Source organism: Rhodococcus ruber NBRC 15591 (assembly GCF_001894945.1).
GTDB classification, from domain to species: domain Bacteria; phylum Actinomycetota; class Actinomycetes; order Mycobacteriales; family Mycobacteriaceae; genus Rhodococcus; species Rhodococcus ruber.
The window spans coordinates 1-57,671 of record NZ_BCXE01000043.1 but is presented as its reverse complement, the minus strand read 5'-3'; the positions used below and the strand labels follow the sequence as shown (position 1 = coordinate 57,671).

At 71.4% G+C, this 57,671-nt stretch carries 41 protein-coding genes and 1 pseudogene (1 of these 42 running past the window's edge); 34 read left to right on the top strand and 8 right to left on the bottom strand.

Features of this window, described 5'->3' with window-relative positions; all coding sequences use genetic code 11:
• The 9 genes from RR3_RS23780 to RR3_RS25295 form a co-directional block, all read left to right on the top strand.
• On the top strand, positions 1-1,610 hold the 3' portion of the coding sequence (locus RR3_RS23780) for an NADH-quinone oxidoreductase subunit G (RefSeq protein ID WP_064065834.1). 862 nt of this gene lie to the left of the window's left edge; the window shows 1,610 of its 2,472 coding nt (coding positions 863-2,472); its start codon lies beyond the left edge, outside the window; it ends in the stop codon at positions 1,608-1,610.
• 43 nt (positions 1,611-1,653) lie between these two features.
• Entirely contained in the window at positions 1,654-3,006 is a 1,353-nt protein-coding gene (gene nuoH / locus RR3_RS23775; RefSeq protein ID WP_051059603.1) for an NADH-quinone oxidoreductase subunit NuoH, read from the top strand.
• Positions 2,999-3,604 carry an NADH-quinone oxidoreductase subunit NuoI gene (gene nuoI, locus RR3_RS23770; protein WP_017681310.1) on the top strand — a complete coding sequence of 202 codons (606 nt, stop codon included), beginning with the start codon at positions 2,999-3,001 and terminating at the stop codon, positions 3,602-3,604. The genes nuoH and nuoI overlap by 8 nt, the downstream gene beginning before the upstream one ends.
• A gap of 33 nt (positions 3,605-3,637) precedes the next feature.
• Positions 3,638-4,441: an NADH-quinone oxidoreductase subunit J gene (locus tag RR3_RS23765; RefSeq protein WP_040272775.1), complete on the top strand. Its 804-nt coding sequence runs from the start codon at positions 3,638-3,640 to the stop codon at positions 4,439-4,441.
• Positions 4,438-4,737: an NADH-quinone oxidoreductase subunit NuoK gene (gene nuoK / locus RR3_RS23760; protein ID WP_003937937.1), complete on the top strand. Its 300-nt coding sequence runs from the start codon at positions 4,438-4,440 to the stop codon at positions 4,735-4,737. The genes RR3_RS23765 and nuoK overlap by 4 nt, the downstream gene beginning before the upstream one ends.
• A gap of 100 nt (positions 4,738-4,837) precedes the next feature.
• Positions 4,838-6,892 carry an NADH-quinone oxidoreductase subunit L gene (nuoL, locus tag RR3_RS23755; protein ID WP_064065835.1) on the top strand — a complete coding sequence of 685 codons (2,055 nt, stop codon included), beginning with the start codon at positions 4,838-4,840 and terminating at the stop codon, positions 6,890-6,892.
• Positions 6,892-8,523 carry an NADH-quinone oxidoreductase subunit M gene (locus tag RR3_RS23750; protein WP_010595355.1) on the top strand — a complete coding sequence of 544 codons (1,632 nt, stop codon included), beginning with the start codon at positions 6,892-6,894 and terminating at the stop codon, positions 8,521-8,523. The genes nuoL and RR3_RS23750 overlap by 1 nt, the downstream gene beginning before the upstream one ends.
• 74 nt (positions 8,524-8,597) lie before the next feature.
• Complete coding sequence (nuoN, locus tag RR3_RS23745) at positions 8,598-10,169, top strand: NADH-quinone oxidoreductase subunit NuoN (protein ID WP_230831670.1); 1,572 nt, start codon at positions 8,598-8,600, stop codon at positions 10,167-10,169.
• Between the two features lie 279 nt (positions 10,170-10,448).
• Positions 10,449-11,009 carry an NAD(P)-binding protein gene (locus tag RR3_RS25295; RefSeq protein WP_307718188.1) on the top strand — a complete coding sequence of 187 codons (561 nt, stop codon included), beginning with the start codon at positions 10,449-10,451 and terminating at the stop codon, positions 11,007-11,009.
• A 418-nt stretch (positions 11,010-11,427) separates the two neighbouring features.
• Here the strand turns inward: RR3_RS25295 and RR3_RS23730 are convergent.
• Positions 11,428-12,858 (bottom strand): annotated as a pseudogene (locus RR3_RS23730) (DUF1254 domain-containing protein).
• Between the two features lie 135 nt (positions 12,859-12,993).
• On the bottom strand, positions 12,994-13,194 hold the full coding sequence (locus RR3_RS23725) for a helix-turn-helix domain-containing protein (RefSeq protein WP_228287191.1): 201 nt from the start codon (positions 13,192-13,194) through the stop codon (positions 12,994-12,996).
• 201 nt (positions 13,195-13,395) lie between these two features.
• On the opposite strand from RR3_RS23725, the gene RR3_RS23720 reads away from it, so the two are divergent.
• Both RR3_RS23720 and RR3_RS25250 read left to right on the top strand, forming a co-directional pair.
• The gene (locus RR3_RS23720; protein ID WP_234420093.1) at positions 13,396-14,007 is read left to right on the top strand and encodes an alpha/beta fold hydrolase; all 612 of its coding nucleotides are present in this window, start codon (positions 13,396-13,398) and stop codon (positions 14,005-14,007) included.
• On the top strand, positions 14,004-14,234 hold the full coding sequence (locus tag RR3_RS25250; protein WP_234420092.1) for an alpha/beta fold hydrolase: 231 nt from the start codon (positions 14,004-14,006) through the stop codon (positions 14,232-14,234). The genes RR3_RS23720 and RR3_RS25250 overlap by 4 nt, the downstream gene beginning before the upstream one ends.
• 83 nt (positions 14,235-14,317) lie before the next feature.
• Here RR3_RS25250 and RR3_RS23715 read toward each other — a convergent pair whose 3' ends face one another.
• From RR3_RS23715 to RR3_RS23705, 3 genes are all read right to left on the bottom strand, one after another.
• On the bottom strand, positions 14,318-14,962 hold the full coding sequence (locus RR3_RS23715) for a chymotrypsin family serine protease (RefSeq protein ID WP_017681585.1): 645 nt from the start codon (positions 14,960-14,962) through the stop codon (positions 14,318-14,320).
• Between the two features lie 347 nt (positions 14,963-15,309).
• On the bottom strand, positions 15,310-15,810 hold the full coding sequence (locus tag RR3_RS23710) for a DUF427 domain-containing protein (RefSeq protein WP_040272773.1): 501 nt from the start codon (positions 15,808-15,810) through the stop codon (positions 15,310-15,312).
• A 324-nt stretch (positions 15,811-16,134) separates the two neighbouring features.
• Positions 16,135-17,517, bottom strand: coding sequence for an aldehyde dehydrogenase family protein (locus RR3_RS23705; RefSeq protein ID WP_048771078.1), 1,383 nt, complete (start codon positions 17,515-17,517; stop codon positions 16,135-16,137).
• A 556-nt stretch (positions 17,518-18,073) separates the two neighbouring features.
• Between RR3_RS23705 and RR3_RS23700 the strand changes: the two genes are divergently transcribed.
• Positions 18,074-28,624 carry a type I polyketide synthase gene (locus RR3_RS23700; RefSeq protein WP_072786578.1) on the top strand — a complete coding sequence of 3,517 codons (10,551 nt, stop codon included), beginning with the start codon at positions 18,074-18,076 and terminating at the stop codon, positions 28,622-28,624.
• Positions 28,625-28,762: 138 nt separating this feature from the next.
• On the opposite strand, the gene RR3_RS23695 is transcribed toward RR3_RS23700, so the two are convergent.
• Positions 28,763-29,452 carry an MBL fold metallo-hydrolase gene (locus RR3_RS23695; RefSeq protein WP_010595364.1) on the bottom strand — a complete coding sequence of 230 codons (690 nt, stop codon included), beginning with the start codon at positions 29,450-29,452 and terminating at the stop codon, positions 28,763-28,765.
• A gap of 173 nt (positions 29,453-29,625) precedes the next feature.
• Here RR3_RS23695 and uvrA point away from each other — a divergent pair, with 173 nt between their 5' ends.
• Both uvrA and RR3_RS23685 read left to right on the top strand, forming a co-directional pair.
• On the top strand, positions 29,626-32,559 hold the full coding sequence (gene uvrA, locus RR3_RS23690; RefSeq protein ID WP_017681579.1) for an excinuclease ABC subunit UvrA: 2,934 nt from the start codon (positions 29,626-29,628) through the stop codon (positions 32,557-32,559).
• A gap of 51 nt (positions 32,560-32,610) precedes the next feature.
• Positions 32,611-33,750, top strand: a complete 1,140-nt coding sequence (locus RR3_RS23685) for a lipase family protein (protein WP_064066719.1) — start codon at positions 32,611-32,613, stop codon at positions 33,748-33,750.
• 9 nt (positions 33,751-33,759) lie between these two features.
• Here RR3_RS23685 and RR3_RS23680 read toward each other — a convergent pair whose 3' ends face one another.
• Positions 33,760-34,461: an alpha/beta fold hydrolase gene (locus RR3_RS23680; RefSeq protein WP_064066718.1), complete on the bottom strand. Its 702-nt coding sequence runs from the start codon at positions 34,459-34,461 to the stop codon at positions 33,760-33,762.
• Between the two features lie 118 nt (positions 34,462-34,579).
• Between RR3_RS23680 and RR3_RS23675 the strand changes: the two genes are divergently transcribed.
• Positions 34,580-36,391 (top strand): pyruvate kinase, encoded by a 1,812-nt coding sequence (locus RR3_RS23675; RefSeq protein WP_064066717.1) that lies wholly within the window; start codon positions 34,580-34,582, stop codon positions 36,389-36,391.
• Positions 36,392-36,403: 12 nt separating this feature from the next.
• On the opposite strand, the gene RR3_RS23670 is transcribed toward RR3_RS23675, so the two are convergent.
• Positions 36,404-36,757: a DUF1844 domain-containing protein gene (locus RR3_RS23670; protein ID WP_003937961.1), complete on the bottom strand. Its 354-nt coding sequence runs from the start codon at positions 36,755-36,757 to the stop codon at positions 36,404-36,406.
• A gap of 357 nt (positions 36,758-37,114) precedes the next feature.
• Between RR3_RS23670 and infC the strand changes: the two genes are divergently transcribed.
• The 19 genes from infC to tyrS all read left to right on the top strand — a co-directional run bounded on the left by infC (position 37,115) and on the right by tyrS (position 57,427).
• Positions 37,115-37,774, top strand: a complete 660-nt coding sequence (infC, locus tag RR3_RS23665) for a translation initiation factor IF-3 (protein WP_017681575.1) — start codon at positions 37,115-37,117, stop codon at positions 37,772-37,774.
• An 89-nt stretch (positions 37,775-37,863) separates the two neighbouring features.
• Entirely contained in the window at positions 37,864-38,058 is a 195-nt protein-coding gene (rpmI, locus tag RR3_RS23660; protein WP_010595371.1) for a 50S ribosomal protein L35, read from the top strand.
• Between the two features lie 64 nt (positions 38,059-38,122).
• Positions 38,123-38,509 (top strand): 50S ribosomal protein L20, encoded by a 387-nt coding sequence (gene rplT / locus RR3_RS23655; protein ID WP_003937964.1) that lies wholly within the window; start codon positions 38,123-38,125, stop codon positions 38,507-38,509.
• Between the two features lie 49 nt (positions 38,510-38,558).
• Positions 38,559-39,371, top strand: coding sequence for a TrmH family RNA methyltransferase (locus RR3_RS23650; protein ID WP_010595372.1), 813 nt, complete (start codon positions 38,559-38,561; stop codon positions 39,369-39,371).
• Between the two features lie 108 nt (positions 39,372-39,479).
• Positions 39,480-40,550, top strand: coding sequence for a phenylalanine--tRNA ligase subunit alpha (pheS, locus tag RR3_RS23645; protein ID WP_010595373.1), 1,071 nt, complete (start codon positions 39,480-39,482; stop codon positions 40,548-40,550).
• Between the two features lie 54 nt (positions 40,551-40,604).
• The gene (gene pheT / locus RR3_RS23640; protein WP_010595374.1) at positions 40,605-43,091 is read left to right on the top strand and encodes a phenylalanine--tRNA ligase subunit beta; all 2,487 of its coding nucleotides are present in this window, start codon (positions 40,605-40,607) and stop codon (positions 43,089-43,091) included.
• 28 nt (positions 43,092-43,119) lie between these two features.
• Complete coding sequence (locus RR3_RS23635; protein WP_010595375.1) at positions 43,120-43,506, top strand: PspA/IM30 family protein; 387 nt, start codon at positions 43,120-43,122, stop codon at positions 43,504-43,506.
• A 61-nt stretch (positions 43,507-43,567) separates the two neighbouring features.
• Positions 43,568-44,641 (top strand): N-acetyl-gamma-glutamyl-phosphate reductase, encoded by a 1,074-nt coding sequence (argC, locus tag RR3_RS23630; RefSeq protein WP_017681574.1) that lies wholly within the window; start codon positions 43,568-43,570, stop codon positions 44,639-44,641.
• Positions 44,638-45,894: a bifunctional glutamate N-acetyltransferase/amino-acid acetyltransferase ArgJ gene (gene argJ / locus RR3_RS23625; protein ID WP_017681573.1), complete on the top strand. Its 1,257-nt coding sequence runs from the start codon at positions 44,638-44,640 to the stop codon at positions 45,892-45,894. Before argC ends, argJ begins: the two co-directional genes overlap by 4 nt.
• Positions 45,891-46,835 carry an acetylglutamate kinase gene (gene argB / locus RR3_RS23620; RefSeq protein ID WP_064066716.1) on the top strand — a complete coding sequence of 315 codons (945 nt, stop codon included), beginning with the start codon at positions 45,891-45,893 and terminating at the stop codon, positions 46,833-46,835. The genes argJ and argB overlap by 4 nt, the downstream gene beginning before the upstream one ends.
• Entirely contained in the window at positions 46,832-48,019 is a 1,188-nt protein-coding gene (locus RR3_RS23615) for an acetylornithine transaminase (protein WP_064066715.1), read from the top strand. Before argB ends, RR3_RS23615 begins: the two co-directional genes overlap by 4 nt.
• Before the next feature lie 4 nt (positions 48,020-48,023).
• Positions 48,024-48,953, top strand: a complete 930-nt coding sequence (gene argF / locus RR3_RS23610) for an ornithine carbamoyltransferase (protein ID WP_064066714.1) — start codon at positions 48,024-48,026, stop codon at positions 48,951-48,953.
• Entirely contained in the window at positions 48,926-49,471 is a 546-nt protein-coding gene (locus RR3_RS23605; protein WP_172603638.1) for an arginine repressor, read from the top strand. The genes argF and RR3_RS23605 overlap by 28 nt, the downstream gene beginning before the upstream one ends.
• 59 nt (positions 49,472-49,530) lie before the next feature.
• On the top strand, positions 49,531-50,730 hold the full coding sequence (locus RR3_RS23600; protein ID WP_010595383.1) for an argininosuccinate synthase: 1,200 nt from the start codon (positions 49,531-49,533) through the stop codon (positions 50,728-50,730).
• Positions 50,731-50,732: 2 nt separating this feature from the next.
• Positions 50,733-52,154 (top strand): argininosuccinate lyase, encoded by a 1,422-nt coding sequence (gene argH / locus RR3_RS23595; protein WP_010595384.1) that lies wholly within the window; start codon positions 50,733-50,735, stop codon positions 52,152-52,154.
• A gap of 127 nt (positions 52,155-52,281) precedes the next feature.
• On the top strand, positions 52,282-55,245 hold the full coding sequence (locus RR3_RS23590; protein ID WP_010595385.1) for an AMP-binding protein: 2,964 nt from the start codon (positions 52,282-52,284) through the stop codon (positions 55,243-55,245).
• A 43-nt stretch (positions 55,246-55,288) separates the two neighbouring features.
• The gene (locus tag RR3_RS23585) at positions 55,289-55,522 is read left to right on the top strand and encodes a Trm112 family protein (RefSeq protein ID WP_010595386.1); all 234 of its coding nucleotides are present in this window, start codon (positions 55,289-55,291) and stop codon (positions 55,520-55,522) included.
• A gap of 2 nt (positions 55,523-55,524) precedes the next feature.
• Positions 55,525-56,142 carry a DNA-3-methyladenine glycosylase gene (locus RR3_RS23580; protein WP_064066713.1) on the top strand — a complete coding sequence of 206 codons (618 nt, stop codon included), beginning with the start codon at positions 55,525-55,527 and terminating at the stop codon, positions 56,140-56,142.
• Between the two features lie 7 nt (positions 56,143-56,149).
• Entirely contained in the window at positions 56,150-57,427 is a 1,278-nt protein-coding gene (gene tyrS, locus RR3_RS23575; protein WP_064066712.1) for a tyrosine--tRNA ligase, read from the top strand.
• Positions 57,428-57,671: the final 244 nt, after the last annotated feature.

The following is a 57,671-nucleotide window of genomic DNA, read 5'->3' as shown; positions in this document are numbered from 1 at the left end:
CCCAGCCCGACCGTCTCACCACCCCGCTGGTGCGGGGCGACGACGGCACGCTCACGCCCGCCTCGTGGCGTGACGCCCTGCGCGTCGCCGCCCGTGGCCTGACCGCCGCGCGCGGCCGTACCGGGGTGCTCGTCGGCGGCCGCGTCACCGTCGAGGACGCGTACGCCTACAGCAAGTTCGCCCGGCTCGGCCTCGACACCAACGACATCGATTTCCGGTCGCGGCCGCATTCCGCGGAGGAGGCACAGTTCCTCGCCGCCCGCGTCGCCGGGCGCTGGCCCGGCGCCGGAGCCGTGACGTACGACGACCTCGACAACGCCCCCGCCGTCCTGCTCGTCGGATTCGAACCCGAAGACGAGTCGCCGATCGTGTTCCTGAGACTGCGCAGAGCGGTCCGCAAGGGAGGACTGGCGGTGTCCGCGATCGCACCGTTCGCGAGCCGCGGCCTGACGAAACTGCGCGGACGGCTCCTGCGGGCCGTCCCCGGCACCGAGCCGGACCTGCTCGACACGCTCCGCCTCGGCGCCCGACCCGGCGACCGCGATGTCACCGAGACGGCCGAACTCCTGACCCGACCCGGGGCGGTCGTCCTGGTGGGGGAGCGGACGGCGGCAATCCCGGGCGCCTTGACGGCCGCCGGCCGGCTCGCCGACCACACCGGCGCGCGGCTCGCGTGGATCCCGCGACGGGCCGGGGAACGCGGTGCGCTCGAGGCCGGGGCCCTGCCGGGACTTCTGCCCGGTGCCCGCCCGGTCACCGACGCCGAGGCCCGGCGCCAGGTTGCCGCCGCATGGGGCGTGCCGGACCTGCCGTCCTCCGTCGGCCGGGACACCGGACAGATCCTCGCCGGCGCTGCAACCGGCACCCTCGGGGCCCTGGTGATCGGCGGGGTCGACGTCGACGATCTGCCGGATCCGCACGCCGCCGTCGCCGCGGTCGACGCCGCCGGCTTCGTCGTCAGCCTCGAACTGCGGCGCAGCGCGCTCACCGACCGAGCCGACGTCGTCTTCCCCGTCGCCCCCGCCGTGGAGAAACCCGGAACGTTCCTCGATTGGGAGGGCCGGGAGCGCCCCTTCGCCGCCGCACTGCGCAATACCGGCGCCCTGCCCGATCAGCGGGTGCTCGGCGCGATCGCCGACGAGATGGGGGTCCGCCTCGGGCTCGCCGACGCCGCGGCCGCCGTCGACGAGCTCGTCGCGCTGGGGTCCTGGGACGGCGAAGCCGCCGGGTCACCGGACGTCGCGCCGCGCGGCACGCCGGCGCCCGGCACCGGTGAGGCGGTGCTCGCCGGATGGCGGATGCTTCTCGACCGCGGACGGATGCAGGACGGTGAACCGCATCTCGCCGGGACCGCCCGGCGGCCGGTCGCGCGCCTGTCCGTCGCCACCGCCGCCGAGATCTCGGCGGACGACGGGGACCCGGTGACCGTCGCGACGGACCGCGGCTCGGTCACGCTGCCGCTGGTGGTCACCGACATGCCGGACCGGGTCGTGTGGCTGCCCCTCAACTCGCCGGGGTCCGCGGTGCATCGGCAGCTGGCCGCGTCCGTGGGCGACATCGTCCGGATCGGCCGGGCGGAGCGCTCGTCGCAGGGGGTGGCCGATGAGTGACGTCACGCTGTTCGGCGCTGCGACGGTACCGGGGCCGGGGGTCCTGTCGGCGCAGTCCGGGTACCCCGATCCGGCCGCGTTCGGTCAGGATCCGTGGTGGCTGGTCGTCGGCAAGGCGGTGGCCGTCTTCGTCTTCCTGGTGTTGACGGTGCTCGTCGCCATCCTCGTGGAACGAAAGATATTGGCGCGCATGCAGATGCGCGTCGGACCGAATCGGGTGGGCCCGCGGGGGTTGCTGCAGAGCCTCGCCGACGGCGTCAAACTCGCCCTGAAGGAGGGCATCGTTCCCGCGGGCGTGGACAAACCCATCTACGTCCTCGCGCCGATCATCGCGACGGTGCCGGCGTTCATGGCGTTCGCCGTCATCCCGCTCGGACCGGTGGTCTCCGTCTTCGGCCAGCGCACCCCGCTGCAACTGACCGACCTTCCGGTGGCCGTGCTGTACATCCTCGCTGCGACGTCCATCGGCGTCTACGGCATCGTGCTCGCCGGCTGGGCATCCGGGTCCACCTATCCGCTGCTGGGCGGTCTGCGCTCGACGGCGCAGGTGATCTCGTACGAGATCGCCATGGCGCTCTCGTTCGCGGCCGTCTTCCTGCTGTCGGGCACGCTGTCCACCTCCGGCATCGTCGCCGCCCAGGACGGCACCTGGTACGTCTTCCTGCTCCTGCCCTCGTTCCTCATCTACGTCACGTCCATGGTCGGCGAGACGAACCGGGCACCGTTCGACCTGCCCGAGGCCGAGGGCGAACTCGTCGGCGGCTTCCACACGGAGTACTCGTCGCTGAAGTTCGCGATGTTCATGCTCGCCGAGTACGTCAACATGGTGACGGTCTCGGCGCTGGCCACCACCCTGTTCCTCGGCGGCTGGCGCGCACCGTGGCCGCTGAACATGTGGGAGGGCGCGAACTCCGGCTGGGTGCCGCTGCTGTGGTTCGTCCTCAAGGTGTGGGGATTTTTGTTCCTGTTCGTATGGCTGCGCGGCACGCTGCCGCGGCTGCGCTACGACCAGTTCATGAATCTCGGCTGGAAGGTGCTCATCCCGGTGGCGCTCGGCTGGATCATGGTCGTCGCCGTGATCCGCGTCCTGCGCACGGAGGGCCTGGACCGGTGGCAGATCGTCCTCGCCGCGACCGGCGTGGTCGTCGCCCTGGCAGTGCCGTCGCTGCTGTGGAACCGCATGAGCTCCGGTCGCGTCCGGCCCACCGGCACCCCCGGCGGCCCGGCGGTCACTGCCGAAACCGAGCAACCGTTCGACCCGATGGCCGGCGGCTTCCCCGTCCCGCCGTTACCCGGCCAGACGCTGCCACCGCGGCGTCGGCGCACCCCCGTCACCGCAGCCGCCGAGAGCGGGCGCCGTGGCGATCCGACCACCGAGGAGAATCGCGATGCCTGACTTCCTCGATCCCATCGCCGGATTCGGCGTCACCTTCCGGGCGATGTTCGACAAGGCCCAGACCGAGCGATACCCCGAGCAGAAGGAACCGACCGCACCGCGCTACCACGGCCGCCACCAGCTCAACCGCCACCCCGACGGGCTCGAGAAGTGCATCGGGTGCGAGCTGTGTGCCTGGGCGTGCCCCGCCGACGCCATCTACGTCGAGGGCGCGGACAACACCGACGACGGGCGATACTCGCCGGGGGAGCGCTACGGACGCGTCTACCAGATCAACTACCTGCGCTGCATCGGATGCGGTCTGTGCATCGAGGCCTGCCCGACGCGGGCGTTGACCATGACCAACGAGTACGAGATGGCCGACGACAACCGGACCGACCTGATCTACGACAAGACCAGGCTGCTCGCCCCGCTCGGGCCCGGCATGGTGGCACCACCCCACGACATGTACCCGGGCACGACCGACGAGGACTACTACCTCGGCGCGGTGACCGAGGCCGCGCCCGGCACCACCACGGCCGCTGCCGGGCAGGGGGAGGACGCCGTCGCACCCGACCGGGAACCGACGCAGCCGCGAGGCGGTCGCGATGTGGCGTGACCGGCGGAGAGGGGAGTGGTCTCGATGGACCCGATGACGCCGGCCCTGCTGACGGCCGAAGCCGTCACCCGCACCTCCACCGGCGAGGCCGTGCTGTTCTGGATCCTCGGAACGCTCGCGGTGCTCGGCGCACTCGGCGTCGTCGCCGCGTCCAAGGCCGTCTATTCGGCGATGTTCCTCGCGGTCACCATGATCATCCTCGCGGTGTTCTACATCGCCCAGGATGCGCTGTTCCTCGGAGTCGTGCAGATCGTGGTCTACACGGGGGCGGTGATGATGCTGTTCCTGTTCGTGGTCATGCTCGTCGGCGTCGACTCCTCCGACTCGCTCGTCGAGACGCTGCGCGGCCAGCGGGTCGCCGCGATCGCGGCCGGCCTCGGATTCGGCCTGCTGCTCGTCGGCGGTCTCGGCAACGCCGCCGTCTCCGAGTTCGCCGGCCTCGACGCAGCGAACGCCGCCGGCAACATCACCGGCCTGGCCGAGCTGATCTTCGTGCGGTACGTCTGGGCGTTCGAACTCACCGGCGCCCTGCTGATCACGGCCACGATCGGCGCCATGGTCCTCGCTCACCGGGAACGATTCGGGCTGCGCAAGACCCAGCGGGAATTGTCGCAGGAACGCTTCCGCGCCGGTGGTCGCGCCACCCCGTTGCCGAGTCCCGGTGTCTATGCCCGGCACAACGCCGTCGACGTGCCGGCCCGGCTGCCCGACGGGTCGTACTCGGACCTGTCGGTCAGCGAAGTGCTCCGGCAGCGCGCCGTGACCGTCGACGACGCCGGACCGCGCGAGAGCGACGCACCGCGCGGCGGGTCGTCGGGTGAGGAGGAATCGCGGTGAACCCCGAGAACTACCTGTACCTGTCCGCCCTGTTGTTCACCATCGGCGCGGCCGGCGTCCTGCTGCGCCGCAACGCGATCGTCGTGTTCATGTGCATCGAGTTGATGCTCAACGCCGCGAACCTGGCGTTCGTCACGTTCGCGCGTATGCACGGCAATCTCGACGGCCAGGTCATCGCGTTCTTCACGATGGTCGTCGCCGCCGCCGAGGTCGTCGTCGGCCTCGCGATCATCATGACCATCTTCCGTTCCCGCCGTTCGGTTTCCGTCGACGACGCCAACCTCCTGAAGTACTGACGCCCCCGGACGACACCCGTCCGCCCACGCACGAGGAGGAGACTGTGCCCGAGACGACCGTGCCCGAGACGACAACCGGCGCCCCGACGGGTGGACCGGCATGAACGGGATCTCGTCGACGGTCTGGCTGCTGCCCGCGCTGCCGCTGTTCGGCGCGGTCGTACTGCTGCTGACCGGCCGGCGCAGCGACACGTGGGGACACCTGCTCGGCTGCGCGACGGCACTGGCCTCGTTCGCGCTCGGCATCGCCCTCTTCGTCGACATGCTCGGCCGCGACACCGCCGACCGCGCCGTGAACCAGGACCTTTTCGAGTGGGTGCCGGTCGCGGGACTGCAGATCGACTTCGGTCTCCAGCTCGACCAGCTGTCGATGTGCTTCGTGCTGCTGATCACCGGCGTCGGCTCGCTCATCCACGTCTACTCCGTCGGGTACATGGCGCACGGCCCCGACCCCTCCGGTCGCTCCGCTGGTTCCGCTGCGGGGGCGTCGGGTCGCTCCGCTGGTTCCGCTGCGGGGGCGTCGGGTCGCTCCGCAGGTTCCGCTGCGGGGGCGTCGGGTCGCTCCGCAGGCTTCGCTGCGGGGGCGTCGGGTCGCTCCGCAGGCTCCGCTCCCGGACGCCGGTTGTTCTTCGCCTACCTCAACCTCTTCCTCGCGGCGATGTTGCTGCTCGTCCTCGCCGACAACTACTTCGGTCTGTACGTGGGCTGGGAAGGCGTCGGTCTCGCCTCGTACCTGCTGATCGGGTTCTGGCAGTACAAACCGTCCGCCGCGACGGCCGCGAAGAAGGCGTTCGTCGTCAACCGTGTCGGCGACATGGGTCTGGCCGTCGCCATGATGATCATGTTCGCGACGTTCGGGTCCGTGACGTTCGACGACGTCTTCGCCGGCGCCGACGGAGCGAGCGACGGCGTGCTCACCGCACTCGGCCTCGTGCTGCTGCTCGCCGCATGCGGCAAGTCCGCCCAGGTGCCCCTGCAGTCCTGGCTCGGTGACGCGATGGAGGGCCCGACACCGGTGTCGGCACTGATCCACGCCGCCACCATGGTCACCGCGGGCGTCTACCTCATCGTCCGGTCCGACGTGCTCTTCGACCTCGCCCCCACCGCGCAACTCGCCGTGGTGATCGTGGGCACGGTGACCCTGCTGTTCGGAGCTGTCATCGGGTGCGCCAAGGACGACATCAAGAAGGCACTCGCCGCCTCGACCATGAGCCAGATCGGCTACATGGTCCTCGCCGCGGGCCTCGGTCCCGCCGGATATGCCTTCGCGATCATGCACCTGCTCACCCACGGCTTCTTCAAGGCCGGCCTGTTCCTCGGGGCCGGATCGGTGATGCACGGGATGAACGACGAGGTGAACATGCGGCACTACGGCGGCCTGCGCACCGTCATGCCGATCACGTTCGTCACCTTCGGTCTCGGCTACCTCGCGATCATCGGCATTCCGCCGTTCGCCGGGTTCTTCTCCAAGGACAAGATCATCGAGGTGGCGTTCGGCGCCGGCGGTGCGGAAGGGATCGTCCTCGGCACGGCAGCCCTGCTCGGGGCCGGCCTCACCGCGTTCTACATGACGCGGGTGATGTTGATGACCTTCTTCGGCAGACGTCGCTGGGCCGCCGACGTCCACCCCCACGAGGCGCCCGCCGTGATGACGGCGCCCATGGTCCTGCTCGCCCTCGGCTCGGTCGGCGCCGGTGCCGCCCTCACTCTTGGCGGGGCGCTGCAGAACTGGCTCGAACCGGTGGTGGGGGCCACGGAGATCGAACACCTGCTCCCGGTGTGGGTGATCACCGCCCTCACCCTCGCCGTCGTGCTCGCCGGTGTCGCGGTGGCCTACCGGCAGTACGCCCGGCGCGAGATCCCCGACGCCGCCCCCGCCGACGTGTCGGCGTTCACCGTCGCCGCCCGCAGGGATCTCTACGGCGACGCCGTCAACGAGGCGGTGTTCATGCGGCCCGGACGGTCCCTGACCACGACCCTGGTGACCGTCGACGACAAGGCCGTCGACGGGGCGGTCGACGGGATCTCCGCCACGGTCGGCGCCCTCTCCGCCCGGATGCGGCACCTGCAGACCGGGTTCGTGCGGTCCTACGGCTTGTCCATGTTGGTAGGCGCGGCCGTCGTGGTCGCGGCGATGATGCTGGGGAGGCTGTAGTGGGCAACTTTCCCTGGTTGACGACCCTGTGGGTGGTGCCGCTCGTCGGCGCCGTCGTCGTCCTGGCGATTCCCGCCCGGATGCGGAGCCTCGCCAAGGGCGCCGCGCTGGCGGTCGCGGCCGTGGTGCTCGTGGTGGCGTGCGTGCTGGCGATCGGATTCGACCCGGCGGGCGAGCAGTACCAGTTCGTCGAATCGCACCCGTGGATCCCGGCCCTGGGCACCCGCTACACGCTGGGCGTGGACGGCATCGCGCTCGTGCTGGTGCTGCTCACCGCGGTGCTGCTTCCGCTGCTGATGCTGGCCGGTTGGAACGACACGACACCGGCCGAGCCCACCGGCACCGCCCGCCCCTCCACGCCGCGGCGAACCACACACCTGTACATGGCGCTGATGCTCTCGGTCGAGGCGATGGTGATGGTCTCGTTCACCGCGCTCGACGTGTTGCTGTTCTACATCTTCTTCGAGGCGATGCTCATCCCGATGTACTTCCTCATCGGGGGCTTCGGGGATCGGCTCGGAGATCGAGGCCGGCGCTCCCGCGCGGCGGTGAAGTTCCTGCTCTACAACCTGTTCGGTGGGCTGATCATGCTGGCGGCGGTGATCGGGCTGTACGTGGTCACCGCCCGGCAGGGCGCCGGCACGTTCGACTTCCGGGAGATCGTCGCCGCCGTCACCGACGGCGGTCTCGGTGCCGACACCGTGGTGCTCCACGCCCTGTTCCTCGGTTTCATGTTCGCGTTCGCCGTGAAGGCGCCGCTGTGGCCGTTCCACACCTGGCTGCCCGGCGCCGCGGTGCAGGCCACCCCCGCCGGGGCGGTGCTGATGATGGCCGTGGTCGACAAGGTCGGCACGTTCGGCATGCTGCGCTACTGCCTGCAGTTGTTCCCCGAGTCGTCGGTGTACTTCGCGCCCGTGATCGTCACGCTCGCGGTGATCGGCATCGTCTACGGCGCGGCGGTCGCCATCGGTCAGACGGATGTGATGCGTCTGATCGCCTACACCTCGATCTCGCACTTCGGGTTCATCATCCTCGGCATCTTCGCGATGACCAGCCAGGGCCAGGCCGGCTCGACGCTGTACATGGTCAACCACGGCATCTCCACCGCCGCGCTGTTCCTGATCGCCGGGTTCCTCGTCTCCCGGCGCGGATCCCGCGCGATCGCCGCGTACGGCGGCGTCCGCAAGGTCGCCCCCGTCCTGGCCGGGACGTTCCTCGTCGCGGGACTGGCGACCCTGTCCCTGCCGGGCCTGGCACCGTTCGTCAGCGAATTCCTGGTGCTGGTCGGCACCTATCCGCGCTACCAGGTCGCCGCCGTGGTCGCGGTGCTCGCGCTCGTCCTGTCGGCGATCTACGTGTTGTGGCTCTACCAGCGCATGATGACCGGACCGGTCACCGGCGGCAACGAGCACGTGCGCGACCTGGTGCCCCGCGAACTCGCCGTCGTGGTGCCGCTCATCGCGTTGCTCCTCGTCCTGGGCGTCTACCCCAAGCCGGCCCTCGACGTGATCACCCCCGCGGTCGACCAGGTCCTGGTCACCGTCGACCGGCCCGATCCGGAGCCCGCCGCCCCGCCCGAGCCCGTCGCGGGCGGGACCGGCACCGACACCCACGGAGGGACGCACAGGTGACTCCCTTGAACGGAACCCTCGTTCTCGCTCAGGCGATTCCGGCTCCCGACCTCCGCTACGGCCCGCTCTCTCCCATGCTGATCGTGTTCGGGGTGGCCGTTGCCGCGGTGCTCGTCGAGGCGTTCGTTCCCCGCCGCGGCCGGTACGCGAGCCACCTGCTGCTCGCGCTCGGTGGTCTCGGCGCCGCGTTCGTGGCCGTCGTCGTCCTCGCCGCGGGCCTGGACTTCGCCGCCGGCGCCGCACCCGGGTACAGCGCCGCGGTCGACGCCGTCGCGGTCGACGGACCCACCCTGTTCCTGCAGGGCACCATCCTGCTCGTCTCGATCCTCGCAGTGCTGCTCGTCGCCGAACGCGGCATCGAGCCGAATGCCCGCGGTGCCACGCCGGAGGGGCCGGGCGCGGCGGTGGCGACCGGGCGCGGCGGGGCCGACGCGTTCGCCCCGCAGGCGTCCGTGGTGCCGGGCAGCGTCGCCGAGCGCGAGGCCGCCGCGCAGGGGATGTCCCAGACCGAGGTGTTCCCGCTGGTGCTGTTCGCCGTCGGGGGGATGCTGCTGTTCCCGGCGTCGAACGACCTGCTCACCATGTTCATCGCGCTCGAGGTCCTGTCGCTGCCGCTGTACCTGCTGTGCGGCCTGGCCCGTCGGCAGCGCCTGCTCTCCCAGGAAGCGGCCCTGAAGTACTTCCTGCTCGGCGCCTTCTCCTCGGCCTTCTTCCTGTTCGGGGTGGCGCTGCTGTACGGCTACGCGGGCACCGTGCGCCTGGCAGGTATCGCCGACGCCGTCGCCGTCCGCGCGGACGGCGACGCGCTGGTGGTGATCGGTGCGGCGATGCTCGCGGTGGGTCTGCTGTTCAAGATCGGCGCGGTGCCGTTCCATTCCTGGGTCCCCGACGTCTATCAGGGGGCCCCCACGCCGATCACCGCCTTCATGGCGGCGGCCACCAAGATCGCGGCGTTCGGCGCGATGCTACGCGTGTTCTACGTGGCGCTGCCCGGACTGCGAGACGACTGGCGTCCCCTGCTGTGGGGCGTGGCGATCCTGACGATGGTGGCGGGCTCGGTGCTGGCCGTGACGCAGAACGACGTCAAACGGATGCTGGCCTACTCGTCGGTCGCCCACGCCGGTTTCATCCTCACCGGTCTGATCGCCGCCGACCGGGCCGGGCTGGCGTCGACGATGTTCTACCTGTTCGCGTACGGCTTCAGCACTCTCGGTGCGTTCGCCGTCGTGACCCTGGTCCGCGACGACCTCGGGGAGGCGACCCACCTGTCCCGCTGGGCGGGCCTCGGGCGGCGCTCGCCGCTCGTCGGCGCGGTGTTCGCCCTGTTCCTGCTCGCGTTCGCCGGCATCCCGCTCACCAGCGGGTTCGTCAGCAAGTTCGCCGTCTTCGGGGCGGCGGCGGGCGGCGGCGCCGTTCCGCTCGTGATCGTCGGCGTGGTCAGCAGCGCCGTCGCGGCGTACTTCTACGTGCGCGTCATCGTGCTGATGTTCTTCGATGAACCGGACCGCGACGCCCCCGCGGTCGTGGCGCCCAGCGCCCTGACGACCGTCACGATCGCCGCCGGGGCGGTGGTGACCGTGGCGCTCGGCGTCTTCCCGCAGCCGTTGCTCGAGCTGGTGGACCGGGTCGCGGTGTTCCTCGGTTGACGGTTCCGTGACGAGCGCGGGGATCCGGGCGGACGAGGACGCAGCCGCCGAACACGAACGCGGCCGCCCGCGCCGAAACCGCCGCCGCCCGCGCCCAAGTCGACGCTGCCCGCGAACACGCCGACGAACTGCGCACCGAACTACGCGGACTCCGTTCCACAACCTCGGGTCCGAGCGAGTCGCGATGACCCCGGAGGGGTGCACTCCTGTCCCCGTGCCGGCACCCGGCGAGCGGTCGACTCGGGTGGGGGCCGTCTTCGCGCGGGGGCCGGGCAGGGGATGTGGCCGGGTGGGTGCTCGGTGAGACCGCCCCAGCCGGTGCCACGCCCGCGGTGTATGTCGGGCAGTTGCCGGCGCCGGGGTCGTAGCTTCGGTTACCCCGGGCTCCCGGTGCGGGAGTCGGTCCCGTCGCTGTTTGCCCTGACATGGTTGTCTAGAGCGTCGCTCCCTGGAACCGGGTCGCGAATGCACTGTCAGCAGTCCATCACGGCTGTTCCGTGCCGGGATCGGACAAACCGGTCCGCACGCGAGGGGGATACCGCGATGACCGACGGATACGACGCGATCACGATCGGATCGGGTTTGGGCGGGTTGACGGCCGCAGCGTTGTACGCCAGGGCAGGACATCGGGTCCTGGTTCTCGAACGCAACGACGACTTCGGCGGGGCGGCCACGACCTACCGGCACGGGGCCCTCACCATCGAAGGATCGCTGCACCAGACGTCCGGATTCTCGTTTCCGGAGTGTTCTGCGGGCGGGTCGGCGCCGGAACCGGCCCCGGCGGGGCCGAGCCGGGCGATCGTTGCATCGACTCGCCGGGAGGGATTAGGTTCGAGGTGAGCGGCGGCCGCGGGAACGGCCCGAAGGAGGCACGCGATGACGGCTTCCCGGGAACCTGAGTCGGACGCCTGGGCCGCAGTCCATGCGGGGAGGTCGGGGCTGGTGTGGTCGCAGCAGACAGTCGCGAGCGTGGGGGAGTCGATCACCTCGCTGGCCAAGGACACCCTGCCCGGCTCGGTCGGGGCCGGCATCACGCTGCTCGCCGCGGACGGCGCCGAGGCTCTTCGTGTGGGTCAAGACCGCGGACGAGATCCTCGCGAACCTCGCCCGCTACTGCACCCGAATCAATGAAACAATCAACGACTCAGGACACCAGTCGGGAGTTCGAAACCCTCCGCGTCCACCAGGGAGTGGCGGTGAAAGACGTAGCGGATCCCGGTTCTTCGCGGCCGGAGACGAGCTGCTCTCCCCCGTAGTGTTACCCGACCGGTTCGATGTCGGGCAGTCTCCATGTCTTGTCGAACCACGGTTCCAGCGGACCGTAGAGCCGGACTATCGCGAACCAGCTCTTGCCGGGCAGGGTCTGGATCCAGTTGCGGCTGCCCTCGGGCCGTTCGGGACCGAAGTGGACGTCGACTGAGCCGTCCTCGTTCGAGATCATGTCGCGGTCGCTGGCAACGGTGGGCCATTCCTGGTCGGTCTGCAGCATCGACCGGGTCTGGGTGTCGTAGACGACGATCGACCAGAAGGTGTTGACCGGCACGTTCGGCGGGACGTGCAGCCGGTAGGACCTGCCGCCGTCGAAGGGCGCGTCGGTGGCGTCGACGAACGCCGTGACATACTGCGATCCGGCGCCGACCATCTCCGTCAGGTACGCCGGACTCGATCCGCTCCCTATGAAGCCGAGCGCGGCGGCGGTGTCGAGCATCGCGGCGCCATTGTCCTGGAACTGGTAACCGGCGAAGAGGAAGACCCGCCAGGCGCCGTCCGGGTAGTAGCGTGCCTCGGGCTGGCGGACCCGGTAGAGGAGCGCGCGGGCGGTCGCGTCGCCGACCGCGGCTGCCTCGGTCAGGATTGCCCGCACCCGCTCGTCGGGGTCGAACGGTTTGCCGTGCTGGATGCCGACGGCGGCGAACATCCCCAGCGTGACCGGGTCGGATGACTCCGGCAGCTCGGACTGCACCACCTCGTTGAGCAGCTCCCAGTACTGGTAGTCGGCGGCCGGGATGGTGACCCACGGCTCGAAGGAGACGTTCACGAATCGCATCGGCGGCGGGTCGTCGGCCTGAGCCAGCGGGTAAGCCCGGGTCTTCGCCTTGATCATGTCGGCGGCCGGATGCGGGTCGCCATGCTCGTCGCGGAAACCGCGCGAGACGAGGCCCATCCCGTAGCTACGGGACCGCACCACGAAGTAGCCGTCCGGGACCTCGCCATCGTACCCGGGCGGCAGGAACAGGTACTTGCCACCCTGGCCCTTGTCGGGTCCGGTCGCGCCGATGTCGACGACCCAGCGCCCCCACGAGTCGTCGATCAGGCCGTACACGTCGGGCGGGGCGTCCAGGACGACGGGTCCGTCGTGGAGGTCGATCCACATGTAGAAGTACACAACGGTCGTGTGCATCGCCGGTCCGACGGTGCACGGGTGGCACAGGTCCTCCCAGAGCGCCACCGTGGTGTTCGCCGGGCCCCAGCGCAGCAGCCCCCGGCGCCACGCCGCCCAAGACACCGGATGCTGCGCCAGCAGGTACGCCTACACCGCCCGCTGGAAGTCCAGGTTGTCGAACAGTGTCCGGGTCGTCTCGTCGTCCGGGACTCCGTCGAAGAACCGCAGCGTGCCCAACCGGGTGCGGACCTCGTCCGGCATCTCGATGCCGGGCGGAATCGGGGTGCTGTTCGCAGGTGAGGTCATCGCGTCCTCCTGTGTCGATAGCCCTTGCCGAGATTCTCCGCCGCCGACCCGACGGCTCGCGCCACCTACTCAGGATGCGCCGTCTCAGCCTTCACTGTCTGCCGGATCGGCGAGGAGGAACGGGCGGCCAGATGTTCATGTCGTCTCCGGGGGCGGGCGGACCTGCCAGTCGACCGTCTGTCCCACCGCCTGCGCGTACCGTTCGAGGGTGGACAGGCGCGGATCGAGATCGCCGCGCTCGAGTCGGGCCACCGCCGACTGGGAGGTGCCCATCCGGGCCGCGACCAGGGTCTGGCTCAGTCCCTGCCGTCGCCGGGCCGCCGCCAGCTCGTCCACCAGCGCTCGCCGCCTATCGGAGAGACGGTCCACACCCGGGAACGACGTTCGACGAGGCGACGTCGACATATCGGCAATGCTATCTCGGCAATGCGCTACCGGACAGCGCCGTCGCCACGCCCCTTGACACGGGCGGCGCCCGGAACGATCCTCGACCCATTCCGAGACGGTCCCGCGTCCCGGGTCGACACGGAGCGCGCCATGACAATGCCTCGAATTCCGGATACGCGACGGTCGTACCTGCGGGTGCGGGACGTCGATCTGTACTGCGAGGACACCGGCGGTGAGGGCGAGCCCATCCTGTTCCTGCACGGGTTCTTCTTCGACGGGCGAATGTACGAGGCGCAGATCGCGGCGCTGCGGGATCGGTACCGCTGCCTCACCCTCGACTTCCGGGGACAGGGCCGATCCGGGCACGCCCGGACCGGATTCCAGCTCGAGCAGCTCACCGCCGACGTGCTCACCGTGATCCGGCGGCTCGACCTCGCACCCGCGCATCTGGTGGGGCTGTCGATGGGGGGCTTCGTCGGCATGCGCATCGGCGCGCGGGAACCGGACCTGTTGCGCTCGCTGACCCTGCTCAACACCGGCGCGACGCCGCATCCGCCCGTGAGGTACCCGCTGCACCTTGCCCTCACGGCCGTGGCCGGCTTCTCGGGCCGTCGCCGGCCCTCGTGCTGCGCGGCATCGAGAAGGAACTCTACGGCGAACCGTTCCGCACCGACCCCGGCCGGGAGGCCGAGCGTGAGGTGTGGCGCAGGCGGTGGGCGACGGCCGACCGGTCGTCACTGGCGAACACGATGCTCGGCATGATGGTCCGCCCCGACATCCGGGACGAGCTGCCCGCGGTGAGCGTGCCGACGCTGATCGTCGCGGGACAACTGGATGTCGAGATGCCGCCGCGTCTCGCCCGCGAGATGCACGCGCTGATCCCGGGCTCGCGACTGGTGGAACTCGACGGGGTGGGCCACAGTTCGACGCTGGAGGACCCGGCCCGGGTCACCGGGATCCTGGAGAGCTTCCTCGCCGAGATCGGCTGACCGAGGGACCTCTCCCCCCGGATGCGGTCGTGGCCGCCGGTCCGTCCCGCACCCGGGCGACGGCGCCGTCACGACCTGCGCCCCTAGATCGGACGGAACCCCGCCCCGGCCCCGCCCCGCGCATCGGCGTCGCCGACGACGGCCGTCATGCTCGTGCCGACCTCCGGACCGAGGCAGGCAACGGTGAGATAGCCGTTCACCATGCCGACGAGCGTGGTTCCGACCACCACCGGGCCTCCCGAGTCGCCGAGGTCGACGCACGTCTGCGTCCAGGTCTGCCCCGAACCGAACACATCGCCGTAGGCCACCCCGCAGGTCTGCCCCGTGGTGCGGCCCTGCTTGCAGACGATGTCCGGGAACTGCGCCGGACCCCCGATCCCCGTGATCGTCGTGTTTCCCACCCGATTCACGGGAACCACCTTCGCCGGCTCGAACACGATCACCGCGTAGTCCAAGTCCGCATCGGTGTAGGCGATCGTGCCGACCACACCGGCGTCCGGATCCGCCTCCGAGGCAACCGTGGAACCGGCGTTTCCGCAGTGTCCCGCCGTGAATCCGACCAGCCGGCCCCCGGAATCGGGACCGATCGTGGTGAGGGTGCAGTAGTTCCGGCCGTCCATGACGATGCCGGAGCCGCCGCCGAGGACGGCCGGATCGGCGGCCGCTGCAACACCGGTGCCGGCGAGCAGCGACGCGCCGACGGCGAGAACGAGGATGCCGAGTCTCATGGCGGGTGTCTCCCGAAGGTCGAGCGAACGAGCCGGACACGCGCAGGAACGGGAGGGTCGCGCGTACGATCCACCGCCCTCGGGCGCTGTTTCTCGATCATCCGCCGCACCGGGTGCTGTTCGCAGCGTTTTCCGGGACGGGAGAGTGCGGCGTGAGTCGACCCGGGAAGGGGAACGACCGCTCCCGGTCCCGGTCGGCCGGCCTTCCGCGGCGGCTCAGGGAATCGTCCGTGCCGCCGGGGCGTCGACCTCGAACCTTGCCGGCCGGACGAGGAACCGCTCATCGACCCAGTCCGGTTTCCGCGCCTCCCGCAGGCGCGCATCGGCTTCGGCGTACTTCGGAGCGGTCACCAGCCCGCCGACCCGGGGATTCCTTTGAACGGGCCGACGACCGAGCTGGTGATCCAGCCGCCGTAGAAACCGCCCGGTTGCGGGACCACCTCCTCGCCGTCGACGGTGCACCGGTCGACCTGGGCGGCCATCACCGCGACCGCCCCGGCGAGCGCCCGGAAGGCGGGGGAGGGATCGCGGTAGGTCCACGCCGCTTTCGGCGCGACCCGCGAGGCGGTCACCAGGTCGTAGTAGCTCGCCCTGCCCTTCCACTCGCACCACGACGAGCCCGGCGTCTCCCGCAGCACCCCGTCGGCGAAGGCTTCGGCGGGAAGGTAGTAGGTCGGCGGATGGCTGGTCTCCAGTACCCGCCAGGCGCGCGTGGTCGACGCGATGGTCCGGCCGCCCAGTTCCACGGTGATCGAGCCGGTGAAGGTCTCGAGGCGGGGCGGTCGGGGGTAGTCCCAGACCGACTCCTGCCCCGCAGCAGGTTCGACGGGTTCCGGCCGGGTTGTCACGGCGACCTCCTCGTGGTCACCTCCCCAGGGTACGAGGACGACCGAGGCGCCGGGGCTGCCGGGCGGGTGCCGGGCAACCGAGATGCCCCTGCGTTCGTGGGCGGCGAGCCAGGACCGCAGCACTGCGCGGCTCGCCGGTTCCGAGCCGTCGGGGCCGACGCGACCGGTCGATCCGTCCTCGGCCGTGTCGGTGTCCTCCGTTCCGGAGGGTGTCGGTGTCCTCCGTTCCGGAGGGTGTCGGTGTCCTCCGTTCCGGAGGGTGTCGGTGTCCTCCGTTCCGGAGGGTGTCGGTGTCCTCCGTTCCGGAGGGTGTCGGGGGACCGGTCAGAACAGTCGCCGCATGATCTTCAGCGCAGCCTGGGTGTAGGGCGGGTAGTTCATCGCCGGATCCGGGCGGAACGGTTTGGCGAGCACCGCCTTGCGGTGGCTGAGCGCCTCGAAACCGTAGCGTCCGTGGTATGCCCCCATTCCGCTGGCACCCACGCCACCGAACGGCAGTTGTGGCGCGAGGACGTGCATGCCGACGTGGTTGATCACCACGGCACCCGCGCTGATTTGCTGCGTGATCTTCCTCTGGGTGCTCAGCGACTTGGAGAACACGTACGCTGCAAGGGGTTTGGGGCGGGCACCGACGAAGTCGAGGGCTGCGTCGACCGAGTCGACGGTGAGAATCGGCAGGATGGGCCCGAAGACCTCGTCCGTCATGACCGCGTCGTCGGGTGCCGGATCGACGATCACGGTCGGTTCGACGGTGAGAGAGTCACGATCGCACCTGCCGCCGGTGACGATGCGCCCGGTCGTGGACTCCAGATACGCCTCGAGCCGATCGAAGTGACGCTGGTTGACTACCCGCATCCCCGGCTGCGGTTCCTCGCTGCGGAACAGGGCGATCGTGTCGACGATCGTGTCGACGAGCGCGTCGCGGACGGACCGCTCGACCAGTACGTAGTCGGGCGCGATGCAGCTCTGTCCGGAATTGAGGAGTTTGACCCAGGCGATACGCCGCGCGGTGACCTCGAGATCGGCGTCCTCGGCGACGACGACGGGAGACTTGCCACCGAGCTCGAGGATCACCGGCGTGAGCTGCGGGGCGGCGGCGGCCATGATCTTGCGGCCCACCTCGGTGCCGCCGGTGTACAGGGCGGGATCGAAACCCTGCGCGAGCAGACTCTGGGTGAGCTCGGCATCGCCTTCGGCGACCACGACGGCCTCCGGGTCGAGGTGGTGCGGAATCAGCCGGGCGAGCAGAGCGGACGTGGCGGGGGCCAGTTCCGACGGTTTGATCACGGCACAATTCCCGGCGGCCACTGCCGCGACGAGCGGACCGAGCGTCAGATACACCGGGTAGTTCCACGGTGCGATGATCAGGACCACTCCCATCGGCTCGTACTGTACCCAGCCGAGTGCGGGAAACTGGTTGAGCGACAAGGGCTTCGGTCGAGGAAGCATCCAGCGCCGGACCCGCTTGCGGGCGTAGGCGGCTTCGGCCCGGGTGGAAGCGAGGTCGGCGAGCCAGGCTTCGACCGCGTTTCGGCCCAGGTCCTCCTGTAGGGCGACCGCAATCTCGGCCTCGCGCTCGTCGGCGAGTTTCTCGATGCCGCGGAGCTGGCGGATGCGCCATTCGGCATCGCGCGTGCGTCCGGTCGCGTAGGCCTTCCGCAGCCGGGCCAGCAGTTCTGCCGATGTGTCGGTATCTGTGCCGGTCACGGGGTCCTCCAGGCGAAAGTCGAGGGTTGATGTGCGGTGGGCTTGTCGCGGCGGAACGGCGGAACGGCGGACGGCGACACGGGCGGCCGGGGCGAGGTCGACGACGACAGAACCTCGGGTGCGGGCCGTCGCGATGCGCCGGCGCAAGCAGCACCCGGGCGGCGGCCCGAGCCCGCGGCGGCGGGTGGCACCGAGTCGGGCGGTGCCGCGCCGACGCTCGGTGCCCTGACATCCGGCTCGGTGCCCTGACATCCGGCTCGGTGCCCTGACATCCGGAGCGATGCCCATCGCCACAGTCTAGGACCGCTGGTGCCCTGCGGATACGTGTCGGTCGGCCCACGTCGGTGCGCGGCAAGAGCCCGACGAACAACTCGATCGGAAGGCCGCGGAGGTCCCCGAGCGCTCCGGACGGTATTCGTCCGAGGCGCGCCCACAGTCGTCTCGCACGCCGCACCGGTCACACTCGCACGAGCAGATCGCTGTGTCCGGGTGGGGGGCGGCGGATACCATCGAGTTCTCGGCGCAGGCACGACGGCTCTCGGATTGGAGCTCGATTATGGCCGATGATGCGAAGCTCCTCGACTATCTGAAACGGGTGACCGCAGAGCTCTATCAGGCCCGGAAGAAGCTTCGCGAGGTCGAAGGGGTGAGCCGCGAGCCGATCGCCGTCGTCGGGATGGGGTGCCGGTTCCCCGGCGGGGTCCGCTCCCCACAGGACCTGTGGCACCTGGTGGAATCCGGTACGGAGACCGTCGCCGCATTCCCCGCGGACCGCGGTTGGGAAGCGGCGGATCTCTACGATCCGACGGGCCGGCAGGCCGGCCGGACGTACACGGTGCACGGCAGCTTTCTCGACGATGCGGCGGGTTTCGACCCGGAGGTCTTCGGCATCTCGCCTCGCGAAGCACTGGCGATGGACCCGCAGCAGCGACTCCTGCTCGAGACGAGCTGGGAGACCTTCGAGCACGCCGGCATCGATCCGCGATCCGTGCACGGCAGGCAGATCGGCGTCTTCACCGGTCTGTCCGGGATCGACTACTCGGCACGGGCGGGCGGCGCCCCGCCCGAGGAACTCGCGGGCTACTTCATCACCGGCACCGCGATGAGCGTCGCCTCCGGTCGTGTCGCCTACAGCTTCGGACTGAACGGACCCGCGATCACCGTCGACACGGCGTGCTCGTCGTCCCTGGTGTCCGTCCACCTCGCCATGCAGGCGCTGCGCCACGGCGAGTGCGAACTCGCCCTCGCCGGCGGGGCGACCGTCATGTCGACGCCCGCGGTGTTCGTCGAGTTCAGCCGGCAGCGTGGACTGGCCCGAGACGGGCGCTGCAAGGCATTCGCCGCCGCGGCCGACGGCACGGCGTGGGGCGAAGGCGTCGCGATCCTCGCGCTGGAACGCCTGTCCGACGCCCAGCGCAACGACCACCGGATCCTCGCCGTCGTCCGCGGCAGCGCGGTGAACCAGGACGGCGCCAGCAACGGCCTGACCGCCCCGAACAAGCAGGCCCAGGAACGGGTGATCCGGCAGGCCCTGGCCGACGCCGGACTCGGCCCGGCCGACGTCGACGCGGTCGAAGCCCACGGCACCGGCACCACGCTGGGCGATCCCATCGAGGCGTCCGCCCTGCTGGCCGGCTACGGCCGCGATCGGCCCCCCGACCGGCCGTTGTGGCTCGGTTCGGTGAAGTCGAACCTCGGGCACACCCAGGCCGCCGCCGGAGTGGCCGGCGTGATCAAGATGATCATGGCGATGCGTCACGGTGTGCTGCCGAAGACGCTGCACGTCGACCGTCCCACCCCCCACGTCGACTGGACCGCCGGATCGGTGTCCCTGCTCACCGAGAACCGGGAATGGCCGGCGACCGACCGGCCCCGCCGCGCGGCGGTCTCCTCGTTCGGCATCAGCGGCACGAACGCCCACGTCGTGCTGGAACAACCGGCCCCACCGCCGGACGCCGCGCCCCCCGAGGGGACCGACGGCTCGGACGACGTCGTGGCCTGGTTCGTGTCGGGCCACACCGAACCGGCGTTGCGCGCGCAGGCGCACCGGCTGCGGGACCACGTCGCCGGCCACCCCGAGCTGACCCCCGCGCAGGTGGCCGGCCCGCTGCTGACCTCCCGCGCGACCTTCCACCACCGCGCCGCCGTGCTCGGCGCCGACCCGCGCGCCCTGCTGTCCGGTCTCGACGCGCTCGGCCGAGGCGCCCCCGACCCCGGTGTGATCACCGGCGTCGCGGTCGAGGCGGGCGACCGGCCGGTGTTCGTCTTTCCCGGGCAGGGCGCGCAGTGGGTCGGCATGGCCACCGCACTGCTGGAATCCTCCCCGCTGTTCGCCGACAGCCTGCGCGAGTGCGCCGACGCCCTCGCCCCGCACACCGAGTTCGCGCTGCTCGACGTGCTCCGCGACCGCGATCCGTCCGCCCTGGACCGGGCCGACGTCGTGCAACCGGCGCTGTTCGCGGTGATGGTCGGGCTTGCGCGGCTGTGGCAGGCACACGGCGTCGAACCGGCGGCCGTGGTCGGACACTCGCAGGGCGAGATCGCCGCCGCCCACGTCGCCGGCGCGCTGACCCTGCCCGACGCGGCGCTCGCCGTCGCGGCCCGCAGCCGCGTGATCACGGAATCGGCCCGCCGCGGCGGTGGCATGGCGTCGGTGGGTCTGCCGGCGGACGCCGTGCGGCAGCAGATCGAACCCTGGGCCGGGACCGTCGAGGTGGCGGCGATCAACGGTCCGGCCGCGACGGTCGTGTCCGGCCCTGGCGACGCCCTCGAGGTGCTGGTCGCGCGGTGGCAGGCCGACGGTGTCCAGGCCCGGCGCATCACCGTGGACTACGCCTCCCACTGCGCGGACGTCTCGGTGCTGCGCCGGCCCATTCTCGACGCTCTCGCCCCGATCACCCCGCAGCGTTCGCGGATCCCGTTCTACTCGACGGTGACCGGGGACGTGATGGACGGCACCGCACTCGACGCCGACTACTGGTACCGGAACCTGCGCCGACCGGTGCGCTTCGAAGACGCGACGAGGTCCCTGGCCCGCGACGGGTACCGGCTGTTCGTCGAGTCGGGCAGCCATCCGGTCCTGACCGTGCCGCTGCAGGAGACCCTGGACGCGGCCGGCGTCGCGGGTCGCGCCCTCGGCACCCTCCGCCGCGACCGGGCGGGCCTGCGTCAGTTCACCGCCGCCCTCGCCGAGGCACACGTGTCCGGGGCGCACATCGAGTGGGGCCGGGTCGGGTGGGCTCGCCGCGCCGGTCACCGGCAATGGGTGGACCTGCCCACGTATGCCTTCCAGCATCGCCGCTACTGGCTGGACGGAGGCGCGCCCCGACGTGATGCCGCAGCCGGCATGGACGCCGGGGACCACCCGATGCTCGCCGCCTCGGTCGAGCTCGGCGACGGTCGCGGCGCCGTGTTCACCGGCGTGCTGTCGCCGCACCGACTGCCGTGGCTGAACGAGCACGCCGTGGACGGCACCGTCGTGCTGCCCGGCACGGCGTTCGTCGAACTCGCCCTGCACGCCGGGCACCGCGCCGGCTGCAGCCGTCTCGCGGAACTCACCCTCGAGACACCCGCGACGATTCCCACCGGTGGGGAGCTCGCGGTGCAGGTCGCCGTCCTCACCGCCGACGACGCCGGGCACCGCACGGTGTCGGTGCACTCCCGTCCGGCGGACGCCGCGGCGCAGACCCCGTGGACCCGGCACGCCGTCGGCACCCTCACGGCGGCGGTACACACCGCGCCCGTTCCGATCCGGCCGTGGCCCCCGGCCGATGCGACGCCGATCGACGTGAGCGGCCTGTACGACGCGCTCGACGAGACCGGATACGGGTACGGGCCGACGTTCCGGGGCCTGCGCGCGGCGTGGCGCCGCGGTGACGACCTGTACGGGGAGGTGCGCCTCGGGGGAGAGGACCCCGCCGCGACGGTCGCCGGGTACGGGATCCATCCGGCGGTGTTCGACGCGGCACTGCACCTGATCGCGTTCGCCGCCGCCGCGGCCGGCGCCCGCGACCTGCGGCTGCCGTTCGCCTGGGACGACGTGCAGCTGCACGCCGTCGGCGCCGTCGCCCTGCGCGTGCACATCGCCCCGGCCGGACCCGAACGGTACCGGGTGGCCGCGTACGACACCGCCGGCCATCGCGTGCTGACCGCGCAGTCGCTGGCGCTGCGGCCGTTCGCCGGTCCGCGCACCCCGGCCGCCGCGACCGGCACCGGCCTCTACCGCGTGGAGTGGATCCCGGTCGACGCCGGCGCCGCGCCGACGGCGGATCTCACCCCGCTCGGGGAGGCGCTCACCGGCGGCGATCCCGCCGGCCGCGCCCTGCTGCTGGCCGGGGAACCGGGCGACGAACCCGACGTGCCGACGCGCGCGCACGCCGCCGCGGAGGCGGCGTTGCGGGCGGTACAGGCGTGGCTCGCCGACGACCGTCTCGCCGAGACCCGACTGCTGGTGACGACGCGGCGCGCCGTGACGGTCGCCGACGACGAACCGATCGACGTCTGCGCCGCGCCCGTGTGGGGGCTGATCGGTGCGGTGCAGAACGAACACCCGGACCGGATCACCCTGGTGGACCTGGACCGGCCGCCCGGTGACCTTCCCGATCCCGGTGTGCTGTCCGCGGCCCTGGCCTGCAACGAACCACAACTGGCGGTCCGCGCCGGGACACTCCTCGCGCCCATGCTCGCGCCGGCGGCGCCCACCACCGATGCGCCGCACGGGGATCCGGTGCCGTTCGGCCCCGACGGCACCGTCGTCGTCACCGGCGGCACCGGCACCATCGGCCGGCTCGTCGCCCGTCACCTCGTGCGGCGGTACGGGGTGCGCCGGCTCGTGCTGACCGGCCGACACACGGTCCGCGCCGAGCGGGCAGCGGAACTCCGCGCCGAGTTCGCCGACGCGGGCGCCGAGATCCGCGCCGTGGCCTGCGACGTGGCCGATCGAGCCGCGGTGGCGGCCTTGCTCGATGCGGTCCCCGACCTGTCGGGTGTCGTCCACGCCGCCGGGGTGCTCGACGACGCCACCGCCGCCACCTTGACTCCGGACCAGCTGCACGCCGTCCTGCGCCCCAAGGTGGACGGTGCCTGGCATCTGCACGAGCTCACGCGCGATCGCGGTCTCGCGGCGTTCGTGCTGTTCTCCTCCGCGGCGGGTGTGCTCGGCGGCGCCGGCCAGGCGAACTACGCGGCGGCTAACGTCTTCCTCGACGCGCTCGCGCAGCACCGCCGCGCCGAGGGGCTACCGGGACTGTCCCTGGCCTGGGGGCTGTGGGACCGACCCAGCGGGATGACCGCCCATCTGAATGCGGCCGATCTGGATCGGTTGCAGCGCACCGGCATAGACACCCTCACCCCGGAGGCCGGGCTGGCCCTGTTCGATGCGGCACTCGCCGCGAACCGTGCGTTGACGGTGCCGATACGGCTCTCCACGCCCTCCCGCAGGCCCGACGGCGAGGCCCTTCCCCCGATCCTGCGCCGAGTGCTCGGCCCGTCCCGCCGGCGCGCCGCGGCCGCCCCGTCGGCCCCCGGCCTCGCCGACGAGCTGCGCGCGCTCGACCCCGCCGAGCGGCACGCCCGGGTCCTCGACATCGTCACCACGCACGTTGCGGCGGTGCTCGGCCACGACGGGAAGGAGGCCATCGATCCGGAGCGTGCCTTCAAGCACCTCGGCTTCGACTCGCTCACCGCGGTGCAGCTACGCAACCAGCTGACGACGGCCACCGGGGTGCGGCTGGCCGCGACGGTGGTGTTCGACCACCCCACCGCGGACGCGCTCGCCCGCGAGATCGCGGCCCGGCTGCTCGGCCCCGAGGACGACCCGCACCCGGCCCCCGCGGCGCGCCGGCACCGCGACGACGACCCGATCGCGATCGTGGGAATGGCCTGCCGATACCCCGGTGGGGTCTCCTGCCCGGACGAGCTGTGGCGCCTCGTCCGCGACGGCCGCGACGCCGTGGGCGCGTACCCCGACAACCGCGGCTGGAACCTCGACGAGGTGTACGACCCGGATCCCGAGCGCAGCGGCACGACCTACATGCGGGCCGGCGGCTTCCTCCACGACGCCGACCGGTTCGACGCCGCGTTCTTCGGGATCAGCCCCCGCGAGGCCGTCGCGATGGACCCGCAACACCGACTGCTACTCGAAAGCGCCTGGGAAGCACTGGAACACGCGCGAATCCCGCCGAACTCACCCGGTCTCACCGACACCGGCGTGTACGTCGGAATGATGGGCGGCGACTACGGATTCCACCTCATGACCCGGCGACACACCGACGCCGAGGGCTACCTCATGACGGGCACCAGCAACAGCGTCGCCTCCGGCCGGATCGCCTACTCGCTCGGCTTCACCGGTCCCGCGGTCACCGTCGACACCGCGTGTTCGTCGTCGTTGGTGGCGCTGCACCTCGCGGCACGGGCACTGCGCGACGGCGAATGCACCCTCGCGCTGGCCGGCGGGGCGACGGTGATGGCGACCCCCGGCGTGCTGATCGAGTTCAGCCGCCAACGCGGACTCGCCCCGGACGGGCGGTGCAAACCGTTCTCCGATCGAGCGGACGGCACCGGGCTCAGCGAGGGTGCGGGCATGGTCGTGCTCGAGCGGCTGAGCGACGCCCAGCGCCACGGCCACCGGGTGCTGGCCCTGATCCGCGGCTCCGCGGTCAACCAGGACGGCGCCTCCAACGGCCTGACCGCCCCGAACGGTCCGTCGCAGGAACGGGTGATCCGGCAGGCGCTGGCCGACGCCGCCCTCGACCCCGCCGACATCGACGCGGTGGAGGCCCACGGCACCGGCACGACACTCGGCGACCCGATCGAAGCCCAGGCGGTGCTCGCCGCCTACGGGCAGCAACGCGACGGCCGGCCGCTGTGGCTGGGATCGGTCAAGTCGAACATCGGCCACTCCCAGGCGGCGGCCGGGGTGGCCGGCGTGATCAAGACGGTGATGGCGATGCGGCACGGCGTGCTGCCGCCGAGCCTGCACAGCGACGCCCCGACCCGGCACGTCGACTGGACCGCCGGCGAGGTCGCCCTGCTCGCCGACCCGATCGCGTGGCCGCAGACCGGACGACCCCGCCGCGCCGGCGTCTCCTCGTTCGGCATCAGCGGCACCAACGCCCACCTGATCCTCGAGCAGCCCCCCGACGTCGCCGCCCCACCGGCCCCGCCCCGGCCGGCGTCGCCCCTGGTGTGGGTGCTCTCCGCCAAGACCGACGAGGCGCTGCGCGCGCAGGCCGCCCGGCTGACCGACCTCCTCGACACGCAGTCCCCGCCGGACCCCGCCGACCTCGCCTACTCGCTGGCCACCACCCGGTCCGGCTTCACGCACCGCGCCGCCGTCACCGGCGAGACGCTCGCCGACCTGCGCGACGGCCTGACCCGCCTGGCCGAGGGACGCGCAGGCGGCAACGCCGTCACCGGGACGAGCACCCGTGGGAAGACGGCGTTCATGTTCACCGGTCAGGGCGCGCAGCGGATCGGAATGGGCCGCGGCCTCTACGACACCTACCCGGTGTTCGCCCGCGCCCTGGACGAGACCTGCGCCGCGCTCGACGAACACGTCGACACCCCGATCCGGCAGGTGCTCCGGGGCGACGCGGACGACGCCGCCGCGAAACTCGACCGCACCGAGTACACCCAGCCGGCCCTGTTCGCCGTCGAGGTCGCCCTCTACCGACTACTGCGGGAATGGGGCCTCACACCCGACTACCTGATCGGGCATTCGATCGGAGAACTCGCCGCGGCCCACGTCGCGGGCGTGTTCAGCCTGCCCGACGCCGCCGCCCTGGTGGCCGCGCGCGGACGACTGATGCAGGCCACCGCCCCCGGGGCGATGATCGCCGTCCGGGCACGCCCGGAGGACATCCGGTCGCGGATCGACGGCCGAGTCGACCTCGCCGCGGTCAACGGCGCCGAATCCGTGGTGCTCGCGGGGGCCGCGGCCGACGTGCACACCGTCGCCGCCGAACTGTCCACCGCAGGGATCCCGGTCACCCCGCTGCGGGTCGAACGCGCATTCCACTCGGCGCTGATGGACCCCGTCCTCGACGAGTTCACCACCGTCGTGTCGAGCACGGCGGCGCAGCCGCCGACGATCCCCGTCGTCTCCACCCTCACCGGGCGCGTCGCCACGGCCGAGGAACTGACGTCACCGCAGTACTGGCGCCGGCACCTCCGCGACGCCGTGCGCTTCCACGACGGCATGCGCACCCTCGCCGAACTCGGCGTCACCCGCTGCGTCGAGATCGGACCCGGCGCGGGCCTGGCCGCCCACGCCGCCGAGGTCGTCGCGCACCCGATCGCCGCGCTGCCCGGGCGCGGGGACGACGCCCGGGGGTTCGTCGAGGCGGTCGCCGCCGCGTCCGTGCAGGGCCTGACGATCGACTGGGATCGGGTGCTGCCCGGCCGCCGCCCCGTGGACCTGCCCACCTACGCCTTCCGGCGCCGCTCCTTCTGGCCGTCGGCGCCCGCACGCACCAGCGGTGATCCGACGGAGCTGGGGTTGAGCCCCGCGGAGCATCCGCTGCTCGGCGCGGCCGTGACCCTCGACGACGACACCACCGTGTTCACCGGAGCGCTTTCCCGGCACCGGGATTCGTCGCTCGCGGCGCCGCAGCCCGACGACGGCGCTCCACCGACCGACGCTCCGCAGACGCTGATACCAGCCGTCCTGGTCGAGCTGACCCTGCACGCCGCCCACCACGTCGGGTGCGAGCGCATCGCCACTCTCACGCTGCACCACCCCCTGGTCCTCCCGGCCGCGGGGCTGCTGCCGATCCGGGTGCTCGTGGCGCCGGCCGGCGACGACGGCGCGCGCACCGTCACCGTCACGTCGAACATCGGACCGGCCGACGGCCCCTGGGTGCGGAACGCGTCGGCGACCGTCGACGACGTGCCCGCCGCGCCACCGGACCGGCTCCCGGGCGACACCGCGACCGAGGTGCGCCTCGACGACGACCTCGACCCGAGCGGCTTCGGCATCCATCCGCACCTGCTGCAGGCGGCGCTCGACCCCGTCCTCGGCCCGGACGACTGGCCGCTGACCTGGTCGGGAACCCGGCTCCACCGCACCGGTGCGCGGGCGGTGTCGGTGCGGTTCGGGACGGGCGAGGACGGGCGGCATCGCGTCGTCGCCGCCGATGCCGACGGCGCGCCGGTGCTGACCGTCGAGGCGCTGCACGTGACACCCAGGGCGGACGACGGGCACGGCGCGGGCCCGTCCGGCGCGCGGCGACTGCACCGGCTGGCCTGGACCCGAATCGACGACGTCCCGTCCGCGCCGCCGCCCGGGCCGCTGGTCGTGCTCGGCGACGCGGATCTGGGCTCGAGCTTCCCGCGCTGTCCCGACGCGGCGGCGCTGCGCACCGCCAGGGCAGCCACTCCCGACGACGGGCGGCCCTGGACGGTGCTGGTGGGATGCGGCACCGACGGCGACCCAGGGCCGGAGGCGACCCACCGCCTGTGCGCCCGGACGCTGCGACTGCTGCAGGACTGGCTCGACGACGCCGAGTTCGCCGACAGCGTGCTGGTGGTCGTCACCCGCAACGCGGCGGCCACCGGGGAGGAGGCCGACGGGCACGACGTCGACCTCGCGGCTGCGGCCGTGTGGGGTCTGGTGGGCTCCGCGCAGAACGAGAACCCGGGGCGGTTCGTGCTGCTCGACCTCGACCGGGAGACGGACGTGGACGTGGCGATCACGTCGGCCGTGGCCAGCGGGGAACCGCAGGTCGCGGTCCGGGACCGGACGGTGCTCGTGCCCCGACTGCGGCGCATGCCGGCCGTCGAGCGGTCCGGACCGCTGTTCGATCCCCGCGGCACCGTGCTCGTCACCGGCGGCACCGGCACGCTGGGAACGTCGGTGGCGCGCCACCTCGTCAGCGCACACGGGGCGCGGCACCTGGTGCTGACGAGCCGGCGCGGACCCGACGCCGAGGGAAGTGACCGGCTGTGCCGCGAACTGCGCGGTGCGGGCGCCGAGGTGACCGTCGTCGCCTGCGACACCGCCGACGAGGCGGCACTGGCGGGGCTGTTGGCCCGGATCCCCGCCGAGCACCCCCTGACCGCGGTGATCCACGCGGCCGGTGTCCTCGACGACGCCACGCTCACCTCGCTCACTCCCGACCGGCTCGACGCGGTGCTGCGGCCGAAAGTGGACGCGGCCTGGCACCTGCACCGGCTGACCGCCCGGGTCCACGCCTTCGTGCTGTTCTCGTCGCTCTCCGGGGTTCTCGGCGCGCCCGGGCAGGCGAACTACGCGGCGGCGAACCGGTTTCTCGACGCCCTCGCCCAGCACCGGCGAGCCCAGGGCCTGCCCGCGGTGTCGATCGCGTGGGGAATGTGGGCACCGCCGAGCGCCATGACCGGCAGGCTCGGCGCGGGGGATCTCGCCCGGGCCCGCCGCAGCGGTCTGGTTGCGATGAGCGAGGCCGACGCCCTGGACCTGTTCGACAGTGCCGTCGCCGGTGACGCCCCCGCGGTGGTGGGGGCCCGGCTCGAGCACCCCGATCCGGCCGGGCCGTCCGTTCCCGCCCCGCTGCGCGGACTCGTGCGGCAGTCGCGGCCCCGCGCGGCGGGATCGGGGTCGGCCGTGTCCGGACCGAACGGATCCGGGCCGTCCGAGTGGGCGCAGCGGCTCACCGAGCGGCCGGTGCCGGAACAGCGGCACCTCGTGCTGGAGCTGGTGCGAGCCGGCGCTGCCGCAGTCCTGGGCCACGATGCGTCGGACTCGGTCGATCCCGACCAGGCGTTCAAGGAACTCGGCTTCGACTCGCTCGCCGCGGTCGCCCTGCGCAACCATCTCGGTGCCGCGACCGGTCTGCGGTTGCCGCCGACGGTGGTGTTCGATCATCCCAGTCCCCGGGCCGTCGCCGAGTTCCTGCGCGCCGAGCTGGTCCCGGATCCGGTGTCGGTGGCCGTCGCCGGGATCGACCGCCTGCGGGCGGCCGTCGCCGAACTCGGCGCCGACGACGAGGCACGCGCGGCGGTCGCGCGGCGGCTCGAAGCCCTGCTGGCCGACCTCGAGGGAGCCGAGGGGAGCCGCGCCGACACGGTCGGCAGGATTCACGCCGCGACCGGTGACGAGATCCTCGACATCATCGACCGGGGTCTGTGAGCCGGCGAGCGGTCTCCGAGTGACCGCGGAGGAGGTGGTCTGCGCAACGAACGCCGGCCCCTCCGGTCACGGAGGGGCCACCGTCGCAGCTGCGCGAGTGCGCTGCCGCAGGACGGCGACCTGCCGCAGCTCACCGGGTCACCAGCCCCGTTCGCGCCACTCCCCGAGATGGGGACGTTCCGCGCCGAGCGTGGTGTCCTTGCCGTGGCCGGGGTAGATCACCGTGTCGTCACCGAAGCGGCCGAACAACTTGGTGTCGACGTCGTCGTACAGCGAGGCGAACTTCTCGGCGTCCGCGGTCTTGCCCAGCCCACCCGGGAAGAGGGAGTCACCGGTGAAGATGTGGTGCCGGCCGGTGCCGGTCTCGGTGAGGACCAGCGCGATCGAGCCCGGGGTGTGTCCGGACAGGTGGATCACCTCGAGGCCGAGCTCGCCGACGGCGACGGTGTCGCCCTCCATGAGCAACCGATCGGGTGTGACCGGGAGCGGCTCGGCGTCGAGCGGGTGCGCGGCCGTGGGAACCCCGGTCGAGGCCGCGACCGCCTCGAGGCCCTGCCAGTGGTCCCAGTGCTGGTGGGTCGTGACGATCAGCTCGAGTTTCGGGGCGTGCTCGGCGAGGAACCGGGTGAGCAACTCCGGCTCGTTCGCCGCGTCGAGGAACACCGAGTTGCCGGTGGCGGAATCCGTGATCAGGTAGGTGTTGTTGTCCATGGGTCCGACGGACAGCTTGACGATGGTCGCGCCGGGCACGGTGCGGCGCTGCGCGGGTCCGCCGGGGGTGACCTCGCCGGTGTAGTCGTCGTCGATGACCAAGGGCTGCTGCGACATGTGAGGCACGTTACCGCCGTGGTCCGTCGCCCGCGTGCCCGGCGGTCGGGAACCGGAACGTGTCGGTGGGCGCGCCTACCATGGTCCAGGGCCGAGTTGCGCGACGTGACGTCGGTGAATCGAGATGCGACCGGATCCGACCATCCAGGGGATCCGACGAGGAGGGACGTGGCGTGGCGGATCGCCTGATCGTGCGTGGCGCGCGGGAGCACAACCTGCGGGGGATCGACCTGGACCTGCCGCGTGACAGCCTGATCGTCTTCACCGGCCTGTCCGGGTCGGGCAAGTCGAGCCTGGCGTTCGACACGATCTTCGCCGAGGGGCAGCGCCGCTACGTCGAGTCGCTGTCCGCCTACGCGCGCCAGTTCCTCGGCCAGATGGACAAACCCGACGTCGACTTCATCGAGGGCCTGTCACCGGCGGTGTCCATCGACCAGAAGTCCACCAACCGGAACCCGCGCTCGACCGTCGGCACCATCACCGAGGTCTACGACTACCTGCGCCTGCTGTACGCCCGCGCCGGCACAGCGCACTGTCCGCAGTGCGGGGAGCGGATCGCCCGGCAGACGCCGCAGCAGATCGTCGACCAGGTCCTCGACATGGAGCAGGGCACGCGGTTCCAGGTGCTCGCACCCGTCGTGCGCACCCGCAAGGGCGAGTTCGTCGACCTGTTCGAACAGCTGACCGTGCAGGGGTACGCCCGCGTGCGGGTCGACGGGGTGGTCCATCCCCTCACCGATCCGCCGAAGCTGAAGAAGCAGGAGAAGCACGACATCGAGGTGGTCGTCGACCGGCTCGCGGTCAAGTCCGGTGCCAAGCAGCGGCTCACCGATTCGATCGAGACCGCGCTGCGCCTGGCGGAGGGCATCGTCGTCCTCGACTTCGTCGACCGGGACGAGAACGCGGCCGACCGCGAGCGCCGCTTCTCCGAGAAACTCGCCTGCCCCAACGGGCACCCGCTGTCCATCGACGAGCTCGAACCCCGGTCGTTCTCGTTCAACTCCCCGTACGGTGCCTGCCCCGAGTGCACCGGCCTCGGCATCCGGAAGGAGGTCGACCCGGAACTCGTCGTGCCGGACCCGGAACTCAGCCTCGAGGACGGCGCGATCGCGCCCTGGTCGATGGGGCAGACCTCCGAATACTTCACCCGGCTGCTGTCCGGGCTGGCCGACATCATGGGCTTCGAGATGTCCACCCCGTGGAACAAGCTGCCGGCCAAGGCCCGCAAGGCCATCCTCGAGGGCAGCCCGGAACAGGTGCACGTCCGCTACAAGAACCGGTACGGCCGGACCCGGTCGTACTACGCCGAGTTCGAGGGCGTGATGCCGTTCCTGCACCGCCGGCTCGAACAGACCGAATCCGAACAGATGAAGGAACGGTACGACGGGTACATGCGGGAGATCCCGTGCCCGGCGTGCGAGGGGGCGCGGCTGCGTCCGGAGATCCTGGCGGTGACGGTCGCCGCGGGCGAGCACGGGCACAAGTCCATCGCCGAGGTCTCCGACCTGTCCATCGCCGAATGCGCGGAGTTCCTCGGCGCGCTGACCCTCGGGGCGCGGGAGGAGGCCATCGCCGGGCAGGTGCTCAAGGAGATCCAGGCACGTCTCGGGTTCCTGCTCGATGTGGGACTCGAGTACCTCACCCTCTCCCGCGCGGCCGGCACCCTGTCCGGTGGGGAAGCGCAACGTATCCGGCTCGCCACCCAGATCGGCTCGGGCCTGGTCGGTGTCCTGTACGTCCTGGACGAGCCGTCCATCGGCCTGCACCAGCGCGACAACCGCCGGCTTATCGAAACCCTCACCCGGCTGCGTGATCTCGGCAACACCCTGATCGTCGTCGAGCACGACGAGGACACCATCCGGGCGTCGGACTGGGTCGTCGACATCGGGCCGTACGCCGGTGAGCACGGCGGTCGGGTGGTGCACACCGGCCCGTACAAGGAACTGCTCGACTGCACCGACTCGCTCACCGGCGCGTACCTGTCCGGCCGCCAGCGGATCGAGGTGCCGCAGCAGCGCCGGCCGGTCGACCGCAAACGTCAGGTCACCGTCGTCGGCGCGCGCGAGAACAACCTGCGCGGCATCGACGTGGCCTTCCCGCTCGGCGTGCTCACCGCGATCACGGGCGTCTCCGGCTCCGGCAAGTCGACCCTGGTCAACGACATCCTCGCGACGGTCATGGCCAACAAGCTCAACGGCGCGCGGCAGGTGCCCGGCCGGCACACCCGCGTCAACGGGCTCGACCAGCTCGACAAGCTCGTCCAGGTCGACCAGTCGCCGATCGGGCGTACGCCGCGGTCGAATCCGGCCACATATACCGGTGTGTTCGACAAGATCCGCACCCTGTTCGCCGCGACCACCGAGGCCAAGGTGCGCGGCTACCAGCCGGGCCGGTTCTCGTTCAACGTCAAGGGCGGCCGGTGCGAGGCGTGCTCGGGCGACGGCACGCTCAAGATCGAGATGAACTTCCTGCCCGACGTGTACGTGCCGTGCGAGGTGTGCCACGGGGCCCGCTACAACCGCGAGACCCTGGAGGTGCACTACAAGGGCAAGACCATCGCCGAGGTGCTGGACATGCCGATCGAGGAGGCCGCCGAGTTCTTCGAGCCGGTCACCTCGATCCACCGCTACCTGCGCACCCTCGTCGACGTCGGCCTCGGGTACGTGCGCCTGGGCCAGCCCGCCCCGACCCTGTCCGGCGGCGAGGCCCAGCGCGTCAAGCTCGCCGCGGAACTGCAGAAGCGGTCGACGGGCCGCACCGTGTACGTGCTCGACGAGCCCACGACCGGACTGCACTTCGAGGACATCCGCAAGCTGCTCGGCGTGATCAACGGTCTCGTCGACAAGGGCAACACGGTGATCGTGATCGAACACAACCTCGACGTGATCAAGACGGCGGACTGGATCATCGACATGGGCCCCGAGGGCGGCTCGGGCGGCGGCACCGTCGTTGCGCAGGGCACACCCGAGGACGTCGCCGCCGTCGAGGGCAGCTACACCGGCAGGTTCCTGAGCGAGGCGCTCGCCGAGCCCGTCGCGCCGGAGCCGGCGCCCGCCCGCAAGCCGGCACGCAAGCGCGCACCACGGAAGGTGGCAGCGGCGAGCTGACCCTGACGGCGCCGACGCGCCGCGGACCGCAAAGGGGGGACCGTGACGCGGATGTTCGTCGAGGCTCGTGTCCGTGGGGTCGTCGCCGTGCTGGTGACGAGCATGCTGCTCACGGCCGGGGTCGCGGCGGCGCAGCCGCCGAGCCGTGAGACGGACCCGCCGGGCAGCGTCGTCCGGGTCGAGCCCCTACCGCGGCAGTGGTGGCTGCCCGGCGCGGTCGCCGCCTCGGTGGTCACCTACCGCACCACCGGCCCCCGCGGGGTGCCGGCCCTGAGCACCGGCGCGGTGTTCGTGCCGCCCGGTGCCGCGCCCCCCGGTGGCTGGCCGGTGATCTCGTGGGGGCACGGCGCCGTCGGGATCGCGGACCGGTGCGCCCCCACGGTCGACGGCCGCATCGACAACGGATACCTCGCGCACTGGCTCGCCCAGGGATACGCCATCGTCGCCACCGACTACGTCGGCCTCGGCACCCCCGGCGTGCACGCCTACCTCGACGCGTCGTCGGAGGCGCACGCCGTGATCGACATGGTGCGGGCCGCCCGGACGGTGGAACCGTCCCTCGGGCCGAGCTGGGTCGCACTCGGCCAGTCGCAGGGCGGCCAGGCCGTCATGGTCGCGGCCTCCCTCGCGACCCGGTACGCACCCGAACTCGACTACCGCGGCGCCGTCGCGCTGGGCGTGCCGTCCAACATCGAGCACCTCGTGCCGCTCGGCGACCCCGCCTTTCCGCCGCTGCCGCTCACCGGCACCGCCGTGTTCATCGCCTACCTGCTGGCCGGGATGCGCGCGACCTACCCCGAGGTCGAAGTCGACCGCTTCCTCAGCCCGCGGGGCCGCGACGTTCTCACCCGGCTCGAGGACCTGTGCTACCGGGAAGCTGCGGCCGAGTTCGCGGACCTGTCGATCGGCGATCTGCTGGCGCGGCGCACCGACGACCCGGCCCTGGTCCGCGCCGCCCGCGACATGCTCGAGATTCCCACCCGCGGCTACGATCGCCCCCTGTTCCTCGGTCAGGGCCTGACCGACAGCGTCACCCCGGCGCCGTTCACGGTCAAGCTCGTCGCCGACCTGACCGCGGCCGGTACGCGATTCGTGTTCCACCCGTATCCGGCCGGTCACCTCGAGACGATGCGCGCCTCGCTGTCCGACGCGACGGCGTTCGTCCGCGACCTGTTCGCCCCGGGTGGGTGACCTCACCCCTCAACGGCGAGCTGCCGCGTCGAGCACCGCCGCGAGTTCGGCGGGACGCGACCACATCGGCCAGTGCCCGGTCGGCAGATCCACATACTGCACGTCGGCGATCCGGCCGAGCTCACTCGCCACGGGGTGCCCCGCCTGCGCCATCTGCCGGATCGACGCGGACGGAAAGCTCGTGCACACGACGGTCGTCGGGACCGCCAGGCGCGCGTCCCCGCGCAGGGCGAGCGGGGTCCGCGCCGGACCGGCCGGATGCGGCACCGCCCGCCCCCGGAACCGGTCCAGCGCGGCGCCGTCGAGTCCCATCAGGCTGTTGCCGGCCGCTTCGAGTTCCGCCCACGGCGGCAGCGGAATCTCCGCCACGGCGGCATCGAGATCCGGCCGCAGCGCGGCGGCCTCCGGCAACGGGCCGGTGTCGACGTACACCAGGCGGGCCACGTCCGCCGGGACCCGGTCCGACGCCGCGTACGCGACCGGGCCGGCGCCGCTGTGCGCGACGACGACCGCACCGCCCGCCACCGCCTCCACGACGGCACCGACGTGGTCGTCGAGCGTGATGCCGGAGCGGTCGGCCCGGACGGACTCGAGCCCGGGCAGTGTCAGGGCGTCGACCCGATGCCCCTGCGCCCGCAGATCCTCGGCGACGGCCTCCCACGCCCACGCGCCGAGCCAGAATCCGGGAACGAGGACCAGGTGCGTGCCCATGACCACCATCCTCGGGCATCCCGGTGACGGTGCGGGCCACCGACACGGTCGCCCGCAGGAACGACACTGTTCAACCGGGCGCAAACCCCGCGAAACTCCGCGCCCCTACGGTGGGCGCATGACCGGTGCGCACGGCGACCTCGCGGCCCTCGCCGCCGCGCTCGACGAGCTGCGGGACGGCCTCGTCACCGCGGCCGGCGCCGACGAGCGCTGGGCGCAGGCGCACCCCGCTCACCGGGCCGGCGCGGAGAACCTGGCGCACTACGTCGCGCTGCGGCGCCGCGACATCCGCGAGCTGCAATCCGAACTCGCCGCGTGGGGACTGTCGTCGCTGGGACGCGCCGAAGCCCACGTCCTGGCCTCCGTCGACGCGGTGCGCCGCGCCGTGGCCGGCCTCGCGGACCTGCCCGAGGTCGACACCCGCCCCGGCCCGGTCGACTTCGTCACCGGCGAACGCCTGCTCGAACGCAACGCCGCCGCCCTGCTCGGCCCCGTCCGCGGTGGCCGCCGGACCCGCATCATGGTGACGCTGCCGAGCGAAGCGGCCACCGACGCCGACCTCGTCGACCGGATCGTCGGGGCCGGTGCCGAACTCGTCCGGATCAACTGCGCCCACGACGAACCCGACGCGTGGGCCGCCATGATCGAGCACGTGCGCCGCGCCGAACGCGCCCACGGCCGGCACGTCACCGTCACCATGGACCTCGCCGGCCCGAAGCTGCGCACCGGCCCCGTCGCCCCCGGTCCCGCGGTGGTGCACGCCAAACCCGAACGCGACGCGCTCGGCCGCACCGTCGCGCCCGTCCAGGTGCGGCTCACCCGCCCCGGCTCCGCGGCCGCCCCCGGCGAGGTGGTCGTCCCCGTCGCCGACGAGCTGTGGCTGGCCCGGCGCCGACCCGGCGACCGCATCACTTTCCGCGACACCCGCGGTTCCAAACGCACCCTGGTCGTCACCGGCACCGCCGCCGGGGACGTACGCACCGAACTGACCGACACCGCCTACCTCGTACCCGGCACCCGGCTGACCGCGCGCGGCGACGCCACCGCCGTCGCGGCGCTCCCGCCACGCGAACGCAAACTCACCCTGCACGTCGGCGACGAGCTGATCCTGGACCCGGACCTCACCCCGGCCGACCCGGACGCCCATCCGCCCCGGATCGGCTGCACCCTGCCCCGGGTGTTCGACGACACCCGGATCGGGCACCGGATCTTCTTCGACGACGGCCGGATCGGGGGGATCGTCGAGGAGGTCGGCCCGGAACGGCTGCGGATCCGCATCACCGACGCGGACCTGCGCGGCTCCCGGCTGGGCACGGCCAAGGGCATCAACCTGCCCGACACCGAGTTGCGGCTGCCGGCGCTCACCGACGAGGACCTGGACCGGTTGCCGTTCGTGGTCACGCACGCGGACGCGGTCAGCCTGTCCTTCGTCCGCAGCGCCGCCGACGTCGCGCGCCTGCAGGACCGGCTCGCCGAACTCGGCGGTGCCCGCCTCGGGGTGATCCTCAAGGTGGAGACGGTGGCGGGCTTCGAGAACCTCCCGGCCATCTTGTTCGCGGCCCTGCACTCACCCCGGGTCGGGGTGATGATCGCGCGCGGCGACCTCGCCGTCGAGGCCGGGTACGGCCGGCTGGCCGAGGTGCAGGAGGAGATCCTGTGGGTGTGCGAGGCGGCGCACGTCCCGGTGATCTGGGCGACGCAGGTCCTCGACACCCTCGCGCGCACCGGCCGTCCCTCGCGCGCGGAGATCACCGACGCCGCGGCGTCGGGCCGCGCCGAATGCGTGATGCTCAACAAGGGCCCGTACGTCGACCACGCGGTGCGGTTCCTCGACGACGTGCTGTGTCGGATGGCCGACCATCAGCGCAAGAAGGACTCGCTGCTGCGGCGCCTGCGGGCCTGGGAGGAGCCGGGCGTGCCGCTGCGGTGAGACCGGCCCGGGTCAGAAGACCGGGCCGGTGTACTTCTCGCCGGGACCCTTGCCCGGCTCGTCCGGGTAGGCCGACGCCTCCCGGAAGGCCCGCTGCAGCGCCTGCAATCCCTCGCGCAGCGGCCCGGCGTGCGGGCCCAGGTACTCCACTGACGCGGTGACCAGCCCGGCCAGGGCGGTGATCACGCGGCGCGCCTCGTCCAGGTCGCGGTGGGTGCCGGCCTCGGGATCCTCGTCGGCCAGGCCGAGCTTCTCGGCGGCGGAACTCATGAGCATCACGGCGGCGCGGCTGATCACCTCGACGGCCGGGATCTCGCCCAGGTGCCGGACGTCGTCGGCCACGGTGGGATCGGGGGTGTCGGTCATGACTTCACGATCCCACCCGCCGCACGCTGCCGCGAGAGCGGGTCGGGCCGCAGCCGGCGATTCGATCGCGGGGCCGAAGTTTGCTAGGCTGTGGGACACGACCGTCCGCGCGCACTGCGCGTGGGCAGCAAAGTGGAGTCCGACTCCCACCTCTGCGCGACCCATGACCTGGTCATGATCTCCGCTCAGTGGTCCGGTCCGCCGCCCTCCGGGATGTCCGGGGAGTGTGCGCCCCGAGTGATCGGGGGACGAGAACGCACGACCGTCGAGTCGTGCGGTCCGTCGGGCCGGTCGGTATTCGGACCCCGCCCGGTGCGCGAGCACCGTCGGCGGGGTTTTTCGTCGGAAGTCGGCCCCATGTGCTGCGGCGCGGTCACCCGGACCGCACCGCTCTACCTAGGAGGCCCCATCAGCGCTGAGACCCGCATCAACGAACGCATCCGAGTTCCCGAGGTCCGGCTCGTCGGACCCGGCGGGGAACAGGTCGGAATCGTGCGTGTTGAAGATGCACTCCGCCTGGCATACGAAGCCGATCTCGATCTGGTCGAGGTGGCCCCTGACGCCCGTCCACCGGTCTGCAAGATCATGGACTACGGCAAGTTCAAGTACGAGGCTGCCCAGAAGGCGCGCGAGTCGCGCAAGAACCAGCAGCTGACCGTCATCAAGGAGCAGAAGCTCCGACCGAAGATCGACGACCACGACTACGAGACCAAGAAGCGCAACGTGGTGCGTTTCCTCGAGGCCGGGTCGAAGGTCAAGGTGACGATCATGTTCCGTGGCCGCGAGCAGTCCCGCCCCGAACTCGGGTTCCGGCTGCTGCAGCGCCTCGGCGCCGACGTCGCCGATCTCGGCTTCATCGAGACCGCCCCCAAGCAGGACGGTCGGAACATGACCATGGTCCTGGCGCCGCACAAGGGCGCCAAGACCCGCGCCAAGGCGCAGGAGACCGCTCAGGCCTCCGTCGCCAGGCCGGCTCCTGCCGCGGACAAGCCTGCGGCAGGCGACGGCACCGCGTAGCTCCGCCGGTCGACCGGGCCCACCGCCCGGCCGGCCGCTGCGCGCGTGCCGGACGAACACGAGTAAATCCCCGACGAACTGAGGACTCCATGCCCAAGTCGAAGACCCACAGCGGCACCGCGAAGCGATTCAAGGTGTCCGGCAGCGGAAAGATCCTGCGCCAGAAGGCCGGCCGCCGCCACCTGCTCGAGCACAAGTCCTCCCGGGTGACGCGTCGCCTCGATGGCAAGGCCACCGTCGCCGACGTCGACGTCCCGCGCGTCAAGCGCATGCTCGGCATCTGAGCTTCCTTCCCCGACCGACCCCCGGGGGCGATCGACTGCCCCCCGAGATTGACAGGACATATCAGTGGCACGCGTGAAGAGGGCCGTCAACGCCCAGAAGAAGCGCCGTTCGATCCTCGAGGCTTCCAAGGGCTACCGCGGGCAGCGCTCGCGTCTGTACCGCAAGGCCAAGGAGCAGCAGCTCCACTCGCTGACCTACGCCTACCGCGACCGTCGCGCGCGCAAGGGTGACTTCCGCAAGCTGTGGATCAGCCGCATCAACGCCGCTGCCCGCGCCAACGACATCACCTACAACCGCTTCATCCAGGGCCTGAAGGCCGCGGGCGTCGAGGTGGACCGCAAGATCCTCGCCGAGCTCGCCGTCTCCGACGCCGAGGCGTTCGCCGGCCTGGTCGCCGTGGCCAAGGCCGCGCTGCCCGCCGACGTCAACGCGCCGGCCGACGCCGCCTGAGCGCAGCGCCGAGACGACGCTGAACGACACACCGGCACAGGAACGACCCGTGGACCCGCTCACCGAGCGCACCCCGCGGGTCGTTTCTGCTGTCAAACTGCTGCGCACCGCCGACCGCCGCAAGGCCGGCCGCTTCCTCGCCGAGGGCGAGAACTCCGTCGGCGAGGCCCTCGCCACGGCCGTCGTGCACGAGGTGTTCGTCACCGAGGCCGCCGCCGCCCGCTACCACGGTCTGCTCGACGCCGCCCACCGCCGGGGCGTGCGGGTCTGCACCGTCACCGAGCGGGCCGCCACCCGGCTCTCGGACACCGTCACCCCGCCGGGCATCGTCGCCGTGTGCGATCTGCTCGACGTGCCGCTCGCGCGGGCCCTGACACCGTCGCCCCGGCTGCTCGCCGTGCCCGTCGGGATCGCCGAGCCCGGCAACGCCGGCACCGTCATCCGCGTGGCCGACGCGGTCGGCGCCGACGCGGTGGTCCTCGCCGGCGACAGCGTCGATCCCCACAACGGCAAATGCGTCCGGGCCTCCGCGGGCAGCGTGTTCCATCTCCCGCTCGCCCGGGAACGCGACACCGGTACGGTTCTCGACGCACTCGCCGCCGCCGGACTGCAGGTGCTCGCCACCGCCGCCGACGGCGAGGTCGATCTCGACGACGCCGACGAGCTGCTCGCCGCCCCCACCGCCTGGCTGTTCGGCAACGAAGCGCACGGTCTCGACCCGGCGGTCGCGGCACGGGCGGACCATCGGGTGCGCATTCCCATCCGCGGCCGCGCCGAATCGTTGAACCTTGCCACCGCGGCCTCGATCTGCCTGTACGCGAGCGCGCGCGTGCAGCATCGCGCCGACAGGGCCGTGCCCTGACGGGACCCGGCCATCACCTAGGATTCGGGTGCTGCGCTGGCGCGATCCGCTCGACGCCGAACGTGGCACCACACCCACTGTTCGCCCGAAGAAGGAGATGCACCGGTCGTGGCCAAGAATGAGGGCGGCACCCCGCCGGCAGTCGATCCGAGCGCCCTGAGCGAGGAGTCGCTCGCCGCGTCCACCCAGGCCGCACTGAAGGCGTTCGCCGCCGCCACCGACCTCGACGCACTCGCGCAGGCCAGGATCGACCACCTCGGCGACAAGGCTCCCGTCTCCCTCGCCAAACGCGCCCTGGGTAGCCTGCCCGGCAACCAGCGCGCCGACGCCGGCAAGCGGGTCAACGCCGCTCGCGGCGCTGTCACCGCGGCGTACGACGAGCGCCGCGCCGTGCTCCTCGCCGAGCGCGACGCCGCGGTCCTCGTCGCCGAGGCCATCGACGTCACCCTCCCCGCCGGCCGCCGCCCCGCCGGTGCGCGGCATCCCATCACGATCATCTCCGACCAGATCGCGGACGTGTTCGTCGGCATGGGCTGGGAGATCGCCGAGGGCCCCGAGGTCGAAACCGAGCACTTCAACTTCGACGCGCTGAACTTCCTGCCCGACCATCCCGCCCGCACGATGCAGGACACCTTCCACATCGCGCCGGAGGGCTCACGGCAGGTGCTGCGCACCCACACCTCGCCGGTGCAGGTGCGCACCATGCTGCACCGGGACATCCCCATCTACGTGGTGTGCCCCGGCCGCACCTTCCGCACCGACGAGCTCGACGCCACGCACACCCCGGTGTTCTCCCAGATCGAAGGCCTCGCCGTGGACAAGGGCCTGACCATGGCCCACCTGCGCGGCACCCTCGACGCGTTCGCCCGCGCCCTGTTCGGACCCGAGACCCGCACCCGGATGCGCCCGAACTACTTCCCGTTCACCGAGCCGTCCGCCGAGGTGGACGTGTGGTTCCCCAAGAAGAAGGGCGGCGCCGGCTGGGTCGAATGGGGCGGCTGCGGCATGGTCAACCCCAACGTGCTGCGCGCGAGCGGCATCGACCCGGACGAGTACACCGGCTTCGCGTTCGGCATGGGCCTCGAGCGCACCCTGCAGTTCCGCAACGGCATCTCCGACATGCGCGACATCGTCGAGGGCGACATCCGCTTCACCCTCCCCTTCGGGGTGCAGGGCTGACACCGCCCGACCCGAGATCCGACTACCGAACCGACCGAAAGAGCTGAGCGAAAAGTGCGAGTAGCGCAGTCCTGGCTGACCGAGATCCTGCAGCGCGCCACCCCCGAGTGGGACGTCACTGCCGAGGAACTCGACGCGGGATTCGTCCGGGTCGGACTCGAGGTGGAGGAGGTCGACACCCTCGCGCGCATCGACGGCCCCCTCGTCGTCGGCCGCGTCCTCGAGATCACCGAGCTCACCGAATTCAAGAAGCCCATCCGATTCTGCCAGGTCGACGTCGGCGAGGACGCCCCGCGCGGCATCGTGTGCGGCGCCCGCAACTTCGCCGAGGGTGACCTGGTGGTCGTCGCACTGCCCGGCGCGGTGCTGCCCGGCGGCTTCGCCATCGCCTCCCGTAAGACCTACGGCCAGGTCTCCGACGGGATGATCTGCTCCGTCGCCGAGCTCGGGGTCGGCAAGGACCACTCGGGCATCCTCGTGCTCGAGGAGGGCACCGCCGAGCCGGGCACCGACGCCAACGACCTCCTCGGCCTCGGCGACACCGTCATCGAGCTGAACATCACGCCCGACCGCGGCTACTGCTTCTCGTTGCGCGGCCTGACCCGCGAACTCGCGTGCGGCTTCGACCTCGAGTTCGCCGATCCCGCGCACGTCGCACCCCACCCCGCCGACGGCCCGGCGTACCCCATCCGGCTCGAACGCGAAACCGGCGCCACCCGCTTCGCTGCCCGCAAGGTCACCGGCATCGACCCCCATGCCGTGTCCCCGTGGTGGCTGCAACGGCGGCTGCTGCTGTCCGGCATCCGCCCGATCTCCCCGGCGGTCGACGTCACCAACTACGTGCTGCTCGAGCTCGGCCAGCCGCTGCACGCCTTCGACGCCGCCACCCTCCGCGGTGAGCTCGTCGTCCGGCGTGCGAAGGCGGGGGAGAAGCTGACGACACTCGACGGCGTCGAACGCACCCTCGATCCCGAGGACGTCGTCATCACCGACGACTCCGGGGTGATCTCCCTCGCCGGCATCATGGGCGGCGCCGCGACCGAGGTGAGCGGCACGACCACCGAGGTCCTGCTCGAGGCCGCCACCTGGGATCCGCTGGCCGTGTTCCGCAGCGCCCGGCGCCACAAGCTGGTGAGCGAGGCGGGCAAGCGCTTCGAGCGCAACGTCGACCCCGAAGTGGCGCTGCCGGCCCTGGACCGGGCCGCGGCGCTGCTCGTGGAGATCGCCGGTGGCCGCGTCGAGCCGGTCCTGACCGACCTGTCCGTCCCCGTCGAGCCGGTCTCGATCCGCATGGACATCGACCTGCCCGACCGCACCGCCGGGGTCGCCTACCCGACCGGCACCGCCGCGCGCCGGCTCACCCAGATCGGGTGCGGCGTCGAGGTCGGTGTCGGCCCGGACGGACACGGCCAGCTCGTGGTCACCCCGCCGACCTGGCGTCCCGACCTGCGTCAGCCCGCCGACCTCGTGGAGGAGGTGCTCCGGCTCGAGGGGCTCGAACAGATCCCGTCCGTGCTCCCGGCCGCCCCGGCGGGCCGCGGACTGACCCCGAGCCAGAAACGACGTCGCGCCGTGGGCCGCGCCCTGGCCGCCGACGGTCACGTCGAGGTGCTCGCCCCCGTCTTCCTGCCGGCGCACGTGTTCGACACGTGGGGTCTCGCCGCCGACGACCCCCGCCGCACCACCACGACGGTCCTCAACCCGCTCGAGGCCGATCGTCCCGAGCTGGCGACGACGCTGCTGCCCGGCCTGCTCGAGGTGCTCGCCCGCAACGTGTCCCGAGGTCAGCGCGACCTGGCGCTCTATGCGATCGCGCAGGTCGTCCTGCCCGGCCCCGGCACCCGGCCGGTGCCGCCCCTGCCGGTGGACCGGCGCCCCACGGACGAGGAGATCGCGCTGCTCGAGGGCTCGCTGCCTGCGCAGCCCGTCCACGTCGGGGCGGTGCTGTGCGGCCTGCGGGAACCCGCCGGGCCGTGGGGGCCGGGCCGGCCCGCGGACGCGACCGACGCGTTCGCCGCGGCCGAGACCGTCGCGGCCGCCGCGGGTGTCCGGCTGCAGCGCCGCGCCGCGCAGTACCTGCCGTGGCATCCGGGCCGCTGCGCCGAACTGCTGGTCGACGGTGTCGTCGTCGGTCACGCCGGTGAGTTGCATCCGGCAGTGCTCGAGCGGGCCGGGCTGCCCGCCCGCACGTGCGCCTTCGAACTCGACCTCGACGCGCTGCCGATGGTGGAGTCGCTGCCGGCGCCGAAGATCTCCCCGTTCCCCGCTGTGCTGCAGGACGTCGCCGTCGTCGTGGCCGAGGAGATCCCGGCCGCCGACGTCGAGGAGGCGCTGCGCGCGGGCGGCGGCGAACTGCTCGAAGACATCCGCCTGTTCGACGTGTTCGAGGGGGCGCAGGTGGGGGAGGGGCGTAAGTCGCTCGCCTTCGCTCTGCGCTTCCGCGCGGCAGACCGCACCCTCACGGAGGACGAGGCCAGCGCGGCCCGGGACGCCGCTGTGGCCGCGGCCGGCACGGCGGTCGGCGCCGAACTGCGGCACTGAGCCACCGCCGCGGACGTAGCCTGGGAGCATGACCACCGATCCGTCCTCACCCGCCCCCGATGCCCCGGACGCGCCCGTGCCGGACGTGACCCCGGCGGAACCGGGTTCGCCGTCGGTGCCGGATGTGACCCCGGCGGAACCGGGTTCGCCGTCGGTGCCGGATGTTCCGCCGTCCCCGGTCGGGCCGGACGTGACACCCGCCGAGGGGAAGGACCCCGGCTACACCTCGGCCGGGGTACCCACGTTCGACGCGGTGCGGGAGAAGATCGAGCGCCGCGCGGGCACCGCGACCGGTGCAGAGGAACTCGCCCGCGAGAGCGCAGCGGGACGCACGCTCGAGGAGCAGTTCGACGAGCGCCGACAGGCCGCCGCCGACAGGCTGCGCGAGATCCGTCGCTCGCTGGCCGAGGGGTGAACCGGGCTCGGTCCGACCCACCCGTATGAATGAAGTTGCATGATGGTGCATAATCAATCGCATGGGTAACTCACCGGAATTCACGGCGACCGCACAGTCACCGATTCGGGTCGCCGTCGCAGGGGCGAGCGGGTACGCGGGGGGCGAGATCCTGCGTCTGCTCCTCGGGCATCCCGCCTACCAGGACGGCCGGCTCGTCGTCGGTGCACTCACCGCCGGTGGCAACGCCGGCGCGAGGCTCCGCGAATTCCATCCCCACCTGCTCCCGCTTGCCGACCGCGTCCTCGACGCCACCGACTCCGAGACCCTGAGCGGCCACGACGTCGTGTTCCTCGGCCTGCCGCACGGCCACTCCGCCGTCATCGCCGAACAGCTGCCCGACACCACCGTCGTCATCGACTGCGGCGCCGACTTCCGCCTGTCCGAGTCCGCCGACTGGGAGCGCTGGTACGGCGGGGAACATGCGGGGACCTGGCCGTACGGGATGCCAGAACTACCCGGCAAGCGCGAGCACCTGATCGGCGCCACCCGGATCGCGGTCCCCGGCTGCTATCCCACCTCGGCCACCCTGGCCCTGGCCCCCGCCGTCGCGGCCGGCATCGTCGAGCCGACAGTCCACGTCGTCGCCGTATCCGGTACCTCCGGCGCCGGCAGGTCCCTCCGAGCCGACCTCCTCGGCTCCGAGGTCATGGGCTCGGTCCGGGCCTACGCCGTCGGCGGAGCACACCGGCACACCCCCGAGATCAAGCAGAACCTCGCCACCCTGACCGACGCCGCAGTGTCCGTCTCCTTCACCCCCGTGCTGGCGCCGATGCCGCGGGGCATCCTCGCCACCTGCACCGCCCCCACCACCGCCACCGCCGACGAGGCCCGGGCCGTGTACGAGAAGGCCTACGCCGACGAGCCGTTCGTGCAGGTACTGCCCGAAGGGACGCTGCCCAGCACCGGCGCGGTACTCGGCTCCAACGCCGTGCAGCTCGCCGTCACCGTCGACCCCGACGCCGGCGTCCTCGTCGTCGTCGCCGCGCTCGACAACCTGACCAAGGGCACCGCCGGCGCGGCGGTGCAGTCCATGAACCTGGCGCTCGGCCTGCCCGAGACCGCCGGCCTGTCCACCGTGGGAGTCGCCCCGTGAGCATCGACAGACAGTCCACCGACGAGCACGTCTACGCCGACGCGGTCGAGATCGCCGGCGGCCGCCTGATCCGCACCCAGGGCGTCACGTCGCCGGCCGGGTTCCGCGCCGCCGGTATCCCCGCCGGCATCAAGGCCTCCGGCAACCCGGACCTCGCGCTGGTCTTCAACGAGGGCCCGGAGCTGACCGCAGCCGGCGTCTTCACCACCAACAAGATCAAGGCCGCGCCCGTGCTGTGGTCGCAGCAGGTCCTGACGTCCGGCGCGCTGCGCGCCGTGATCCTCAATTCCGGCGGCGCCAACGCCTGCACCGGACCGGGCGGCTTCCAGGACACCCACGCCACCGCGGAGAAGGTGGCCGAAACGCTCAGCAACTGGGGCACCGAGACCGGTGCCGGCGAAGTCGCGGTGTGTTCGACCGGCCTCATCGGCGACCGACTGCCGATGGACAAGGTGCTCGCCGGTGTCGCGGAGATCGTCCACGAACTCGCCGGCGGGATCTCCGGCGGCACCGATGCCGCCTACGCCATCATGACCACCGACACCGTGCCCAAACAGGCCGCCCTGCACCACGCCGACAAGTGGAACGTCGGCGGCATGGCCAAGGGCGCAGGCATGCTCGCCCCCGCCCTGGCCACGATGCTGTGCGTGCTCACCACCGACGCGGTGGCCACCGCCGAGCAGCTCGACCGTGCCCTGCGCGCCGCCACCCGGCTCACGTTCGACCGTCTCGACGTCGACGGGTCGACCTCCACCAACGACACCGTGCTGCTGCTCGCGTCCGGAGCCAGCGGCATCGCCCCCAGCCAGGAGCAGCTCGACGCCGCCGTCCTCGCCGTGTGCGACGACCTCGCCGGGCAGATGATGGCCGACGCCGAGGGCGTCACCAAACGGGTCACCGTCACCGTCCGCGGCGCCGCCACCGAGCAGGACGCCCTCGTGGGCGCCCGGACCGTCGCACGCGACAACCTCGTCAAGACCGCCCTGTTCGGTTCCGACCCCAACTGGGGGCGTGTGCTCGCCGCCATCGGCATCGCGCCCATCGCGCTCGACCCCGATCGCATCTCCGTCACGTTCAACGGATCCCCGGTGTGCCTCGACGGCGTGGGCGCTCCCGGCGCCCGAGAGGTCGACCTGTCCGGCCCCGACATCGCCCTCGACATCGACCTCGGCGTCGGTGACGCCGAGGTGACCATCCGCACCACCGACCTCTCCCACGGATACGTCGAAGAGAACTCGGCCTACTCGTCATGACCGGAACCGAGACGACCACCGATCCCATCGCGCAGCTCACCGCCCACCAGAAGGCGTACGTCCTCGCCGAGGCGCTGCCGTGGCTGCAGAAATTCCGGGACAAGACCGTCGTGGTCAAGTACGGCGGCAACGCCATGATCGACAACCGGCTCAAGCGCGCCTTCGCCGCCGACATGGCATTCCTGCGCACCGTCGGCGTCCATCCCGTCGTCGTCCACGGCGGCGGACCGCAGATCAACGCCATGCTGAAGCGACTGGGCATGGCAGGGGAGTTCCGCGGTGGTTTCCGCGTCACCACCCCCGAGGTGATGGACGTCGTCCGCATGGTGCTGTTCGGCCAGGTCGGCCGCGAACTCGTCGGCCTGATCAACGCCCACGGCCCGTACGCCGTCGGGATCTCCGGCGAGGACGCCCACCTGTTCACCGCCACCCGCCGCACGGTCGTCGTCGACGGCGAGGACACCGACATCGGTCTCGTCGGCGACGTCACCTCCGTGGACCCCGCCGCCGTCCACGACCTCGTCGCGGCCGGTCGCATCCCCGTCGTCTCCACCATCGCCCCCGACGCCGACGGCGTGGTCCACAACATCAATGCCGACACCGCCGCCGCCGCGCTCGCCGAGGCGCTCGGCGCGGAGAAACTCGTCGTCCTCACCGACGTCGAGGGCCTCTACACCGACTGGCCCGACCGCAGTTCCCTCGCCACCAGCATCGACGCCGACGCCCTGGCCGAGCTGCTGCCGTCCCTCGACGCCGGCATGGTCCCCAAGATGGAAGCCTGCCTGCGAGCCGTCCGCGGTGGCGTGCCCACCGCCCACGTCATCGATGGCCGCCAGCCGCACTCGGTGCTGCTCGAACTCCTCACCGAGGAAGGCATCGGCACGATGGTCACTCCCACCCACCGCCGGGCGACCGCGCCCACCCAGGAAGGCACCCCATGACCGGCACCTCCGAACTCCAGCAGCGCTGGGCCGGGTCGCTGATGAACAACTACGGCGTCCCCAAGGTCGCCCTCGTCGCCGGCGACGGTGCCGTCGTCACCGACGCCGACGGCAAGCAGTACCTCGACCTGCTCGGCGGCATCGCCGTCAACGCCCTCGGCCACCGCCATCCCGCCATCCGCGACGCCGTCACCGCGCAACTCGACACGCTCGGTCACGTGTCCAACCTCTACGCCAGCGGACCCGTCGTCGAACTCGCCGAACGCCTCCTCGCGCACTTCGGGCACCCCGGCCGGGCGTTCTTCTGCAACTCCGGCACCGAAGCCAACGAAGCCGCGTTCAAGCTCGCCCGGCTCACCGGACGCCCCAAGATCATCGCCGCGGAGAAGGCCTTCCACGGCCGCACCATGGGGGCCCTGGCCCTCACAGGCCAGCCGGACAAGCGCGCCCCGTTCGAACCCATGCCCCCCGGCGTCGAATTCGTCCCCTACGGCGACGCCGAGGCCCTCGACGCCGCCGTCGACGAGAACACCGCCGCCGTGTTCCTCGAACCGATCATGGGCGAATCCGGCGTGGTCGTGCCCCCCGAGGGCTACCTCGTCCAGGCCCGCCGGATCACCGCAGAACGTGGGGCACTGCTCGTTCTCGACGAGGTGCAGACCGGCATCGCCCGCACCGGGACGTTCTTCGCCCACCAGACCGCCGGAATCGTGCCCGATGTCATGACCCTCGCCAAGGGTCTCGGCGGTGGCCTGCCCATCGGTGCCGTCCTCGCCACCGGTCCGGCCGCCGAGTTCTTCCAGCCCGGCAAGCACGGCACCACCTTCGGCGGCAACCCGGTGTGCGCCGCCGCCGCGCTCGCCGTCCTGCGCACCATCGACGAACAGGACCTGCTCGCCCACGTCGACGCCGTCGGCAAGTCCATCGCCACCGGCATCGAGGCACTCGGCCACCCCCTCGTCGACCACGTCCGCGGCGCCGGCCTGCTGCTCGGCATCGTCCTCACCGACACCCGGGCCCCCGCCGTCGAAGCGGCAGCCCGGGACGCCGGCTATCTCGTCAACGCCGCCGCCCCCGACGTCATCCGCCTCGCCCCACCGCTGATCCTCACCCAGGAACAGGCCGACGGATTCGTCGCGACACTGCCCTGCGTGCTCGACGCCGCCCGGCAGGAAGGAAACTAGACCCATGGTGAAGCACTTCCTGAAGGACGACGACCTCACGCCCGCACAACAGCGCGAGGTTCTCGACCTCGCCGCGGCCCTGAAGAAGGCGCCGTTCTCGGCCCGCCCGCTCGAGGGACCGCGCGGCGTCGGCGTCATCTTCGAGAAGAACTCGACCCGTACCCGCTTCTCCTTCGAGATGGGAATCGCCCAGCTCGGCGGCCACGCCGTCGTCGTCGACGGCCGCACCACCCAGCTCGGACGGGAAGAAACCCTGCAGGACACCGGCCGCGTCCTGTCCCGCTACGTCGACGCCGTCGTCTGGCGCACCTTCGGCCAGGACCGGCTCCAGGCGATGGCCGAAGGCGCCACCGTGCCCCTCGTCAATGCCCTGTCCGACGAGTACCACCCCTGCCAGGTCCTCGCGGACCTGCTCACCCTGCGCGAGCACAAGGGGGAGCTGCAGGGACTGAAACTGACCTACTTCGGTGACGGCGCCAACAACATGGCGCACTCGCTCATGCTCGGCGGCGTCACCGCCGGCATCGACGTCACGATCGCCGCCCCCGCCGGTTTCGCTCCGGATCCCGCCGTCGTGGCAGCGGCCCGCGCCCGCGCCGCCGACACCGGCGCGCAGATCACCCTCACCGAGGACGCGCGCACCGCCGCCACCGGTGCCGACGCCCTCGTCACCGACACCTGGACCTCCATGGGCCAGGAGAACGACGGACTCGACCGCGTCGGTCCCTTCCGTCCGTACCAGGTCAACGCCGAGCTGCTCGCGCTCGCCGACCCGAAGGCCGTCGTGCTGCACTGCCTGCCGGCCCACCGCGGTGACGAGGTCACCGACGAGGTCCTCGACGGACCGCAGTCGGTGGTGTGGGACGAGGCCGAAAATCGCCTCCACGCCCAGAAGGCGTTGCTCGTATGGCTGCTCGAGCAGCGCGAACGGTAGCCGTGAGCAGCGTGGCCGAACCGTCGAGCGGCGCCGGCGCCGCCGCGGCCCCGACCCGCGCGGCCCGGCAGGCCCGGATCACCGCGCTCGTCGCCACCCGTGCGATCCGCAGCCAACCGGAACTCGCCGCGCTGCTCGCCGCCGAAGGCATCGAGGTCTCCAACGCCACCCTCTCCCGCGACCTCGAGGAGCTCGGTGCGGTCAAACTCCGCGGCGCCGACGGCGGCCCCGGGGTGTACGTCGTCCCCGAGGACGGGAGCCCCGTCCGAGGCGTGTCCGGAGGCACCGACCGACTCTCCCGCCTCCTCGGCGAACTGCTGGTCTCCACCGACTCGAGCGGCAACATCGCGGTGCTCCGCACCCCACCAGGAGCAGCGCACTATCTGGCCAGCGCACTCGATCGGGCATCATTACCCGAAGTGGTCGGCACCATCGCCGGCGACGACACCATCGCGGTGATCGCGCGTGAGCCCCTCACCGGAGCCGACCTCGCCGCGAAGATCGAATCCCTGGCCTGATCCGATCGCGCACCGAGCACCGATAGACGCACGTTCAATCAAGAAGGAGCACAAACACAATGGCCGATCGCGTCGTACTCGCCTACTCGGGCGGGCTGGACACCTCCGTCGCCATCAGCTGGATCGGCAAGGAGACCGGCAAGGAGGTCGTCGCCGTCGCCATCGATCTCGGCCAGGGCGGCGAGGACATGGAGGTCGTGCGCCAGCGCGCCCTCGACTGCGGCGCGGTCGAATCCGTCGTCGTCGACGCCAAGGACGAGTTCGCGGAGGAGTACTGCCTGCCGACCGTGCAGGCCAATGCCCTCTACATGGACCGTTACCCGCTGGTCTCCGCGATCAGCCGCCCGCTGATCGTCAAGCACATCGTCGAGGCGGCCCGCGAGCACGGCGGCACCGTCGTCTCGCACGGGTGCACCGGCAAGGGCAACGACCAGGTCCGGTTCGAGGTCGGATTCGGCGCCCTCGCCCCCGATCTCGAGGTCATCGCACCCGTCCGCGACTACGCGTGGACCCGTGAGAAGGCCATCGCCTTCGCCGGCGAGCACAACCTGCCGATCAACGTCACCAAGAAGTCCCCGTTCTCGATCGACCAGAACGTGTGGGGCCGGGCCGTCGAGACCGGCTTCCTCGAGGACCTGTGGAACGCCCCCACCAAGGACGTCTACGACTACACCGAGGACCCCAGCCTCAACTGGCAGGCCCCCGACGAGCTGATCATCACCTTCGACAAGGGTGTGCCCACCGCGATCGACGGCCGGTCGGTCACCGTGCTCGAGGCCATCCAGGAACTGAACCGCCGCGCCGGCGCCCAGGGCGTCGGCCGTCTCGACATGGTCGAGGACCGGCTCGTCGGCATCAAGAGCCGCGAAATCTACGAAGCCCCCGGCGCGCTCACCCTCATCCACGCCCACCAGGAACTCGAACACGTCACGCTCGAACGCGAACTGGGACGGTACAAGCGTCGCGTGGAGGAGCGCTGGAGTGAGCTGGTCTACGACGGCCTCTGGTTCTCGCCGCTGAAGTACGCGCTCGACTCGTTCGTCCAGAACACCCAGGAGCACGTCTCCGGCGACATCCGGCTCGTCCTGCACGGCGGCCATATCGCCGTCAACGGTCGCCGCAGCGCCGAATCGCTGTACGACTTCAACCTCGCCACCTACGACGAGGGCGATACCTTCGACCAGTCCAACGCCAAGGGCTTCGTCCAGATCCACGGCCTGTCCTCCAAGGTCGCCGCGAAGCGGGATCTGGGCCTGTAGCGATGACCGCTCACGGCACCAACGAAGGCGCCCTGTGGGGCGGCCGGTTCGCATCCGGACCGGCCGCCGCCATGGCGGCGCTGAGCAAATCCACCCACTTCGACTGGGCACTCGCCCCCTACGACGTCCGAGCTTCCAAGGCACACGCACGGGTGCTGCACAAGGCCGGACTGCTCAGCGATGCCGACCTGACTGCCATGCTCGACGGTCTCGACAGGCTCGCCACCGACGTCGCCTCCGGTGCGTTCACCCCCGCCGAGTCCGACGAGGACGTCCACGGCGCTCTCGAACGTGGGCTCATCGAGCGGGTCGGACCCGAGGTCGGAGGCCGGCTGCGCGCCGGCCGCTCCCGCAACGACCAGGTCGCCACGCTGTTCCGGATGTGGCTGCGCGACGCGGCGCGACGCATCGCCGACGGGGTCCTCGCCGTCGTCGACGCCCTCGCCGACCAGGCCGCCGCCCATCCCACGGCCGTGATGCCGGGCAAGACCCACCTGCAGGCGGCACAGCCGGTACTGCTCGCGCACCACCTGCTCGCCCACGCCCATCCGCTGCTGCGCGACGTACAGCGGCTGCGGGACTTCGATGCGCGTGCCGCGGTCTCCCCGTACGGCTCCGGGGCGCTGGCGGGCTCCTCCCTCGGCTTGGACCCCGACGCGATCGCGGCCGAGCTGAACTTCGACTCCGCTGCCGAGAACTCGATCGACGCCACCTCCTCGCGGGATTTCGCCGCCGAGGCCGCGTTCGTGTTCGCAATGATCGCGGTCGACCTCTCCCGCATGGCGGAAGAGGTCATCCTGTGGAGCACGCCGGAGTTCGGCTACATCACCCTCGCCGACGAGTGGTCAACCGGCTCGTCGATCATGCCGCAGAAGAAGAACCCGGACGTCTCCGAACTGACCCGGGGCAAGGCCGGCCGCCTCATCGGCAATCTCACCGGCCTGCTCGCCACGCTCAAGGCCCAGCCGCTGGCGTACAACCGGGACCTGCAGGAGGACAAGGAGCCGGTGTTCGACTCGGTCGCGCAGCTCGAGCTCCTCCTGCCGGCGATCACCGGTCTCGTGTCCACCCTGACCTTCCACACCGATCGCATGGCCGAGCTGGCACCCGCCGGGTTCACCCTCGCCACCGACATCGCCGAGTGGATGGTGCGCCAGGGAGTGCCGTTCCGGATCGCGCACGAAGCGGCCGGCGCCTGCGTGCGGGCGGCGGAGGCGCGCGGAGTCGGACTCGAGGAACTGACCGACGACGAACTGGCCGCCGTCGATGCCGCACTGACCCCGCAGGTACGTGAGGTCCTCACCGTGGAGGGCTCGATCGCCTCGCGCAACGCCCGCGGCGGCACCGCGGGCGTGCGGGTCGGTGAACAGCTCGACGGTGTCCGTGCCGCCGCCCGCGCGCTGCGGGACTGGGTGCGCGGCTGACCGGCCTGCACGGTGAACGGGGCCATCGGGTCGACGTAATGTGGCAGGCTGTCATTCCTGACAGGGTCGACACACGCAGAACTCGGCGGATGGGAAGAGGTTCGTGGCACTGGGCGGTGGATCGGTGATGGGGCCCCTGCGACGTGTGGTGGCGACCGCGCAGAACGGCCTCGAGGTGATCCGTCACGGCGGCTTGGAAACGGGGGCGACCCCGTCCCCGTTCCAGGTCGTCGAGCGGACCGGCATGTACAGGCTGCGGCACTACTATCCGGAATCCGACGCCGCCGAGACCGGTGCTCCGGTGGTGATGGTTCCCCCGATGATGATGTCGGCGGACGTGTACGACGTCACCCGTGAGACGGGAGCGGTCGGCATCCTGCACTCGATGGGCCTCGACCCCTGGGTGGTCGACTTCGGTTCCCCGGACCGGGAGGAAGGCGGGTGGGACCGCACCCTCACCGATCACATCATCGCCCTCGACGAGATCGTCGATCACGTGCACGACTACACCGGTCGTGACATCCACCTCGCCGGCTACTCGCAGGGCGGGATGTTCTGCTATCAGGCCGCGGCCTACCGCCGCAGTCGGCACGTCGCGAGCCTGATCACCTTCGGCAGCCCGGTGGACACCCTGGCCGCGTTGCCGTTCGGAATCCCGGAGGGCGTCGCGGTCCGGGCTGCCGACTTCCTCGCCGACCACGTCTTCAACCGTCTCGCCATCACCGGTTGGATGGCCAAGACCGGTTTCCAGTTCCTCGATCCTGTCAAGACGGTGCGGTCGCGCATCGAGTTCCTCATGCAACTGCACGACCGGGAAGCCCTCCTGCCGCGCGAACCCCAGCGTCGCTTCCTCGACACCGAGGGGTGGGTGGCCTGGTCCGGTCCCGCGGTGGCCGAACTGCTCCGCCAGTTCATCGTGCACAACCGCATGGTCAGTGGCGGATTCGTCATCAACGACCGTGCTGTGAGCCTGGCCGAGATAACCTGTCCGATCCTCGCGTTCGTCGGCGAGGTGGACGACATCGGCCAACCCCTTGCGGTGCGCGGCATCCGCAAGGCCGCCCCCCGGGCCCAGGTTTTCGAATATTCGCTACGCGCAGGGCATTTCGGACTCGTCGTGGGTGGCACCGCGGCCCGGCAGACCTGGCCCGCCGTCGGCGAATGGGTGCAGTGGCGCGAAGGGCACGGCGACCGACCGGTCGGCGTCGGCCGGATGGCGATCCCCGAACTCCACGCGGAAGGGGAAACCGGGGTGTCCGTCGCGACCCGGCTCACCCACACCGTCGCCACCATCGCGGAGGTCGGCGTAGAGGTCGGCAAGGGCATCGCCGACCTGGCCTCCGAGACAGTGCGCGGCGCGCGGGAACTGTCGGGGGAAGCGGCCCGCGCCCTGCCGCGACTGGCCCGGCTCGGACAGATCCAGCCCCGTACCCGCATCTCCCTTGCCGGTGTCCTCACCGAGCAGTGCCGCAAGGGACCGCACCGCGAGTGCTTCATCTACGAAGACCGCGTCTACACCTTCGCCGAAGTCAATCGCCGGATCGACAACGTGGTGCGCGGACTGGTGCACTCCGGTGTGCGTCCCGCCGCCCACGTCGGCATCCTGATGGACACCCGCCCCAGCGCGATGGCCGCGGTCACGGCCGTCTCCCGGATCGGAGCGGTGTCGGTCCTGCTCCCACCCGGCCCCGACCTCGACGAGGCGATCCGATCGGGTGGTGTCCAGAAGATCATCACCGACCCCGAGAACCTCGATCGGGCACTCGCCACGGGGATCCCGGCCCTGGTCCTCGGCGGGGGCAGCATTCGCGAACTCGACATCCCGCCCGGTGCAGACGTCGTCGATCTCGAGCACCTCGACATCACCACGATCGAACTCCCCGGCTGGTATGCCCCCGATCCCGGTGTCGCGCGGGAACTTGCCTTTCTCCTGTTCACCGGGAGTGGTGACACCCTGGAGATGCGGCAGATCTCCAACCACCGATGGGCGCTCTCCGCCTTCGGGACCGCCACCGCCGCCGCGCTCGGCCGTGGCGACACGGTCTATTGCCTTGCCCCGCTTTATCATTCGTCCGGTCTGCTGGTCAGCTTCGGCGGCGCACTCGCGGGAGGCTGCCGGATAGCCCTGTCCCACGGTCTCGATCCCGCACGCTTCAGCGAGGAAGTTCACCGTTACGGCGTCACCGTCGTCACCTACACCTGGGCAATGATGAGGGACATCCTCGACAGCCCCGCGCTGCACATCGACGAGATCCATCCCGTCCGCCTCTTCATCGGCTCGGGCATGACCACCGGACTGTGGCGGCGGACCCTCGAACGTTTTGCTCCCGCACAGGTGCTCGAGTTCTATGCCTCCACCGACGGCGAGGTCGTCCTGGCCAACGTCTCGGGTGCCAAGATCGGGTGCAAGGGACGGCCCCTGCCCGGCAGCGCCGAGGCTCGCCTTGCCGCATGGGATCCCACGACCGGGCGCCTGGTGGAGGATCCGCGGGGCTTCGTCCGCGAAAGCGCGGACGGCGAGGTCGGACTCCTGCTCGGGCGGCCCAGTGCCTCCACCGAAGCACTGCCCGGTGTCATGCGAGGTGTGTTCGAAGTCGGTGACGTATGGGTGCCCACCGAGAACCTCTTCCGTCGAGACCAGGACGGTGACTACTGGCTGCTCGACAGCAAGCACAGTGTCATCCGTACCCCGCACGGGCCGGTATACGGGCAGCCGGTGGCGGACGCGCTCGGCAGTATCCCGAAGGTCGATCTCTGCGTCGTCTACGGTGTGCGCACCGCCGGCACCGAAATCGCCGTGGCCGCCTGCACCCTCCGCGAGAACCGCGCGCCGAGCGCCGCGGAGATCACCGCGGCACTCGACGCAGTCCCCGCCTCGGAACGACCCGATCTCGTCCATGTCGTCCCGCACATCGACCTCGGGCCCACATTCCGGCCCGTGTCCGGCGATCTGCCGGCACGAGGCCTGCCGAAGCCGACGGTGCGGTCGTGGTTCGCCGATCCCGATACCGGCACCTACAAGCGGTTCACCAAAGCGGTTGCAGTGAGATTTGCCGGCGTCGGCGCTGGTCCGGCGCCGGGCGCACGGTAGCGTGGGCCCGTCCGGCCCCCACACCACCGTCGAGAGGACAACCGTGGCTGTCGATCCCACGCTGCTGAGCATCCTGGCCTGCCCGCAGGACAAGGGGCCGCTGCTCCTCGTCGACGATTCGGTCCTCTACAACCCGCGGTTGCGCCGGGCGTATCCGATCGAGAACGGCATCCCCGTCCTCCTCGTCGACGAGGCCCGAGACGTGACCGACGCCGAACACGAGGACTATGTCGCGCGCGGGGTGGCCGGTTGGACCGAGGACCCGGTGACGGACTGACCGTGGCGTTCGAGCGGCTCACCCCGGTCGATCCGCTGAAGGCGGCCCACACGATCCTCGGTGCCACGCTGTGTGCGGGCGAGGTGGTGCTGCGGATCACGGAGGTGGAGGCATACGGGGGCCCCGAGGACGGTCCCTGGCCCGATCCGGCGGCGCATTCCTACCGGGGACGTACGCCTCGGAACGCGGTGATGTTCGGCCCCGCCGGCCATCTCTACGTCTACCGCAGCTACGGGCTGCACCACTGCGCCAACATCTCGGTCGGAGCCGACGGAGTGGCTGCCGCCGTGCTGCTGCGAGGCGCGGAAGTCGTTGCGGGGGAGGAGACCGTCCGTGCCCGGCGAACGGCCGGGACTCCGGCGTCGAACCTCGCCCGCGGACCCGGCAACCTGGCCGAGGCTCTGGGGCTGACGCTCGCGGACAACGGGATCGACGTGCTCGACGAAGGCGCCTCGGTGAGGCTCACCCTGGGGGACGCCGAGCGGGTCGCGGCGGGACCCCGCGTGGGTATCAGCGTCGCGGCCGAGCGGCCGTGGCGGCTGTGGATTCCGGGGGCGGTGGGCGTGTCGGCCTACCGGCGCAGCCCGCGCGCGCCGGCCGCTCCGCGCCGGATGGGATGATCGAGCAGTGACTGAGCACATCCTCGACGAACTGACCTGGCGCGGGCTGATCGCCCAATCGACCGACCTCGACACACTCCGCCGCGACCTCGACGCGGGCCCGGTCACGCTCTATGCCGGATTCGACCCGACCGGCCCCAGTCTGCACGCGGGTCACCTCGTGCCGTTGCTCGCACTCAAGCGCTTTCAGCGGGCGGGCCACCGGCCGATCGTGCTGGCCGGCGGCGCCACCGGCATGATCGGCGACCCGCGCGAGGTGGGGGAGCGGACCATGAACTCGGCGGACACGGTCGCCGAGTGGGCCGAACGCATCCGTGGGCAGCTCGAGCGGTTCGTCGACTTCGACGATTCCCCGACCAGCGCGATCGTCGTGAACAACGCCGACTGGACCTCCTCCCTCAGCGTCGTCGACTTCCTCCGCGATGTCGGCAAGCACTTCTCCGTCAACGTCATGCTCGCGCGCGACACCGTCAGACGCCGGCTCGAGGGCGACGGCATCTCGTACACCGAATTCAGCTACATGCTGCTCCAGGCCAACGACTACGTGCAGTTGCGTCGTCAGCACGGGTGCACCCTGCAGGTGGGTGGATCGGACCAGTGGGGCAACATCATCGCGGGCGTCGAGCTCAACCGGCGGACGGACGCCGCGGCAGTGCATGCGCTCACGGTCCCGCTCGTCACCTCCGCCGACGGAAAGAAATTCGGAAAGTCCACCGGCGGCGGAAGCCTGTGGCTCGATCCGCAGATGACCACCCCCTATGCCTGGTACCAGTACTTCGTCAACGCCGCGGATGCCGACGTCGTGAAGTACCTGCGGTGGTTCACCTTCCTGGATCAGGAGGAGCTCGCCGAACTCGAGACGGCGACGGCCGAGCGGCCGCACGCCCGTGAAGCGCAGCGCCGGCTCGCGGCCGAGATGACGACTCTCGTTCACGGAGAGGCGAACACTCGCGCGGTCGAACTGGCGAGTCGGGCGTTGTTCGGGCGAGGCGAGCTTTCGGAGCTGGACGAGGCGACCCTTTCCGCCGCCCTGGCAGAGGCTTCCGTCGCCGAGGTGCGCGACGGGCAACCCGACACGATCGTCGACCTGCTCGTCGCAACAGGTCTGTGCGAGAGCAAGGGCGCGGCCCGGCGCACGATCAAGGAAGGGGGCGCCTCCGTGAACAACCAGCGCATCTCGTCCGAGGACTGGGTCCCGTCGAGTGCGGATCTTCTGCACGGTCGCTGGCTCGTGCTGCGGCGAGGCAAGCGCAACTTCGCCGGCGTCCGCGTCGAGCGCGGCTGACGAGAGTGACCTCACCGCTGACGGGCCGCTGACCTGCGGGTTTGACGGCCTGTTAGCGGTGGCGTAACTTTGTCGTCGTTCGAGCGACACGGACACCGACCCGGACCGAGAGGTACGGAAGTTGGTTGTGTCCTGACCGACCGAACGACCGACACGATGATCGCAGACGCTGATTGCGTAGGTGAACTCGGAGTGTTAGGATAGAACGGTTGCCCCGGAGCCGAACGCGAAAGCGCGAAGCGAC

Excerpts from the sequence above, each read along its gene's own strand:
- RR3_RS23765 (WP_040272775.1), top strand. The coding sequence starts at position 3,638 with ATGACGCCGGCCCTGCTGACGGCCGAAGCCGTCACCCGCACCTCCACC.
- RR3_RS23720 (WP_234420093.1), top strand. The coding sequence starts at position 13,396 with ATGACAATGCCTCGAATTCCGGATACGCGACGGTCGTACCTGCGGGTG.
- nuoL (WP_064065835.1), top strand. The coding sequence starts at position 4,838 with ATGAACGGGATCTCGTCGACGGTCTGGCTGCTGCCCGCGCTGCCGCTG.
- RR3_RS23695 (WP_010595364.1), bottom strand. The coding sequence starts at position 29,452 with ATGTCGCAGCAGCCCTTGGTCATCGACGACGACTACACCGGCGAGGTC.
- RR3_RS23715 (WP_017681585.1), bottom strand. The coding sequence starts at position 14,962 with ATGAGACTCGGCATCCTCGTTCTCGCCGTCGGCGCGTCGCTGCTCGCC.
- RR3_RS23600 (WP_010595383.1), top strand. The coding sequence starts at position 49,531 with ATGGCCGATCGCGTCGTACTCGCCTACTCGGGCGGGCTGGACACCTCC.
- argB (WP_064066716.1), top strand. The coding sequence starts at position 45,891 with ATGACCGGAACCGAGACGACCACCGATCCCATCGCGCAGCTCACCGCC.
- RR3_RS23680 (WP_064066718.1), bottom strand. The coding sequence starts at position 34,461 with ATGGGCACGCACCTGGTCCTCGTTCCCGGATTCTGGCTCGGCGCGTGG.
- nuoI (WP_017681310.1), top strand. The coding sequence starts at position 2,999 with ATGCCTGACTTCCTCGATCCCATCGCCGGATTCGGCGTCACCTTCCGG.
- RR3_RS23670 (WP_003937961.1), bottom strand. The coding sequence starts at position 36,757 with ATGACCGACACCCCCGATCCCACCGTGGCCGACGACGTCCGGCACCTG.
- infC (WP_017681575.1), top strand. The coding sequence starts at position 37,115 with ATGTGCTGCGGCGCGGTCACCCGGACCGCACCGCTCTACCTAGGAGGC.
- RR3_RS25295 (WP_307718188.1), top strand. The coding sequence starts at position 10,449 with ATGTGGCCGGGTGGGTGCTCGGTGAGACCGCCCCAGCCGGTGCCACGC.
- RR3_RS23675 (WP_064066717.1), top strand. The coding sequence starts at position 34,580 with ATGACCGGTGCGCACGGCGACCTCGCGGCCCTCGCCGCCGCGCTCGAC.
- RR3_RS23615 (WP_064066715.1), top strand. The coding sequence starts at position 46,832 with ATGACCGGCACCTCCGAACTCCAGCAGCGCTGGGCCGGGTCGCTGATG.
- argF (WP_064066714.1), top strand. The coding sequence starts at position 48,024 with ATGGTGAAGCACTTCCTGAAGGACGACGACCTCACGCCCGCACAACAG.
- RR3_RS23685 (WP_064066719.1), top strand. The coding sequence starts at position 32,611 with ATGTTCGTCGAGGCTCGTGTCCGTGGGGTCGTCGCCGTGCTGGTGACG.
- argH (WP_010595384.1), top strand. The coding sequence starts at position 50,733 with ATGACCGCTCACGGCACCAACGAAGGCGCCCTGTGGGGCGGCCGGTTC.
- argC (WP_017681574.1), top strand. The coding sequence starts at position 43,568 with ATGGGTAACTCACCGGAATTCACGGCGACCGCACAGTCACCGATTCGG.
- RR3_RS23635 (WP_010595375.1), top strand. The coding sequence starts at position 43,120 with ATGACCACCGATCCGTCCTCACCCGCCCCCGATGCCCCGGACGCGCCC.
- RR3_RS25250 (WP_234420092.1), top strand. The coding sequence starts at position 14,004 with ATGATGGTCCGCCCCGACATCCGGGACGAGCTGCCCGCGGTGAGCGTG.
- nuoN (WP_230831670.1), top strand. The coding sequence starts at position 8,598 with ATGCTGATCGTGTTCGGGGTGGCCGTTGCCGCGGTGCTCGTCGAGGCG.
- rpmI (WP_010595371.1), top strand. The coding sequence starts at position 37,864 with ATGCCCAAGTCGAAGACCCACAGCGGCACCGCGAAGCGATTCAAGGTG.
- RR3_RS23700 (WP_072786578.1), top strand. The coding sequence starts at position 18,074 with ATGGCCGATGATGCGAAGCTCCTCGACTATCTGAAACGGGTGACCGCA.
- RR3_RS23590 (WP_010595385.1), top strand. The coding sequence starts at position 52,282 with ATGGGGCCCCTGCGACGTGTGGTGGCGACCGCGCAGAACGGCCTCGAG.
- RR3_RS23605 (WP_172603638.1), top strand. The coding sequence starts at position 48,926 with ATGGCTGCTCGAGCAGCGCGAACGGTAGCCGTGAGCAGCGTGGCCGAA.